General features: G+C 44.6%; 57 protein-coding genes, 2 tRNA genes and 1 riboswitch (1 of these 60 running past the window's edge). Of the genes, 24 read left to right on the plus strand and 35 right to left on the minus strand.

From position 1 onward, the window contains the following. Positions 1-130: 130 nt before the first annotated feature. Entirely contained in the window at positions 131-997 is an 867-nt protein-coding gene (locus KNQ14_RS13125; protein WP_023467195.1) for a YitT family protein, read from the plus strand. A 191-nt stretch (positions 998-1,188) separates the two neighbouring features. Then, positions 1,189-1,827: a CHASE3 domain-containing protein gene (locus tag KNQ14_RS13130; protein WP_214861274.1), complete on the plus strand. Its 639-nt coding sequence runs from the start codon at positions 1,189-1,191 to the stop codon at positions 1,825-1,827. A gap of 370 nt (positions 1,828-2,197) precedes the next feature. On the opposite strand, the gene KNQ14_RS13135 is transcribed toward KNQ14_RS13130, so the two are convergent. The 7 genes from KNQ14_RS13135 to KNQ14_RS13165 all read right to left on the minus strand — a co-directional run bounded on the left by KNQ14_RS13135 (position 2,198) and on the right by KNQ14_RS13165 (position 8,467). Next, on the minus strand, positions 2,198-2,566 hold the full coding sequence (locus KNQ14_RS13135; protein WP_041254995.1) for an ArsR/SmtB family transcription factor: 369 nt from the start codon (positions 2,564-2,566) through the stop codon (positions 2,198-2,200). Positions 2,567-2,622: 56 nt separating this feature from the next. Next, positions 2,623-3,066 carry a hypothetical protein gene (locus tag KNQ14_RS13140; RefSeq protein WP_238987955.1) on the minus strand — a complete coding sequence of 148 codons (444 nt, stop codon included), beginning with the start codon at positions 3,064-3,066 and terminating at the stop codon, positions 2,623-2,625. A gap of 23 nt (positions 3,067-3,089) precedes the next feature. After that, positions 3,090-3,716, minus strand: a complete 627-nt coding sequence (gene thiE / locus KNQ14_RS13145) for a thiamine phosphate synthase (protein WP_214861276.1) — start codon at positions 3,714-3,716, stop codon at positions 3,090-3,092. Further along, positions 3,706-4,473, minus strand: a complete 768-nt coding sequence (gene thiM / locus KNQ14_RS13150) for a hydroxyethylthiazole kinase (RefSeq protein WP_075642963.1) — start codon at positions 4,471-4,473, stop codon at positions 3,706-3,708. The genes thiE and thiM overlap by 11 nt, the downstream gene beginning before the upstream one ends. Further along, positions 4,454-5,257 (minus strand): bifunctional hydroxymethylpyrimidine kinase/phosphomethylpyrimidine kinase, encoded by an 804-nt coding sequence (thiD, locus tag KNQ14_RS13155; RefSeq protein WP_023467188.1) that lies wholly within the window; start codon positions 5,255-5,257, stop codon positions 4,454-4,456. Before thiD ends, thiM begins: the two co-directional genes overlap by 20 nt. Before the next feature lie 115 nt (positions 5,258-5,372). Then, positions 5,373-5,483: riboswitch (TPP riboswitch) on the minus strand. A 65-nt stretch (positions 5,484-5,548) separates the two neighbouring features. Then, the gene (locus KNQ14_RS13160) at positions 5,549-6,826 is read right to left on the minus strand and encodes a murein hydrolase activator EnvC family protein (protein ID WP_035398852.1); all 1,278 of its coding nucleotides are present in this window, start codon (positions 6,824-6,826) and stop codon (positions 5,549-5,551) included. Positions 6,827-7,027: 201 nt separating this feature from the next. Continuing rightward, positions 7,028-8,467, minus strand: a complete 1,440-nt coding sequence (locus tag KNQ14_RS13165) for a murein hydrolase activator EnvC family protein (protein ID WP_214861278.1) — start codon at positions 8,465-8,467, stop codon at positions 7,028-7,030. A gap of 263 nt (positions 8,468-8,730) precedes the next feature. Here KNQ14_RS13165 and mce point away from each other — a divergent pair, with 263 nt between their 5' ends. Next, complete coding sequence (mce, locus tag KNQ14_RS13170) at positions 8,731-9,141, plus strand: methylmalonyl-CoA epimerase (RefSeq protein ID WP_214861280.1); 411 nt, start codon at positions 8,731-8,733, stop codon at positions 9,139-9,141. A gap of 47 nt (positions 9,142-9,188) precedes the next feature. Here the strand turns inward: mce and KNQ14_RS13175 are convergent, their stop codons facing one another. From KNQ14_RS13175 to KNQ14_RS13200, 6 genes are all read right to left on the minus strand, one after another. Continuing rightward, positions 9,189-9,701: a type 1 glutamine amidotransferase domain-containing protein gene (locus tag KNQ14_RS13175; protein ID WP_029340809.1), complete on the minus strand. Its 513-nt coding sequence runs from the start codon at positions 9,699-9,701 to the stop codon at positions 9,189-9,191. Between the two features lie 26 nt (positions 9,702-9,727). Further along, a complete protein-coding gene (locus KNQ14_RS13180) occupies positions 9,728-9,901 on the minus strand; it encodes a hypothetical protein (protein ID WP_023467179.1) in 174 nt (57 codons plus the stop codon). 32 nt (positions 9,902-9,933) lie between these two features. Continuing rightward, complete coding sequence (locus KNQ14_RS13185) at positions 9,934-10,368, minus strand: organic hydroperoxide resistance protein (protein ID WP_023467178.1); 435 nt, start codon at positions 10,366-10,368, stop codon at positions 9,934-9,936. A 176-nt stretch (positions 10,369-10,544) separates the two neighbouring features. Continuing rightward, on the minus strand, positions 10,545-11,882 hold the full coding sequence (locus tag KNQ14_RS13190; protein ID WP_023467176.1) for a hemolysin family protein: 1,338 nt from the start codon (positions 11,880-11,882) through the stop codon (positions 10,545-10,547). Positions 11,883-12,074: 192 nt separating this feature from the next. Then, the gene (locus KNQ14_RS13195) at positions 12,075-12,557 is read right to left on the minus strand and encodes a DUF456 domain-containing protein (RefSeq protein WP_023467174.1); all 483 of its coding nucleotides are present in this window, start codon (positions 12,555-12,557) and stop codon (positions 12,075-12,077) included. 37 nt (positions 12,558-12,594) lie between these two features. Beyond that, complete coding sequence (locus tag KNQ14_RS13200; protein WP_214861283.1) at positions 12,595-13,824, minus strand: DUF2254 domain-containing protein; 1,230 nt, start codon at positions 13,822-13,824, stop codon at positions 12,595-12,597. Positions 13,825-14,005: 181 nt separating this feature from the next. Here KNQ14_RS13200 and KNQ14_RS13205 point away from each other — a divergent pair, with 181 nt between their 5' ends. Further along, a complete protein-coding gene (locus KNQ14_RS13205) occupies positions 14,006-15,490 on the plus strand; it encodes an aldehyde dehydrogenase family protein (RefSeq protein WP_081637438.1) in 1,485 nt (494 codons plus the stop codon). A 56-nt stretch (positions 15,491-15,546) separates the two neighbouring features. Then, the gene (locus KNQ14_RS13210; RefSeq protein WP_035398885.1) at positions 15,547-15,936 is read left to right on the plus strand and encodes a tautomerase family protein; all 390 of its coding nucleotides are present in this window, start codon (positions 15,547-15,549) and stop codon (positions 15,934-15,936) included. Between the two features lie 108 nt (positions 15,937-16,044). On the opposite strand, the gene yidD is transcribed toward KNQ14_RS13210, so the two are convergent. Then, positions 16,045-16,329 carry a membrane protein insertion efficiency factor YidD gene (gene yidD / locus KNQ14_RS13215; protein WP_023467166.1) on the minus strand — a complete coding sequence of 95 codons (285 nt, stop codon included), beginning with the start codon at positions 16,327-16,329 and terminating at the stop codon, positions 16,045-16,047. A gap of 104 nt (positions 16,330-16,433) precedes the next feature. Here yidD and KNQ14_RS13220 point away from each other — a divergent pair, with 104 nt between their 5' ends. The 3 genes from KNQ14_RS13220 to KNQ14_RS13230 all read left to right on the plus strand — a co-directional run bounded on the left by KNQ14_RS13220 (position 16,434) and on the right by KNQ14_RS13230 (position 20,411). Beyond that, positions 16,434-17,399 carry a quinone oxidoreductase family protein gene (locus tag KNQ14_RS13220; RefSeq protein ID WP_055966633.1) on the plus strand — a complete coding sequence of 322 codons (966 nt, stop codon included), beginning with the start codon at positions 16,434-16,436 and terminating at the stop codon, positions 17,397-17,399. A gap of 152 nt (positions 17,400-17,551) precedes the next feature. After that, on the plus strand, positions 17,552-19,870 hold the full coding sequence (locus tag KNQ14_RS13225) for a YhgE/Pip domain-containing protein (protein ID WP_214861285.1): 2,319 nt from the start codon (positions 17,552-17,554) through the stop codon (positions 19,868-19,870). Continuing rightward, positions 19,857-20,411: a TetR/AcrR family transcriptional regulator gene (locus KNQ14_RS13230; protein ID WP_214861287.1), complete on the plus strand. Its 555-nt coding sequence runs from the start codon at positions 19,857-19,859 to the stop codon at positions 20,409-20,411. The genes KNQ14_RS13225 and KNQ14_RS13230 overlap by 14 nt, the downstream gene beginning before the upstream one ends. 16 nt (positions 20,412-20,427) lie before the next feature. Here the strand turns inward: KNQ14_RS13230 and KNQ14_RS13235 are convergent, their stop codons facing one another. Beyond that, on the minus strand, positions 20,428-21,063 hold the full coding sequence (locus KNQ14_RS13235) for a sterol desaturase family protein (protein WP_058713857.1): 636 nt from the start codon (positions 21,061-21,063) through the stop codon (positions 20,428-20,430). A gap of 125 nt (positions 21,064-21,188) precedes the next feature. Here KNQ14_RS13235 and KNQ14_RS13240 point away from each other — a divergent pair, with 125 nt between their 5' ends. Continuing rightward, positions 21,189-21,467, plus strand: coding sequence for a hypothetical protein (locus KNQ14_RS13240; protein WP_023467158.1), 279 nt, complete (start codon positions 21,189-21,191; stop codon positions 21,465-21,467). A 35-nt stretch (positions 21,468-21,502) separates the two neighbouring features. Here KNQ14_RS13240 and KNQ14_RS13245 read toward each other — a convergent pair whose 3' ends face one another. Further along, positions 21,503-22,237, minus strand: coding sequence for a metallophosphoesterase family protein (locus KNQ14_RS13245; protein WP_214861289.1), 735 nt, complete (start codon positions 22,235-22,237; stop codon positions 21,503-21,505). 362 nt (positions 22,238-22,599) lie between these two features. Between KNQ14_RS13245 and KNQ14_RS13250 the strand changes: the two genes are divergently transcribed. Next, entirely contained in the window at positions 22,600-23,622 is a 1,023-nt protein-coding gene (locus KNQ14_RS13250; RefSeq protein WP_029340800.1) for a PTS sugar transporter subunit IIC, read from the plus strand. A gap of 95 nt (positions 23,623-23,717) precedes the next feature. Here KNQ14_RS13250 and KNQ14_RS13255 read toward each other — a convergent pair. Then, positions 23,718-23,790, minus strand: a tRNA-Val gene (locus KNQ14_RS13255). Positions 23,791-23,975: 185 nt separating this feature from the next. Between KNQ14_RS13255 and KNQ14_RS13260 the strand changes: the two genes are divergently transcribed. Next, on the plus strand, positions 23,976-27,116 hold the full coding sequence (locus KNQ14_RS13260) for an efflux RND transporter permease subunit (protein WP_214749711.1): 3,141 nt from the start codon (positions 23,976-23,978) through the stop codon (positions 27,114-27,116). Between the two features lie 62 nt (positions 27,117-27,178). On the opposite strand, the gene KNQ14_RS13265 is transcribed toward KNQ14_RS13260, so the two are convergent. Beyond that, positions 27,179-27,655: a hypothetical protein gene (locus KNQ14_RS13265; protein ID WP_050678087.1), complete on the minus strand. Its 477-nt coding sequence runs from the start codon at positions 27,653-27,655 to the stop codon at positions 27,179-27,181. Between the two features lie 65 nt (positions 27,656-27,720). Further along, entirely contained in the window at positions 27,721-28,530 is an 810-nt protein-coding gene (locus KNQ14_RS13270; RefSeq protein ID WP_214749714.1) for a M15 family metallopeptidase, read from the minus strand. A 237-nt stretch (positions 28,531-28,767) separates the two neighbouring features. Between KNQ14_RS13270 and KNQ14_RS13275 the strand changes: the two genes are divergently transcribed. Then, the gene (locus KNQ14_RS13275) at positions 28,768-29,313 is read left to right on the plus strand and encodes a methyltransferase family protein (RefSeq protein WP_023467151.1); all 546 of its coding nucleotides are present in this window, start codon (positions 28,768-28,770) and stop codon (positions 29,311-29,313) included. A 16-nt stretch (positions 29,314-29,329) separates the two neighbouring features. Beyond that, positions 29,330-30,817, plus strand: coding sequence for a phytoene desaturase family protein (locus KNQ14_RS13280; protein WP_023467150.1), 1,488 nt, complete (start codon positions 29,330-29,332; stop codon positions 30,815-30,817). 59 nt (positions 30,818-30,876) lie between these two features. Here KNQ14_RS13280 and KNQ14_RS13285 read toward each other — a convergent pair whose 3' ends face one another. The 3 genes from KNQ14_RS13285 to KNQ14_RS13295 are packed head-to-tail and all read right to left on the minus strand — an operon-like array spanning position 30,877 to position 33,461. Next, positions 30,877-31,443, minus strand: coding sequence for a histidine phosphatase family protein (locus KNQ14_RS13285; protein ID WP_023467149.1), 567 nt, complete (start codon positions 31,441-31,443; stop codon positions 30,877-30,879). A gap of 16 nt (positions 31,444-31,459) precedes the next feature. Continuing rightward, complete coding sequence (locus KNQ14_RS13290; RefSeq protein ID WP_023467148.1) at positions 31,460-32,110, minus strand: response regulator transcription factor; 651 nt, start codon at positions 32,108-32,110, stop codon at positions 31,460-31,462. Between the two features lies 1 nt (position 32,111). Further along, positions 32,112-33,461: a HAMP domain-containing sensor histidine kinase gene (locus KNQ14_RS13295; RefSeq protein ID WP_214861291.1), complete on the minus strand. Its 1,350-nt coding sequence runs from the start codon at positions 33,459-33,461 to the stop codon at positions 32,112-32,114. A gap of 152 nt (positions 33,462-33,613) precedes the next feature. On the opposite strand from KNQ14_RS13295, the gene KNQ14_RS13300 reads away from it, so the two are divergent. Further along, on the plus strand, positions 33,614-34,168 hold the full coding sequence (locus tag KNQ14_RS13300) for a YdhK family protein (RefSeq protein ID WP_214861293.1): 555 nt from the start codon (positions 33,614-33,616) through the stop codon (positions 34,166-34,168). Positions 34,169-34,214: 46 nt separating this feature from the next. On the opposite strand, the gene KNQ14_RS13305 is transcribed toward KNQ14_RS13300, so the two are convergent. Then, positions 34,215-34,287 (minus strand) — tRNA-Val (locus KNQ14_RS13305). A gap of 139 nt (positions 34,288-34,426) precedes the next feature. Continuing rightward, entirely contained in the window at positions 34,427-35,053 is a 627-nt protein-coding gene (locus tag KNQ14_RS13310) for a nitroreductase family protein (protein ID WP_214861294.1), read from the minus strand. A gap of 185 nt (positions 35,054-35,238) precedes the next feature. Between KNQ14_RS13310 and yhfH the strand changes: the two genes are divergently transcribed. The 4 genes from yhfH to KNQ14_RS13330 all read left to right on the plus strand — a co-directional run bounded on the left by yhfH (position 35,239) and on the right by KNQ14_RS13330 (position 38,082). Further along, entirely contained in the window at positions 35,239-35,385 is a 147-nt protein-coding gene (gene yhfH / locus KNQ14_RS13315; protein ID WP_064505459.1) for a protein YhfH, read from the plus strand. A gap of 191 nt (positions 35,386-35,576) precedes the next feature. Then, entirely contained in the window at positions 35,577-36,422 is an 846-nt protein-coding gene (locus KNQ14_RS13320; RefSeq protein WP_214861296.1) for a polysaccharide deacetylase family protein, read from the plus strand. 15 nt (positions 36,423-36,437) lie between these two features. After that, on the plus strand, positions 36,438-37,079 hold the full coding sequence (locus tag KNQ14_RS13325) for a YkyA family protein (protein WP_214861298.1): 642 nt from the start codon (positions 36,438-36,440) through the stop codon (positions 37,077-37,079). 100 nt (positions 37,080-37,179) lie between these two features. Then, a complete protein-coding gene (locus tag KNQ14_RS13330; protein WP_050678077.1) occupies positions 37,180-38,082 on the plus strand; it encodes an EamA family transporter in 903 nt (300 codons plus the stop codon). Positions 38,083-38,103: 21 nt separating this feature from the next. On the opposite strand, the gene nagE is transcribed toward KNQ14_RS13330, so the two are convergent. The 3 genes from nagE to KNQ14_RS13345 all read right to left on the minus strand — a co-directional run bounded on the left by nagE (position 38,104) and on the right by KNQ14_RS13345 (position 41,379). Then, positions 38,104-39,612 (minus strand): N-acetylglucosamine-specific PTS transporter subunit IIBC, encoded by a 1,509-nt coding sequence (gene nagE, locus KNQ14_RS13335; RefSeq protein WP_214861300.1) that lies wholly within the window; start codon positions 39,610-39,612, stop codon positions 38,104-38,106. Positions 39,613-39,824: 212 nt separating this feature from the next. Further along, the gene (locus KNQ14_RS13340; protein ID WP_023467139.1) at positions 39,825-40,022 is read right to left on the minus strand and encodes a CsbD family protein; all 198 of its coding nucleotides are present in this window, start codon (positions 40,020-40,022) and stop codon (positions 39,825-39,827) included. 154 nt (positions 40,023-40,176) lie between these two features. Then, entirely contained in the window at positions 40,177-41,379 is a 1,203-nt protein-coding gene (locus tag KNQ14_RS13345; RefSeq protein WP_023467138.1) for an ornithine--oxo-acid transaminase, read from the minus strand. A gap of 185 nt (positions 41,380-41,564) precedes the next feature. Between KNQ14_RS13345 and KNQ14_RS13350 the strand changes: the two genes are divergently transcribed. After that, positions 41,565-43,592: an EAL domain-containing protein gene (locus KNQ14_RS13350; RefSeq protein ID WP_214861302.1), complete on the plus strand. Its 2,028-nt coding sequence runs from the start codon at positions 41,565-41,567 to the stop codon at positions 43,590-43,592. Between the two features lie 57 nt (positions 43,593-43,649). Here KNQ14_RS13350 and KNQ14_RS13355 read toward each other — a convergent pair whose 3' ends face one another. Further along, entirely contained in the window at positions 43,650-45,047 is a 1,398-nt protein-coding gene (locus tag KNQ14_RS13355; RefSeq protein ID WP_200864055.1) for a basic amino acid/polyamine antiporter, read from the minus strand. 111 nt (positions 45,048-45,158) lie between these two features. Between KNQ14_RS13355 and KNQ14_RS13360 the strand changes: the two genes are divergently transcribed. After that, positions 45,159-45,842 carry an MgtC/SapB family protein gene (locus KNQ14_RS13360; protein ID WP_214861303.1) on the plus strand — a complete coding sequence of 228 codons (684 nt, stop codon included), beginning with the start codon at positions 45,159-45,161 and terminating at the stop codon, positions 45,840-45,842. A gap of 109 nt (positions 45,843-45,951) precedes the next feature. Further along, positions 45,952-47,586: a peptide ABC transporter substrate-binding protein gene (locus KNQ14_RS13365; RefSeq protein WP_023467134.1), complete on the plus strand. Its 1,635-nt coding sequence runs from the start codon at positions 45,952-45,954 to the stop codon at positions 47,584-47,586. Between the two features lie 116 nt (positions 47,587-47,702). On the opposite strand, the gene KNQ14_RS13370 is transcribed toward KNQ14_RS13365, so the two are convergent. Both KNQ14_RS13370 and ade read right to left on the minus strand, forming a co-directional pair. Then, positions 47,703-47,960: a hypothetical protein gene (locus KNQ14_RS13370; protein WP_023467133.1), complete on the minus strand. Its 258-nt coding sequence runs from the start codon at positions 47,958-47,960 to the stop codon at positions 47,703-47,705. 262 nt (positions 47,961-48,222) lie between these two features. Next, positions 48,223-49,956, minus strand: coding sequence for an adenine deaminase (gene ade, locus KNQ14_RS13375; protein ID WP_214861305.1), 1,734 nt, complete (start codon positions 49,954-49,956; stop codon positions 48,223-48,225). A gap of 124 nt (positions 49,957-50,080) precedes the next feature. Here ade and KNQ14_RS13380 point away from each other — a divergent pair, with 124 nt between their 5' ends. Both KNQ14_RS13380 and KNQ14_RS13385 read left to right on the plus strand, forming a co-directional pair. After that, a complete protein-coding gene (locus tag KNQ14_RS13380; RefSeq protein ID WP_087682101.1) occupies positions 50,081-50,620 on the plus strand; it encodes a gamma carbonic anhydrase family protein in 540 nt (179 codons plus the stop codon). 111 nt (positions 50,621-50,731) lie between these two features. Further along, positions 50,732-50,917, plus strand: coding sequence for a hypothetical protein (locus KNQ14_RS13385; RefSeq protein WP_023467130.1), 186 nt, complete (start codon positions 50,732-50,734; stop codon positions 50,915-50,917). Positions 50,918-51,062: 145 nt separating this feature from the next. Here KNQ14_RS13385 and KNQ14_RS13390 read toward each other — a convergent pair whose 3' ends face one another. Beyond that, a complete protein-coding gene (locus tag KNQ14_RS13390) occupies positions 51,063-52,646 on the minus strand; it encodes an ABC transporter permease/substrate-binding protein (protein WP_023467129.1) in 1,584 nt (527 codons plus the stop codon). Next, positions 52,643-53,770, minus strand: coding sequence for an ABC transporter ATP-binding protein (locus tag KNQ14_RS13395; RefSeq protein WP_029340778.1), 1,128 nt, complete (start codon positions 53,768-53,770; stop codon positions 52,643-52,645). The genes KNQ14_RS13390 and KNQ14_RS13395 overlap by 4 nt, the downstream gene beginning before the upstream one ends. A gap of 192 nt (positions 53,771-53,962) precedes the next feature. Between KNQ14_RS13395 and KNQ14_RS13400 the strand changes: the two genes are divergently transcribed. Continuing rightward, positions 53,963-54,958, plus strand: a complete 996-nt coding sequence (locus KNQ14_RS13400; protein ID WP_214749741.1) for a LysM peptidoglycan-binding domain-containing protein — start codon at positions 53,963-53,965, stop codon at positions 54,956-54,958. A gap of 125 nt (positions 54,959-55,083) precedes the next feature. On the opposite strand, the gene lysA is transcribed toward KNQ14_RS13400, so the two are convergent. The 3 genes in view from lysA to KNQ14_RS13415 are tightly spaced (at most 13 nt apart) and all read right to left on the minus strand, a layout consistent with a single transcriptional unit that may run on beyond the window. After that, positions 55,084-56,400 (minus strand): diaminopimelate decarboxylase, encoded by a 1,317-nt coding sequence (lysA, locus tag KNQ14_RS13405; RefSeq protein WP_214861307.1) that lies wholly within the window; start codon positions 56,398-56,400, stop codon positions 55,084-55,086. A 13-nt stretch (positions 56,401-56,413) separates the two neighbouring features. Continuing rightward, positions 56,414-57,472, minus strand: a complete 1,059-nt coding sequence (gene alr, locus KNQ14_RS13410) for an alanine racemase (protein WP_214749746.1) — start codon at positions 57,470-57,472, stop codon at positions 56,414-56,416. Next, positions 57,469-57,671: the final stretch of a branched-chain amino acid transaminase gene (locus KNQ14_RS13415; protein WP_035398934.1), read on the minus strand. 730 nt of this gene lie beyond the right edge of the window; 203 of the gene's 933 nt are visible here — the last part of the coding sequence; its start codon lies off the right edge, out of view; it ends in the stop codon at positions 57,469-57,471. The genes alr and KNQ14_RS13415 overlap by 4 nt, the downstream gene beginning before the upstream one ends.

Here is a 57,671-nt window from a genome sequence, read left to right on the forward strand (position 1 = left end):
CACCTTCCTAAAAAAACGTACCCTTTTTCATCTTTTTTCATAAGAAGGGTTGAAATTTTATGCATATGGGCGTACTCTTGCAGGCAGATACTCACAGAAGGAGGAGCATGAGGTCACTCATCATATTGCCATGACTACAACACACCCACAGAAAAAGAGAGTTGAAAAAATTAGTTTTTTAATCATCGGTACATTGCTTTATTCCCTTTACATCAGTTTACTACTATCTCCAAATGATATCGGATCAGGTGGTATCATGGGGATCACACTCATCATCCAAGAGCTCTTCCACACGCCAATCGGTTTAACGCAATTGCTTTTAAACATCCCACTCTTCCTTTTAGGTTTTCGTTTTCTGCGTAAACGGTTCATGTTCTTATCCGGCATCATCGTCGTTGCTTCCTCTTTTTTAATCGACTGGATTCCGACTCAAATTGTTCCGGAATCTTTAAATGATCCGCTCGTCGCCTCCATCTTTGCCGGTCTAGTCTCTGGACTTGCGATGGCATTGATATTCTTCGGTGGTGCTTCAACTGGAGGGCTTGATATTCTTGGAAAGTTTTTCTTCGCTCGTTTTCATAACTGGCCACTTCCTCGCATATTTCTGATGCAAGATCTTGTCATCTACATCCTTGTTTGGTGGGTGTTTGACTTAAAACACGTTATGTACGCGCTCATCATGAGCTTCGTTCGCGCCAAAGCCCTTCAGACGGTTTACAGTTTCTATTCTGCTTCTAAGCAATGTATCATCATTTGTGAGAAAGCAGATGAAATCAATGAAGTCATTACAAAAGAACTCGGTCGTGGTGTCACGATTCTCGATGCACGTGGAGGATATTCCAACCGAACGAAAAAAATGGTCTATGTCGTCGTTCAAAATAATGAAATCGTCCGTTTGCAAGAGATCGTCTCTTCCGTTGAGCCAAATGCATTCGTTACATTCTCAGAAATTCATACGGTTTTCGGAAACTATAAGGAACATTCCTATTCGTTTTAACCAAGCGCAGCCAAGCTGCGCTTTTTCTTCTACATAAAACAGCTTCTCGGATTGCACTAGCTTTCCTGCTTTTTTATTCAGAATACTGACTTCTTACTTTCCTATCCCTATTCAAAAAATAGACAGGCTTCACTTTTCTTGTAATAGTAGTTAAGCTAATGACATGTCTTTTTATTTAAAGGAATGATTGCATGCACTCACTATGGCGTCAGCGTGTTCTGCTGATTCTTTTGATCAGCTTATTTGCCTCTATACCAATCATTTATGCCTTATCTGGTTATCGGACAATTGCGGCGATGACAGCGCAGATGAAGGATCATGATATACCGTTAATTAATCAAGTCGATCAGTTGGTTGAACATAATCGAGATCGAGCAAACGCAGTCCGCGGCCTCTTATTGTACGAAGATAATCGTTATATTGAACAATATTATTTTTCGACTTCGAAAATTCATGACTTACGTAATAGTCTGAATCAATCTTCGACTACTCCAGGAACAATTAAAGATCTTCTTCGTCGCAACAATGTCTGGGAGTCAGAAATCGAACGGGTTTTCGTCGTATATGAACGCCAAAGTCCAGCAGCAGCAAAACGTCTCGCCAGACAATCGACTCAAACGACTCAGACGATCCTTGAAGACTTATCACGTGTAAAAGATGATTTATATCGAACGCTTCAGGCAAAATTACAACAATCGGATGCGTTAATTGCTACATATAAATGGATGTGCCTCGGCCTGTTAATTCTGTCCTTTTTGATGATTAGTGCAACGATTTTTTTCTTCCATCGCTTCGTTCCTTCCATATCAGAGAAATCAGCACAAGAATAAACAAAAAGGAGCTGACTCAAAAGTCAGTCTTTACAAAGATAAGGGTGGCAGATCATCATTCTGCCACCCTTATCTCGTAACAAAAAGAATGACGCGTCACACGCCACTTCTACAGGAACAAGCGCGATTTTGCGCTATCAGAGACGAACGAGACCCGCTTTTCTGCTGGAATGAAGCAAGAAAGCCAGCTTGTGTCTCGCCTGAGGAAAGGGTCTGAAAAGATGAGTTATTCTTTTTTCGAGTCAGCCTCTTCAGATTATAGAGGCGTCATCTTGATTGACAGGACGAGGTCGATGCTTGTCCTAGGAAAACGATCCGAGATGAACAAAAAAAGCGCAGCAATAGCTACGCTTTTCGTTATTCTAAAGAATCATTCACGTACTGCTTTTCCCTCATGCACATGTTCCATAGCCATATGCACAAGCGATGAGACATGATGATCATCCAGGGAATAATAGACGACTTTGCCTTCTTTTCGGAACTTGACGAGTCCTTGTTTCAACAAAGACCGAAGATGGTGAGACGCCGTCGCAATCGAACAGTCGACAGAGGCTGAGACATCACAAACGCATAGTTCTTCTTCAATCGTCAACGCATAAACGATTCGCAGTCGTGTCGCATCCGAAAGAATCTTAAATAGCTTTCCGATTTCAAGTGTTGGGATCGTATCCACGACTTGTCCGATTTCAGACGCACGTTGTTCGTCAATCGCAATCGTTTCACAACGGGGAATATCCATGTCCGTCACCTCGTTTTTACCTATATTGCACCATGGGAAAACAGAACATTGCAAGTTTAGCGCATGCGCCTACGAATGAGCCAAAATACGAACCATCCTCCAACATAATCTCCGATATCCCAGACGATTCGATTTTGATCGACAGCGCGTACGCCGATATCAATGATTTTCGTACTCTCTAATCGGTTCGAATAGCGCTGTCGTAGCCGAGTCGGAATCGGTAGACGAAGAAGTACCCGGTAATAGATGTCTAAATGAGTATGTCCCCAAATTTCCGTCGCAATCGAGCTCGTTTTAATATACAACGGACGTTTGTAGCGTCTTTCATACTTTTCTTTCAATAAAAGGGCCATCTCATAAGATATACGATTAGGACGCGGAAATAAGACTTTTCCTAGATGGTAGATCCCCTGATTATCGACTCGAATGATTTGTGGTTCTAACCGATATCGAATCCAATAGCCGCGAAAACGGATCGTCTGCCATTTCAATACAATCACCTCTGAACGGATTATACCCTGTTCTAAAGTGATTGATGCCATTCTCGCACAGCATCTGTCATTTGCTGCGCAGCGAGTTGCCGATCTTCTTTAGCGAAAATTTCTGAAATGACGGCGTACCCTTCTAGCGGGATGGGAAGGGTGGAGACATTTGTTGCTGTGATTCCACCAATACCGATTAGAGGTAATCGTACGGCTTCCCGAATCGCCTGAAGCATCGTATGCGACATGGAATCAGCGTCCGCTTTGGATGACGTCGCAAATAGAGATCCCACGCCTAAATAAGAGGCTCCGTCTCGTTCTGCTTCAATCGCTTGTGCAACAGTGGCTACCGACACACCAATTACAGCATCTGGTAAAAGGCGACGTGCTGCGGTTAAAGGAATGTCTTCTTGTCCGATATGCAAACCAGCTCCGACGAGTAACGCGATATCGATCCGGTCATTGATGATCAAAGGAATGTCATGTCGATCCGTCAGTCTCTTCAACCGAACTGCCTGATCGTAGAATTCCTTTCCTTGTGCGGTTTTTTCTCGTAGTTGCACGATCGTCGCACCACCTAAAACAGCTTCCTCAACGACCGTCTCGATCGCGACGCCAGGATGGTACCGACGATCCGTCACTGCATAGATGGAGTAATCAATTGACACGTTCTGTCACCTCCACCAGTTCTTGCTCCGTCATGAGGCTGATCGCATTGAACAATTCTCGTTTAAAATCACCAAGACCTTGCGCAGAGACTGCTTGTTCTCCTGCTTTTCCCATGACGAATGTTCCGTGAACAGCCGCCTCAAACGCCGTATATCCTGCGCCGAGGAAGCTCGCAATCAAGGAAGCCGTCATACAGCCCGTACCCGTGATGTCTCCTAGACGAGGTGTTCCTACATGTAATTCCATTTCGCGCGTTCCATCCGTGATATAGTCGTTCGGACCTGTCACGACGAGGACAGATTTGTGTTTGCGAGCGAATGCACGAATACTTTCTCGATCCATCATTGCATCTCCCGCAGCATCGACTCCCTTAGTTCGTCCGTCTTCCCCAAGTAACGTCTTGATTTCAGAAGTATTTCCTTTGATGACCGTACACCCGAGATCAATGAGTTCTTTAGAAAAGGCAGTACGTAATGTCGTTGCCCCTGCTCCAACTGGATCAAGAACGATCGGGACATTCAAACGTCCCGCTTCACGGGCTGCAAGTCGTTGAGCTGCTTGCATGTCTGCATCGATCGTACCAATGTTTAAGACAAGAGCTTGCGCGAGTCTAACCATTTCTTCTACTTCGCGAATGTCTTCCGCCATGACGGGTGATGCTCCAACAGCGAGTGTGACGTTTGCGCAGTCATTGATCGTCACCGTGTTCGTCAGATGGTGAATGAGTGGTTTGTGTTCAAGAATGGTCGTAAACATGTGTATCCCTCCAAAGTGAATGAAAATGATGTGTCGGTCCAATACCTTGTCCGAGAGCAAATCCATGACGAATCGCCTCCGTGACATAGCTCTTTGCTTGTCTTACACTATCTGTCAAATCTTCTCCAAGCGCCATCCGCGCCGCAATCGCCGCAGATAAGGTACAACCAGTTCCATGAGTATGTTGATTGTCTAACCGTTCCGATGTGAAGCGGTGTTCTACTTCCCCATCAAACAACAAATCCGTCGCAGCTCCTGAGAGATGTCCACCTTTTAGTAATACTGCCCCTGTCTGTGTAGCTAATTGATGCATCGCCAGTCGCATTTCATCTAGATTGGTGACCGATCGTCCTGTTAAACGCTCCGCTTCCGGTAAATTTGGTGTGACGAGTGTCGCAAGCGGTAAAAGCTCCGAAATCAATGCTTGTTCAGCCTCCGTCCGCAATAGGGCATGACCGCCTTTAGCGACCATGACGGGATCTAATATGATCGGAACTGTCTGTTTGCGGAGATGTGTAGCAATGACACGAATCGTCTGCGCATTCGAGACCATTCCGATTTTGATCGCATCGACACGAATGTCTGAAAAAATCGACGTTAACTGGGCATCTACGATTTCTGGAGATAACTCTTCCACCGCTTGAACACCCAACGTATTTTGCGCCGTGACAGCTGTCAGGACGCTCATTCCATAAACGCCTAAAGCCGAAAAGGTTTTTAAATCTGCTTGAATCCCAGCTCCACCACCGGAGTCGGATCCTGCAATCGTCAGTACATGTTTCATGTTCTTTTCACCTTCCCATCGAGCAATGTAAGGGAGTCGTGACCGACAAAAAAAGCGTCGACCGCTGTAAAAAAGCAGTCGACGCTATACGAAAGCGTTATACACGCATTCCGGTATCCGTTCGGCTCAACTTTCCTACGCTGGTATTATCCAGTTCAGGTAATAGGGTCGAAAACAGATTGGTTTTCCTCTCAGCCGGATTCCTCCAGCTCCCCTAGTTGCTCAAGTATTCGTTTCGCCTTAACTGTAGCACAGCAGCAAAAAAAAAACGAGCCGAAGCCCGTTTTTTGATTACAGATATGCCAATGGATTCACTGCATTCAGAGGAGAAGAAGCACTATATTGATAACCTCCGACATGTAGTTCGAAATGTAAGTGTGGTCCTGTTGAATTTCCTGTACTACCAAGTGTTCCGACTTGCTGACCTTGAGAGACCGTTTGTCCTGCATGAACAGATAATGAGCTCATATGAGCGTAAACCGTCGTATAGACTTTTCCATCCAAGAAATGCGAAATCATGACGTGGTTTCCGTAAGGTCCACCACCTGATGCTGTAATGACGGTTCCGGCTGCTGCTGCGACGATCGGAGATCCGACGGGACCTTTGAAATCGACGCCATTATGGAATGTATAACCGTTTGCTCCACTAGCTGGTCCGAACCCTTGTGATACCCCACCAGAAGATGGTCGGACAAATTTCCCACCACCTGAAGCGATTGGTGTTGTATCTGAACTTGTTGATTCTGTATTCTTATTGGCTTGTTTTGCTGCTTGAGCACTTGCTTTAGCAGCTTTTTCAGCTGCCGCTTTCTCTGCTGCTGCTTTTTCAGCCGCTGCTTTAGCCGCTGCCTTCGCTGCCGCAATCGCACGTTCTTGCGCTTCGAGAGTCGCTTGCAGTTCTTTTGCGTCTAACAGTTCTGTCGTAAACTTCGTCTTCCCTTTTCGTAATTTTTTGAGTGTAGCACTACGCTCTTTCATTTGAACTTTTAACGCTTTTTTTTGTTCAAGCAATACTTTCTTTTCTTGCATTTGCTCCGCTTTTTTCTCAACAAGTGCTTGTTTTGCTTCTGCTAATTTTTGTTGTGTCGCGATGTAATCTGAAATCATTTTATCATCTTGTTCAGCAATCTTTTTACCCGCCATGACACGGCTGAATAAATCACCTAAATCCTTTGATCCAAAAATGACTTCTTCCCACTTAATCGAGTTTCCATCGTTTTCTTGGAAAACACGTAAACGATCACCGAGTAGTTCTTCCTGCTTCTGTAGCATCTCCTCGTAACGAACGATGTCTGCCTTTAACTCATCGATTCGATTGCTTAACTGTTTAATTTGTTTATTTTTTTCGGAAACTTGGAAAATCTTTTCGTTAATCGCTGCGTCGATTCGATTGATTTGACGTTGTTCTTTTGAAATTTTAGCTTCTTGCTTTTTAATCTCTTTTTCTAATTTACGTTGTTCAGCGGCATTTTCAGCCTTTTTTTCTTTAATCGTTGCTGCCGCGATCGGTTGTGTACCTGTTGTAAGTAATGCCCCTAAAACAATGGTAGAAATTAGTTTTTTTAGCATATATCGTTTTCCTCACTTATGTATTTTCATTTTTTATTATAGTATTCAAGTTTCTCTCATATCTGAAATAGATTATAGCACCCTAATCGTTTCAAAAAAATTTCATTTACATTTCAAGTGAAAACGTTTTTTTGTAATATATATATTTCTTATCAAATATAAAAAAAAAGAATCGTTGCATATGCAACGATTCTTAACTGTTTAAAACATAGTCATTGGATTTACTGAGTTAGCTGGACCTGTTGCACTGTAGCTGTATCCACCAACGTGAATTTCGAAGTGCAAGTGTGGACCTGTTGAGTTTCCTGTGCTACCACGTGTACCGATTTGTTGACCTTGGCTGACGCGTTGACCTGCACTAGCGTTCAATGAACTCATATGTGCATAGACTGTCGTATATGTCTTCCCGTTCAATTGGTGAGCAATCATGATGTGATTTCCGTAAGGTCCGCCACCTGATGCTGTAATGACTGTACCTGTTGCAGCTGCCACGATCGGCGTACCGACTGGACCACCGAAGTCAATCCCGTTATGGAACGTATAACCGTTTTCTCCGCCTGCAGAACCATACCCTTGTGTCACAGCACCAGCAGTTGGATGAATGAAGAGTCCGCCTGATGATGGTGACGGTTTAGGTGTCGCAGGAGCTGACGGTGCTGGCGCAGTTGGTGCTGGTGTAGATGGTTTTGGTGCCGATTGTTTCGTCGAACCAGAAGGTTTTGCTGACTGCGCTGCCTTCTCTTGTGCTGCTTGCTGAGCTGCCGCTTCTTTAGCTGCTTGTTGTTCCGCTTCTTTCTGAGCTGCTGCTTGAGCTGCTTCAGCCTCTGCCCGTGCTTTTGCTTCACGTGCCGCTTGAGCTTGACGCTCTTTTTCGATTCGAGCTTCTCGTTCACGCGCTGCTTTTTCAGCTGCAATCGCTTTTTCTTGAGCGATCAAAATTTGCTGGACTTCTTTTGCATCCATCAATTGTGTTTCGAACTTTTCTTTTTTCTTACGTAGTTCTTTTAAGCGTTTGTTCCGCTCTTTTAATTGTGATTCAAGATCCGCTTGTTGACGTTTTAATTCTTTTTTCTCAACGACCAACTGCGCTTTCTTTTCTTTTACTTTTTGTTGCGTATCCGCTAATTGCTTTTGCGTATTTTGGTAATCCGTGATCATTTTATCATCTTGTTTTGAAATGGATTTCCCTGCCATGACACGGCTTACGAGGTCACCAACGTTTTTAGCGCCAAAGATGACTTCTTCCCATTTAATTGAGTTTCCATCATTCTCTTGCATGACACGAAGACGATCACCGAGTAGTTTTTCTTGGCGTTTTAGTTTCGCTTTATATTTCTCGATTTCTTTTCCAAGCTCAACGATTTCACGTTCTGTTGCTTTGATTTGACGATCTTTTGTTTCGACAGCAAAGATTTTTTCGTTCAACGCTTCGTCTAGTCGATTGACTTCTTGCTGTGTTTTAGAGATTTTTTTACCTTCTTGATTAACAGAAGACTCTAAGTTTTTTTGTTTTTTAGCATTGTCTTGTTGCTGTTGTTCGTTTTTGGCTTTCTGTTCACTTAAATCGTCTGCTGCTGCAAAATGAGGTGCTGATGAAAGAACTAGTGCGGAAACGATGAGCGACGCGAACGTTTTTTTCATGTAGTATTCCCTCTTTTTCTGTAGTGTATGTTTTATGATTTATCGTAGAATATTTAAGTTAAATTTAAATTCTGTAATCTTTTTTCTTTTTTATAAGAACGTTTTTGATTATAGCATTCATTCCTCTTCCATAATATTTCAGTGATATTTCAATTTAAATAAATCTTTCCTCTTCTATGTAATAGAAACATTTGGAAGGTAACTCATCGTTGCAACTTTGGAGTGTTTTTGGGAAACTGAAGCGAACAGAAGGAGGATATCATATGAAATTAGACCACACTGGAATTGCCGTTCGCGACATGCAGGAAGCCATTTCATTTTATACAAACGTACTTGGAGGAACCTTAACAAAAGAGTACTCGAATCCTGCGCCAGGTGTCGCTTCCAATATTGCGGTCATCGAGTTCGATGATGCGCACATCGAGTTGTTAACGCCAACAAGTCCGGATAGTCCCATCGCACGTTTTTTGAAACAACGCGGGAAAGGTGTCCATCACATTGCTTATCGTGTAGAGGATTTAGATCAAGCGATTGAAGAAGCAAAACAACGAGGATTAACATTTTTAGAAGATACGTATCGAACGACGCCGTTCGGGCGACGACTGATTTATATGAATCCCCGGCATTCACACGGCGTCATTACAGAACTCTGTGATTATCCAGAAAATCTATAAAAAATCAGCACTGCGATAGCGCAGTGCTGATTTTTCGTTTCATGGTATTAGCCAAGTTTTGCAACGATTTCCCGGTTGAATGCAGGAATATCATCTGGTTGACGACTTGAGACGAAATTATCGTCGACGACGACTTCTTCATCTGCAAAGTCCACACCAGCATTTTCTAAATCAATTCGAATTGATTTATAACCTGTCATTTTTCTTCCTTTGACGATTTTTGCATTAATCATCAATTGTGGTCCATGGCAGATCGAGAAAATTGGTTTTTTCGACATATCGAATTCTTCGACGAATGAGACAAAACGCTCGTCTTCTCGAAGTAAATCTGGTGAAAAACCGCCTGGAATCAGGAGAGCATCGTAGTCTGCTGCTGAAGTCTCATCAATCGAGAGATCAACATTTACTTTTGCCTCTTCCTGTTTGCCGACGAGTTCTGCACCTTTTTTAGCACCAATGACAGTGATCTCGTGCCCTGCTTCTTTTAATGCATCAACCGGTCCTGTGAATTCTACATCTTCAAAATGATCGGCGAGTACGACTGCTACTTTTTTAGACATGTGATTCATCCCCCAAGTTGTTTGATTTAAATCGGATCTTCTCCGCGATCTCGTGGAGAAACCGTATCATCTGGCATTTCGTCTTTTCCTTTTAGGATTTCCTTTTGTTGCTCCTCTGTCAGTTTCCGTTCTTTATCCGACAGACGATCCCGTTCATCTTCAAACTCTTCATTTGGACGATCGGTTTCTTTCGGTGCCATGGAAAACCCTCCTTTTGATTCGTCGATTATGCTTATAGTGAATCGACGACTTTAACAGAAAGATCAACATCAATGTTGCCACGTGTCGCTTTTGAGTACGGGCAGAAATTGTGTGTCTTCTCTAGTAAGTCTTCGGCTTCTTCCTGCGATACGCCAACGACCTCGACGACGAGTTTCGCTGCAATTTTTACACCGTTATCCGCTTCATCCTGTAAGAGGCTGACTTCTGAATTCGTCCGCGTCTCGACTCGTTTTTTTGCTTGGCGCGCCATTAAGTTATAGGCACCATCAAAACAAGCGGCATATCCTGCTGCGAATAACTGTTCCGGGTTTGATGTCGGAATGTCTTCTTTGCCTTTTGTTCCTGGCATGACTAAATCGAGATTAATGACGTTATCGTCTGAAGCGACTTTCCCGTCGCGACCACCGACTGCAGATGCACGTGAAGTAAGAATGACGTTTGACATGATAAAAAACCCCTTTTCCTGTTGAATTAAAAAATGCTTTTTTTGCCACATAGACAGTAATACCCGTCACTGAGGGAGATAAACACAAGATGTGTCTATCACCTTAGCTAATCATTTTTTAAGTAGACAAAAAAAGACGATGAACTCGAAGTTCATCGTCTTGCACATTCTATTTCTTATCCAATCTCTTCTGTTGCAGTTTCTTCTTGATCAGGCAATTGAAGATAAATCGATTTCACTTGATGATTATCGACTTCCATGACTTTGATCGTGTATTCCTGATAGCGGAATTCTTGACCACTCGACACTTCCGTATCCTGTGCCATGACCCAGCCACCAATCGTATCGATGTCTTCTTCTTCGATTCCTAAGTTAAAGCGTTCATTTAGGTCATCAATCAAGACACGGCCTGAGATGCGGTATAATCGCTCATGAATTTGTTCGATATCTGCTTTCTCATCTTTATCGAATTCATCTCGGATTTCTCCGACGATTTCTTCCAAGATGTCTTCCATCGTGATGACACCAGCCGTACCACCGTATTCATCGATGACGAGTGCCATCGGTGTCCGTTCCACCTGCATTTTCAGCATGGCATCTTGAAGCGGCGAATATTCGGATACAATCGGCAAGTTGTGGATGTAATAGCTTAATGCTTTTCCTTTATTCGCCATATGATCCGTAAATAATTGTTTCGCATTGATGAAGCCAAGGATTTTATCCTTATCTCCTTCTTCCGCTACTGGGTAACGTGTGAACTGATACTCTTCAACGAGGCGAATGATGTCCTCCATCGATGCATCGTTCGAAATCGTGATTAAGTCCGTCCGCGGTAACATGATGTCTTTCGCGATCCGCTCATCGAACGAGAAGATGTTCTGCATGTAGGAAAGCTCAGTCTGGTTGATTTCTCCACTCTTATAACTCTGTGTCATGATGATTTTAATCTCTTCTTCAGAATGGACTTCTTCGTGTCCCGCTGGCTCGACGCCAAACAACCGAAGAATGATTCGTGCTGAACCGTTCAATGTCCAGATGAAAGGTTTCATGATTTTACCGAACCAATATAGTGGTGGCGCGAGTAACATCGTGATGGCTTCCGTTTTTTGAATCGCTAAAGATTTTGGAGCAAGTTCTCCAAGCACGACATGAAGAAACGTTACAATCGAGAAAGCAAGAACGAACGAAATGATCGTCGAGACGGAGTTCGGAATGTCAATCTCTTCGAACAACATACCGAGAATCGCACCTACCGTTGATTCTCCTAACCACCCGAGACCAAGCGCTGTCACGGTAATTCCAAGTTGACAGGCCGATAAATAATAATCCAAATTCTCAAGTAGTCTCTTCGCCACTTTCGCAGTCTTGCTTCCTTCTGTAATCAACTGATCGATTCGAGACATTCGCATTTTGACGACCGAAAATTCGGCAGCTACAAAAAAAGCGGTTAAGACGATGAGTAGTGCAATGACGAGTAGCCGAATGATGATCGTCGTCGTGTCGAATGTCTCCATTGAGTGTGTACTGTCCAATCGTTTCCCCGAAGAAAGGGGATTCACCTCCATTAATATAAAGCCAGATGCCGAGGCACCTGGTGGTTTACAGCAAAAAGAAGCTTCAAACTTTCAAAGCTTCCCTACTTTTTCATATTCATACTATAACGGAACTTTCATAAAATGTGTACTTGAAGACATCATTTCAGACCGTCAGACGACATAGAGAATAAAGATTACAATCATCAGTAACATCGCGATTCCCTTTAACAAGGCACTTGATAGGATACCAAGGACTGTTCCGATCCCAACTGAAACCGAGGTTTGCCATGTCTTTTTACTAATGATTTTTTCCGTCAAGATGGCAAAGACGAACGGGAAAATTAATAATCCGATACCTGGCAAAATAAACGGTCCCGCAATCAATCCGACTGTCGTTGCAATCTTAGCCGCTTGTGAGCCTCCTCGTCGATCGACGGTGTAGGCGCTGACGAGATAATCGAGTGTGAATAAGAGAATGATGAAAATCGCTTGAATCACCCAAAAACTAATCGATAGTTCAGAGAACCCGAATCCGAATCCATAAATCAAAAAACCAACTACTAAAATCGGCGCACTTGGGATGATCGGATACACGAGACCTGCAAAAGCGACTAGAAAACAGACGACGATCAGACTCCATAACAAGATTGTCACTTTCTATTCCTCCCTTCTTTTGATTCTCTTGCTCTTTTTACGTCGAAGGGGAGACAAAAGTTTCATTCAACGCCCGATGGATTTGATTTTGTAAAAAATCACGATCCCAGTCGTTCATTGTTTTAAAATGTACTTCCGAACAGATGTATGGAATGAATCGTTGAATCGTTTCATAGTGAGCAGGTAAGGCTTGCCGCTTCATCGTTACAAGCGACTCGAGCATCGTTGCGAGAACTGAAATATCCTCTGCTCCGTAATGTCGGAGTTGATAAAACGTCGTGTACAACAATTGTTGGTAGGTTTCCCTGACGATGATATGTTGCTGGTCCTTTCCAACAACTAGTACACCATCTGGTATTACGGCATACTGTCGCATTAAGTCACCAATGATCCGAACCGCATGTCTCGCTGTATTCGGATCATTGATTCCTGGAGAAATCGCACGTAAAGCAACTTCACTTAATTTTTCAAGAACAAATGCAAAATCCTGTTCTGAAGATTTCGTCGGCCCAATTAAGATACTTTCATTGATATCCCGGCAAGTCGCCCGTCCGATGGCTTCTCCCTCTGTTACGAATGAGCCGACCGTTCGATCAATATACACGCGGTCTTTCTGATCAAAAGCATCATAATCGACTGCTTGAATATATCCGGTTCGAGTTGCCTGAATAAGATGTGGATAATTTGTCGTCATCTTTCTTTCAGTAATCTTTTGTTCTCCCGATTCTAGATGTTCGACTTGCCGTTTCAATAATTCGTTCCCTTCTTCGTGTAATCGATCCAGTAATGTCGTCACGCGAATCGACTGGCTGACGATATGAATGAATGCGACGAATGCCACGATCGATATCAACACGACGAGAACCGCTACTGTTGAAGCGACGACACTCGTCTTCAAAGCCGGACGAAGGAAAAAGAGCATCGTCATCGAGTAACTGACCGCTCCAATGAATATGCCAAAGATGTGTTGCACCTGTCGATTCTCGATGAAATTAGGCAATGTCCGAGGTGAGAACTGTGATGAATAGGTCGTCAATACAACCAGGATGGTCGAGAACGTGAATGTCATCATGGCGAGCAGTCCGGTAAAGACCGAACTATGGATCGTCTGCGCTAAGCCAAGTGTCGTTTGCCACTCTTTTGGAAACCAGTCTGATATATACACATCTAACCACGTCACGATTCCCGTCAAACCAATCCCAATGAGACCATATAACAATGGCCACCACCAATTGATTTCTCGAGACAGGACTTTCAGCTTCTTCAAAATAAAATTCCTCCTTTTTATAGCACTATACTGATTGATTTCCTGATTTAAAGCGCTTTAAAACCCATCTGACTGACTGACTTCGAGCAATATGTTTGGTCGAAGTGCACGGATGTGTTTTACTTCTTTTCATAACGTGAATAACTTAATTGTTATGAAAACGAATGGGAGATGAAATGATATGGCTCAACAAAACGAAGCTACATTGCATACAGATTTCACGAAAATTTATATTGACGGTCAGTGGCGCACAGGCGCAAGTGACAGCAACATGACGAACACGAATCCTTTCACGGGTGAAGAGCTCTTTACAATCTCTGCAGCGAATCAACAAGATTTAGATGACGCATATGAAGCGGCTCAAGTCGCTCAAAAAGACTGGGCGAAAGTTCCTGCCTTAAAACGCCAAGGCTTGATCGAAAACTTCTTGAAAGTCTTGTACGAGGAGAAAGAAACGATCATCGAATGGTTAATCAAAGAGTCAGGAAGTACACGTATTAAAGCGGAAGGCGAATTCCTTGCTTCTGTCTTGATCGTCAAGGAAGCTGCGACATTCCCACTTCGGATGCACGGTGAAATTCGTCCATCGGTCGTACCAGGTAAAGAAAACCGGATCTACCGTAAAGCACTTGGCGTCATCGGTGTCATCAGTCCATGGAACTTCCCGTTCCACTTAGCTGTACGGTCGATCGCTACTGCTATTGCCATCGGGAACGCAGTCGTTGTCAAACCAGCTACGGACACACCTGTTTCAGGCGGATTGATTTTTGCTAGTCTGTTTGAAAAAGCTGGATTGCCAAAAGGTGTCTTGAATGTCATCGTCGGTCGCGGTTCAGAAATCGGTGATGCTATCGTCGAACATCCTGTACCACGTTTGATTTCATTCACAGGATCAACTGAAGTAGGTCGTCATATCGGTGAACTTGCTGGTAAACATCTAAAGAAAACAGCGCTTGAACTTGGCGGAAACAACGTCTTCGTCGTACTTGATGATGCTGATCTCGATCGCGCGGTCGAATCTGCTGTCTACAGCAAGTTCTATCACCAAGGTCAAATTTGTATGTCGACGAACCGAATTCTCGTCGCTTCTTCGATTCATGATGAATTCGTCGAGAAATACGTTGCTCGTGTAAAAGAGCTACAATACGGTGATCCATCACATGAGCGGACACAAGTCGGACCGCTCATCAACCAATCACAAGTTGAACGGATTCTTGAAGATCTCGAGAAAACAAAAGCTGCGGGTGCAACCGTTCGTGTCGGCGGCGAAGCAAAAGATAACGTCATCGCACCTACTGTCGTCACTGGTGTTACGAATGATATGCCACTCGCTAAAAATGAAATCTTCGGACCGGTTGCTGTCATCATCCCGTTCGATACGGATGAAGAGGCACTCGAAATCGCGAACTCACTTCCATACGGATTGAGTGGCGCTGTCCATGGTTCTTCTATTGAACGCGCGACTGCCTTTGCGCTTGAAGTCGAGACAGGTATGATTCACATCAACGATCAATCGGTCAACGATGAGCCACATATGCCATTTGGTGGTGAAAAAGATTCAGGACTCGGTCGCTTCAACGGTGAGTGGGTACTTGAAGAATTCTCGACTGTCCAATGGTTGTCTGTCATGCACGATCGTCGTCAATACAAACCATTCTTCGAGTAATATATGAGTAGGGTTTTCCCCCTACTCTACATACTTTTGTTAAGGAGTGATTTCACATGCCGTTATTACGATTCGACGTCATTGAAGGACGTTCAGAAGAAGAGTTAAAAACGTTACTCGACACCGCACACGATGCGATGGTCGAAGCATTTGATGTGCCGGAGCGCGATCGTTATCAAATCGTGCATACGCATAAAGCACATGAGATGGTCATTCAAGATACAGGACTTGGATTTGAACGGAGTAAAGATATCGTTCTTATTAGTGTAACGAGTAAAACGCGGACGGAAGAGAAAAAACAACGTCTCTACCACTTACTCGCCGAACGCTTACAAGCAAACTGCGGACTCGCACCGACTGATTTGATGGTGTCGATCGTCGAAAATGATGCAGCCGACTGGAGCTTCGGTCTTGGCGAAGCACAGTTTTTAACGGGTAAACTATGATCGTCTGTAAATAGAACAAAAAGGGACGTATGTTATCGGTAATTTCCGGTAACATACGTCCCTTTATTTGTTCTTACTTCATTAAACAAAAGAGAACCTTCACATGACTTACTCCTTCGTTTCTTCCGCCTTCTCCCGCGGATTTTCCCGTTGCAGCGGTGCTTTCCAACTAAATTGATCAGGTTCTGGAACGAAATCGAGACCACCTGGATGAAACGGTTGGCACCGTAACAATCGACGCGTCGTCAAATAACTCCCTTTTACTGCACCATGACGTTCAATCGCCTCCATCCCGTAATGGGAGCATGTTGGATAAAATCGACATGTGGCTGGCTTCATGGGAGAGATGACTTTCTGATAAAAACGAATTCCTCCCATTAAGACACGTTTCATAACGTCCCTTCTTTCCTCTTTTTTTCTAGTGTAACGCATCTGTCCATCATTTTCAGATGTTCTGCCTTATACTAAAAGCAGATTTAAAAGAAGGATGTGTTGAGATGAAGGCATTAACTTTCCACGAATTTGGAGGTTCTGATGTATTACGCTTCGAAGACGTACCAACGCCAACAATCACTGAACAGGAAGTTCTGATTGAAATGAAAGCGATCGGTCTGAATTTTGCAGACATCTATCGCCGAAAAGGAAACTATCATTTAGAAGGTCAGCCTCCCTATATTTTAGGGTATGAAGGAGCTGGAATCATCACAGCGGTCGGTGCAGGCGTTTCAACATTCCATGTAGGTCAACGAGTTGCTTTTGCGGACGTTCCGCTTGCGAACGCTGAGTACGTCGCAGCACCCGTTGATAAATTGATTCCGCTTCCTGATGGTATCTCATACGAAACAGCAGCTTCTGTCTTATTACAAGGGTTAACAGCGCATTATTTAACTCGAGATAGCTATCATGTCCAACCGGGGGATACCGTCTTAGTTCATGCCGCTGCCGGTGGCGTTGGGCAGTTGTTGACACAGCTCATTCGGTTGCTTGGGGCAACTCCGATTGGATTAACGTCTTCTCCTGAGAAAGCACGGATTGCTAAAACTGCTGGCTGTGAATCTGTCTATTTATATTCAGAGAACTGGGTCGAGCACGTACTCGCGCAAACTTCTGGTAAAGGGGTCGATGTCGTTTATGAGTCTATCGGTTCTACCTTAATGGATAGTTTCCATGTCACAAAAGTCCATGGAACAGTTGTCTTCTACGGTATGGCAGGCGGTGATCCTGCACCTGTTGATCCCCGCTTTTTGATGGATACGTCCAAAACATTGACGGGTGGTGATCTTTGGAACGTATTAACATCTTCTGAAGAACGCATCCGTAGATCCGGTGAATTATTTGATTGGATTCTATCTAATCATCTCACCCTGTCTTCGCCTACAACATTCAGATTATCTGATGGCAAAGCGGCACATGACTTTTTGGAAAGCCGACGCAGCACAGGAAAACTACTTTTGCTCCCTTAACTCGCTTTTTTCGAGACGACTCCCTGCGAGTCGTCTTTTTTATGTGAAATCAAGATTATCGATTGCTTTTTTTTAATGAAGAGAGTAAAGTAAACCTCATCAAAACCTAAAACTCAAATTAGTTTTGAGTTTTAGAAAGGGGATTTGTATTTATGTTTCGCTCAGAATGGAAGAAATTGAAGAGTCCGATGATGATCGTCGTCATTCTCGCCCTCATCCTCGTACCGTTTCTCTACAACTCCATCTTCTTATCTGCATTCTGGGACCCATACGGTCGTACAGAAGATATTAAGGTTGCTATCGTCAACGAAGACAAAGCAACGAAGTTTAAAGGAGAAAAAGTCGACATCGGGGATCAGTTCGTCGACAAACTCAAAAAAAATGATGATTTTGATTGGCAGTTCTTGTCTCAGGACAAAGCCGAAAAAGAACTACGCGACGGAAAAGTCTACATGACGGTTGTCATCCCGAAGAATTTCTCTAAAAATGCAACGACACTACTCGATGATCATCCAAAAAAGATTGAGTTGGAATATTACTTGAACCCAGCCAAAAACTACTCGGGCACACAAATTTCGAGTACGGCTGCCAAACAATTAAACGAAAAGATCCGTAAATCCGTGACAAAACAATACAGTAGTGCGATCTTCGGTGCGTTAAAGAAAATTGCAAACGGTATGGAAAAGGCATCGGACGGTTCTTCTAAACTAGAAGATGGCAACCACAAAACAGCGGATGGTGCTAAAACACTGGCTACGAACCTCGGAAAACTTGCGGATGGCAGTCTGACACTATCTGAAAAGCTCGGGGAAGCAAATCAAGGTTCAAAAAAACTCAGTGACGGTGTCACGACACTCGACGAAAAAACTGCTCTCTTCGCTCAAAAAACGGGTGAGTTGTCTTCTGGGTTGAACACGCTAGACGAAAATGGTGGTAAGTTGCAAGCCGGTGCCGCGCAACTAGAAGACGGAGCAACAAAACTCAGCGGTGGCTCGACACAAGTCCGTCAAGGGGCAGAGCAACTGGCTGCGGGTACGGCTCAGCTCAACGAAAAAATTCCTCAGTTGACGGACGGATTAAATCAACTGGACGAGAAAGCTCAGGCAGCTAATGCATTATTAAATCAATTGAATCAAGATGCTGCACAATCTAAACAAGATCTACGTGCGCGTCGAGAAGCGCTTGAAGCAAATGCCGCTCAACTAAAACAAGTTATTTCCGCTTCTGATCAATTATCAGATGAGGAGAAACAAACGTTACTTGGAACAATTGGAACGTTAGAAGAAAATATTAAAAGCCTCGCTGCGCAAGAAGGGGCAATCGATCAAAGTCTTGCTCAAGCAACCGAAGCGACGAAAAAAATCGGTCAACTTGCTGCTGGCGGTAAGCAAGTCGAGTCCGCCGTATCGCAACTGAACGCAGGTCAAGTAAAACTCGTCGACGGTGCGAAGCAAGTCGAATCTGGCGCACAACAATTAGCAAGCGGACAAAAGACATTCAATGAAAAACTCGGTCAATATACTGCAGGCGTGCATAAAGCGGCAACAGGCGGTACACAACTGGCTGACGGAGCTAATCAACTTTCAGATGGCACACACCAACTCCAAACAGGAGCTAGCGCGTTAACTAACGGGTTAGGTCAATTGGCATCTGGTTCAACTACGATTACAGACGGTATCGGTAAAACGACCGATGGGGCTTCAAAAATCGCGGATGCCAATACGAAACTTGAAGATGGGGCTAAAACGTTGAAGGACGAGCTTAGCAAAGGAGCTAAAGACGCCACTGTCAAGCCCACGAAAGAGCGGGACAATATGCTCGCAGAACCTGTCGTCTTAAAAGAACATGACTATTCGACGGTCAACAACTACGGTTCTGGTTTATCAGCTTACATCCTTAGTATCGCCTTATTCGCAGGTGCCTTGATGTTCTCGTCTGTCTACCAGATTCGTCCAGAACATGGCGAGAGTCTGACATGGCGATTCCTCGTCGGTAAATTATCACTCATCTTACCGATCGGCGCATTACAAGGTGTCGCAGCAGCTACGGCCATCGTCTATGTTCTCGATTCTGATGTCGCGAGCGTTCCTGCACTCTACGGATTCGCTGCCTTAACAGGTATGACGTTCATCACGATTCTGTTCACGCTCGCGATGCTACTTGGTCGCGTCGGACAATTCCTTGCCTTCCTACTACTTCTGCTTCAAATCGGTGGTAGTGGCGGTACGTTCCCAGTCGAGATGACGCCAAGCTTCTTCCAAGCGATTCACGCCTTCTTACCAATGACGTATTCAGTCGGTGGATTCCGTGAAGCCCTTGGACTCGGTGTGACGGACACTCTCATCTCAAATAGTCAAGTCCTCGCGACCATCCTAGTCGTCGCATTGATCATCAGCTTCGTTGGAGGGCTCGGAGCCAAGCGGATTCTACTCTCAACGAAAGTGAGACGAAAACAACATGACACAGTCTGATAAAGAAACACTGATACTAGACTCAGCGATGGCTTGCTTTTCTGAACTTGGTTATAAGGGTACGACGATCGAGCGTGTCGCCCGACGCGCTCACGTCGGAAAACCGACCGTCTACCAACTGTTTGAAAGTAAACTCAACTTGTTCGAATCGCTCGTAACCCGTGTGCTGCAAGAGATGAAAGAAGAAGCAGAACGCGCTTACGTCGAAAATGCGACGGTAGAAGAAAATAAACAAGCAATGATCGATGCTATCGTCTATCATCAGCAACAACATTTGTTCATTCTTCAAATCATTGAAGAAACACGTAATCTCAAATTACAAGAAATGCAGGAACTACGGACACGTATCGAACGGCATGTCGTCGAATATCTTAAAACGCTCCTTGAGACTCGCCTTGGACAAAATGATCGTGACGTACCAGTAGATGTCACAGCATTTCTGATTTTCCGGACGTATATCGCATTGATTGCCGAATGGCCATCGATTGCGCATCCACTTGAGCTCGATACGATTCGTCGTGCCATGCTACGTATTTTATGAATCAAAAAACCGCCGGTCAGTGGATCGGCGGTTTTTCATATTCTCGATTCTTTTCTAAATTCCGTGCCGTTTGACTAGAAGTAACTGTTTTTTCATCCTTCAAAGTACCAAATAACCAATCTCCCACCGGATTCGATACACCAAACCAATAGTGTTCATTTTTGAAATGATGTAACAGATGCGTCTTTTTCATCCATTTCCCAAAGCGTGTTCTCGGTTTCAGCGGAACGTGTGCCACGTAATGTTTCCATTCATACACAAGCAACATGACGATCAATCCACTCGCGGCTGCAGCTGTCGAAACGACAGATTGCGTCAGAAAATAGGTCAGCGCCGCAAAGAAACCAAGATTCGGCAAGGAATACCAGACCGGTAAAAACAACAGATGCAGTTCATTCGGATGCGCATGATGATCGTAATGAAGTCGTTTCAATAATTTTCGTCCAAGCACATTTTTAGGCGGTGGTAAATGGAACAAAAAACGATGCGTCAAATATTCACTGAAACTAAAGACGATCAATCCAAGACAAAAGAACAGTAAAATTGACCAATGAAACGGCTGAGCAAGGACATAACTACTGACCGCAATCAGTAATACGAGCATGATCAAAATATCCGGAAACAGAAAAAAACGACGATAGATATTTAACATAGGTGCCTTCCCCTTTCTCTTTCGTTACAGCATATAATCGTACGTTCATCGATTCGTCACGTTTTTTACTTCAAGTCGTGTAATCATTCTCGCTTCCTCCCTTATACTAAATAGAGAATGGAGTGATGATCACTTTGAGTTTATCGACCGGAATCATCTTCGTGTTACTCGCCTATACACTCATGTCGCTTTACGACATGTGGCAGGTATACCGGATAACGAGCAAACTTTGGATGTTTGTATTGTTTCTTGCAACATTAATCAGTCTCATCGTTGCCTTTTTTGTGGCCCCTGTCCTTGCTCTATTCTTTTACTGGTCACGCCATCCATTGAAACGAAACATCGGTATCGTATTACTGATTGTCGTATGTCTCATCTCAATCATGACAAAACTGTCGTCTTGATTGAATTCCTTCATGAACTACTCATGAAGGTTTTTTCATGTTCTACTACCGAAGAAGAGTCGGCGCATCAACTCACGTTCCGGCATCTCCGTCGTATTGAGGACGTCTAAAAATGGTCGATCATCATATGAAAGCTTCAGGATTTCTGAACGGACTTGATCCTTCTCCCAATCAATAATTGCTACTGGAGCAATAGCTGTTTGCTGACATCCAAGTGCACCTGGATTAATAAAGAGCGTTTGCTCTGTCTCGACTTGTTGCGCTGGATGATGGTGACCGAAACCAATGATCCGCGCCTCACTTCCAGCAAACAAGACGGATAAGTTGTCTTTCGTTCCATCCACTGTTTGCTTTAAGGGTTCTTCACCAATCTTCTTCGTCTGATCGGCATAAGCATAGTGCGTCAGGTGCATCGATTGTTCCTGATGCATGACATTTAAAACACGCGGTAAACGTTCCAAATACTTTTTATTTTCTTGTGTCAACGTATCCGCGATCCATTGGTGGTGCTCTTTCGCATGGCGGTAACTATCGGGATAGGTCTCCCCATGGATTAAAGCAAGGACACATTCATCATGGTTCCCAGAAATCGTTTGAATATCAGGTCGTTGCTTCAATAGATCAATGACTTCATTATGTTCTGGTCCAATGCCGACAAGATCACCGAGACAATAGACGGCATCGATATCTGATTGTTGATCAAGATAGGACAAAACCGCACGCAAAGCTGATGCATTGCCGTGAATATCTGTAAAAAGCATCACTTTCATGTAAACGCCTCCATTGTTGGTACATTAGGATTTCCAGATGATACCGTGAATTCCTGTCAGATTTCAGGAAAAAATAAATTGTCAGAAAATATTGATTATTACCCAAGAGCATGTTAGGCTTAGAAAAATTCACAGAGAGGGGCACGATCAAATGATTCCGACGCAACAGCCATTTAACCAAGTCGGTCGACTGATTATTCTATGCATGAGGGACTGAAAACTTTTCCGATGATGAAACGGAAATGATTTTTGGGCCCTTCTTTCGATGCATCGAATGAGGCGCCCGCACAGAATGAGTGGCGCCTATCCCAAAAACGGATAGGCTTTTTTCATGGCAAAAAATAGAGATAGATAGAGAGAGGATGACAACGTTGAAAGAATATGCGATGGATCGAATGGTAAAAGTATCAGCTGGAATGGCAAATGCCGTTCTTGTAACACTCGGTGTCGGACTCCTGATTGAGACACTCGGAAATCTTCTACATATCCAAATGCTACTGACGATTGGTGGTGTCGCAAAAGTACTACTCGCCCCTGCACTTGGTGCCGGTATTGCCTTTCAGCTCGGAGGAAATACACTTGTCCTGTTCAGCGCGATGATCGCAGCGACGATCGGTGGTGCCGCTCTTCAATCAACTGCTTCTGGACTCGTTCTTGTACCCGGTCAGCCGATCAGTGCGTTACTCGCAGCTGCCGTCGCTGTATACGTCGGAAAACGTATGACTGGAAAAACGAAATTTGACATGATGGTCATCCCGATGAGTGCTGTCCTTGCTGGCGGCGTGACTGGAATCGGTGCTGCTGCCGTCACGACACCACTCCTTACAAAATTCAGTGCCATGATCACAGCATCCGTTGAATCATCTCCAATCGCAACTTCTCTTGTCATCGCACTCATCTTTAGTGTCTTATTGATGTCTCCTGCTTCGTCCGCTGCACTCGCTATCGCTTTGCAACTTGATCCTGTAGCAAGTGCCGCTGCGCTGATTGGCTGTTCCGCTCAATTCGTCGGCTTCACGTTGATGGCATACCGTCAGACGGATCCAGGTGGTTTGATTGCTTCATTCTTTGTAACACCTAAAGTACAATTCCCGAATATCGTTAAAAATCCTCGTCTGGTCGTTGCACCGTTTCTCGCAGCGATGATTTCAGCTCCTGTCGCGACGCTTCTTCTCTCTTTGAAAGTACCGTACGAACTCGCAGGACTTGGATTAAATTCGATGATTGCCCCACTCAATATCTTCGTCAACCAAGGTCCTCAGGCGTTCCTCGTCTTCTTCTTGACTGGTGTCGTTCTACCTGGCGTCTTGACGCTCGTCTTCTATCGATTGACGACCGTCGCAGGGTGGACGAAGCGTGGCGATCTTCACCTCGAAATTCAATAAAACAATTTACCTCCCTTCCAACTATTCCTGATTGATTTCGGGAATAGTTTTTTAACGCAAAAAAATCGCTCCTTCGAAAAGGAACGATTTCGGTATGATTCTGACTGGGCTCGAACCAGCGACCTCTACCCTGTCAAGGTAGCGCTCTCCCAGCTGAGCTACAGAATCATGCTGTGTTGTTACTGGGTATGTTTTTATTATAGCAGCATATCGAAAAGTGTAAAGCCTTTTTAACAAAAAAATTCATCTTTTTTCAAAAAGATCTTTTTAAATAAAAACAGTTTTAAAGTTGCGGGTTCTATGAGTGTCCTCTACTATGTAAATAAGCACATATAAAAGAAAGGAGCGTTCATATGAACTTTTTAACTCGATTTAGTTTGAAGAACTCGGTTGCTGTCTTCATCATTGCAATCCTATTGATTTTAGGAGGCGTGTATTCCTTCTCACAATTAAAAGTCGATCAGTTCCCAGAAATCGAGTTTCCTCAGATTTCAATCGAAGCGGTTTACCCTGGTGCATCACCTGACGATGTCGATAAACAAGTCGTCTCAAAGCTTGAAACTTCCCTTAAAGGAATTGAAGGGGCTACCAAGCTAACAAGCTCTTCTTATGAAAGTATCGGTATCTTAAACATCGAATTCCCATTCGATACTGATATGGATAAGGTCGAACAACAAATCGATGCTGCCATCCAAGATGCGAATCTACCGGAGGAAGCAACGACGAAATTAAATCGTCTGTCCTTTGGATCGTTCCCGATCTATAATATCTCTTTCTTTAGCAAAGATGGCAAAGACATCGAAAAAATTCTAAAGGAAGATATCGAACCTGAACTTAATAAGATTCCAGGCATCAACAGCGTGTCGGTTGGTGGCTATAAGGATGATCTCGTTCAAATCACCGTCGATAAGGAGAAAGCGACGGAAGCGGGTCTCTCGCTCTCAAGCATCAAGGAACAAATCAATGGAAAGTATGTCTCGTTCCCATCTGGTCAGCTATCAGAAAACGATTCGAAAATTCCGATTCGTGTTGAGGAAAAATTAGAAAATCTAGATAAACTAAAAAATCTACAATTGACACCTGCTGCAGGTGCGGCTAGTTCATCAAGTAACGGTCAAACAGGTGGTTCATCTGCTGGCGGTCCACCACAAGGGGCAACGCAAGGACCACCAAGTACAACAGGTGGTGCAGCTGCAGATCAGGCTTCTGAACCTGTAGAACCGATTCGCCTAGAGGATATCGCAAAAATCGAAGCCGTCTCACAACAAAGTGAAAAAACACGTTACGATTTAAAAGATTCCTTATCGATGGCGATCACGAAAAAACAAGATGCCAATACGGTCGAAATCGCAGATGAAGTCACGAAGATCCTCAATAAATATGACGACCAAGTCGACTATACGATTGGGATTGATTCAGCGAAGGATATCGAGGAGTCCGTTGCGACACTCGTCAAAGAAGGATTACTTGGTGCCCTCTTCGCATCACTCGCTGTACTCTTATTCTTGCGGAACATCCGCGCGACGATCATCGCCATCGTCTCGATTCCATTGTCATTACTCATCGCCGCTATCTTCTTGAACTGGCAAGATATCTCCCTGAACATCATGACACTTGGTGGGATGGCTGTTGCAGTCGGTCGTGTCGTCGATGATAGTATCGTTGTCATCGAGAACATCTTCCGGCGCGTCCGAAAATCCGAATCTGGTATGACGGATGAGATCATCGAACAATCGACAAAAGAGATTCTAAAAGCAATCACGTCATCGACGCTGACGACCGTCGTCGTCTTCCTACCGATTGGATTTGTCGGTGGGATTACTGGTAAGTTCTTCTTACCGTTCGCTTTGACGATTATTTTCTCATTACTTGCTTCACTACTCGTTGCGATCACGATCGTACCGATTCTCGCGAAGTTTGCCTTCAAAAAGGTACCAGCAGAAGAAAAAGAAGGCGCTCTCCAACGTTGGTATGGCAAGCTGATTGAAAAATCACTCTCGCACAAGGCGATTATCTTGGTCGTATCGTTCATCCTTCTCGGTGGTTCCCTAGCGATCGTACCGCGTCTCGGCTTTACGTTCATTCCGAACGAGGCATCGAAGACCTTGACGGCATCGCTTGAACTTCCGGCTGCGACATCACTTGAAAAAACAAGTGACGTCTCGTTTGAGATGGAAAAAATGTTTGATAAAGAAAAAGCCATTGCTGACGTGACGACTTCTGTCGGAGCGCGTGACTTCACGACAGGCTTACGTCTCGATAATAAAGCAAGTTACTTCTTGAATCTAAAAGACGGCGTAAACGTCGAGAAAACGATCAAATCACTTGAGACACAGATGGAAGACATTGCTCAAGATGAAAACGTCGATGTCAAAATCAGTGTGGCTGAACTATCGACAGGTGGTCCTCCATCGAATAACAACGTCGATGTCGACTTGTTCTCGAACGATCTCGAAGCCCTTCAAGAGGCGGCAAAACTCGTCGAGGATAACATGTCGAAAAATAATGATTTGAAATATATCACGAACAACTTCAGCGAAAAACAAAAGCAGTATCTCGTAGAAATCGATCCTGAGAAAGCAAGTGATCGTGGACTATCTGGTTTCCAGATTCTCGGTACCGTCAACGATCAAACGAAGCCAGTCACGGTCGGAACGCTCAATCTCGATAATAAGGATCAAGACGTACAATTATCTTATGAAGAAGGACTCGTCTCGAAAGAAGATCTCGAAGACGTCCAACTCTTCTCAGCAAACGGTCCTGTTGCTTTGAAAGATGTCGCGAACGTCAATGAAGTCGAGACCTTCACATCGATTCAGAAACTCGACGGAAAAGTATATGCTCGCGTATCTGGACAAGTCAAAGGAGACGACGTTCAAAACGTATCGAATGCCGTAAAAGCTGACGTCGAAAAAATCGATTTACCAGACGGTGTCTCACTGACAAGTGGTGGTGGAAATGATGATACGGTCGAAATCTTCCAATCACTCGGAATTGCGATTGTCGTTGCCATCGGACTCGTGTACCTGACAATGTTGATCACATTCGGAAAAGCTCGGATTCCGTTCATCATCTTGTCCTCTCTGATCTTTGTTCCGATTGGTTCACTCGTCACGCTCTTCCTTGCAAATGAACCATTGTCTGTCAGTGTCATGATCGGCTTCCTGATGTTGATCGGAATCGTCACCACGAACGCAATCGTTCTCGTCGACCGCATCGGTCAAAACGTCGGACGTGGTATGCCGATTCGAGAATCATTGATTGAAGCTGGTAAAACGCGATTACGCCCAATCCTGATGACCGCATTTGCAACAATCATGGCATTGGTGCCACTCGCATTAACGACTTCTTCAGGAACATTGATCTCAAAAGGTCTTGCCTTGACGGTCATCGGTGGATTAACTACCTCTACGTTGTTGACGCTCATCATCGTTCCTGTCGTCTATGAATTGTTCTTCTTCAAAAAAGCAAAAAAAGAACGTATAACTAAGTAAATGCACATCAAAAGGAGCCTATCGCGACCAAAGCGATAGGCTCCTTTTGATTCTATAAGACCTTACGACTCTAACTGTTCATCTGTTCGTTCCAATGTACCATCATGTTGCGCCACTAATCCGTCGAGAACGGATGGTTCAAATTCTTCACCGATCGCGATGATTCCTGTTTTTCCAGGTGGAATGACACCGAGTGTTCGTTTGAATGTTTCTTGGATTTCTTGATTTTCCTTCATGTCCTTCGAGCCACCAATCAGCATGCCCGTCATTGAACCAAGCAAGATGCCAAACGGTCCACCTAAGATACCGACGGCCATTCCGATCAATGAACCTTTGACGGCGCGATTCGATCCACTTAGGTCCACAGCATCTTCAAACGAAAAAGCACCATTCTCATTTCGCTTGATAACAGCAATCTGTTCGAAATCGACTTGACCTCGCGCATGATATTTCTTCAATTCACTGAACACTTGATAAGATGTCGCTTCTTCTTTGAACGTAAACGTCATGATGTGATGTTTCGCATCTTTTTTTGCCATTCGTTCCACCTCTTTCACCTGAGACGAATAACCGACTAAGTCAACATCCTCTATTTACCATGTTTTTAAGAAGTCGAAACCTTTACTGGTTTCCATGGTGCGAGATGGAAATACTCCTCCATTGTTAATCCACTGACTTTTAGACGAGCGGCAAGCGTTGCTCCGACATACCGATAGTGCCAGCTCTCATACGTATAACCCGTCCAAGATTCTTTACCAGATGGATAGCGGAGATGGAAACCGTAGCGGTGAGCATTCGCAAACAACCATTTTGCCTCTTTTGTTTTTGAAAAGCTAAACGTGGCGTATTTTGTTGAATCAGCGCCTCCGATATCAAACGCAAGACCTGTTTGGTGTTCACTTTTCCCAGGTTCCGCACTATACGTACTCGCCTTCTCATATCCATCACGCGCAACATATTTATCAAACAACGTTTTTTGATAGGCATAGGAGCGATATGTACTAAACGCAACGAGCGTAATCCCCGCTTTTTTAGCCGCTACACGCATTTTCTCAAACGCAGCTCTTGCTTGTTGATTCTCACCAGGAGCGTACGTCGAGCGGAGCGCTAAGTTCTTATTCGCGATGAGGGTCTTACCGATCCGTTTTCCACCGATTTGTTCATCCGTCAGTAGATACTTCGTACTCGCATAACCAATCTTCGTACCATATTGTACTTTTGACCACGTACCGACTTTTGAAAGTTCCGTCACATAGATCCCCGTCGGAATAACCGCAAGACTCGGTTGCTCGAGTGATGCCCCTTGACGTAAATGAAGGGATGTCTTGGCTTGACGATAAGAAGATGTTGATGCATCGACTGCTGGTATGTAAGTCGTCGTGGACGTAACCGTAGCTATCACTGCCAATGTCATGATGAATATCTGTTTTCTCTTCATTTTCGATTTTCACTCCATCTAATAATATTTACATTCCATATTTTAGATTAGAATACCATTCTTTTTTTCAAACATGGTTCTTTCGGAATGCTTGTCATGAAAATGAAGTATTTCTGAAGTTTTCTAGATGTAGCTTAAGGACGAATTACAATGGGTAAATAACGATGTATGCGTTTTCGAAACATGATTCTGATGTAGAAAGGAGTAGCGTACGTGTCACTTTGGGAATGGATTTTCAGTATCGGTAGCATCTGCTGGATTGGCGAGATGATTCGTTTCCGGAATCGCTCCGAGTCTAAGTCAGGCGCAGCAGAACAAGTTAGTTTTTATTTGATTTTCCTTGTCCTAAGCGGAACGATCGTCTGCGCTTTCCTCTTTGCGAATGAAACTGTTTCTTCTGTCATGCGCATCTCTTCATGCATTTTATTATGGTGTGGTGTTTCCTTACGCCTATGGGGAATTCTCCACTTAAAACAACAGTTCACTCGTCATGTCGTCGTGGCGTCTGGTGATCAGCTCGTCAGTAGCGGTCCCTATCGCTTTTTACGTCACCCGTTATACAGTGGGTTGTTGTTGATTACGATGAGCTTCCCCCTGTTCACCGGTCAGTTCGGACTTTTCATTCTCTCCGGACTTCTGATGTTCATTTTCTTGCTCTACCGGATTCGAATCGAAGAAGCGATGTTAACGAAAGGTTTTGGACCCGCCTATACGGTATGGGCTGCAAAACGAAAACGATTGATTCCATTCATCTACTAAAGGAGAAGTGATCCATTTGAAGAAACGTGCAATCGTCATTGGAGCTGGTCTTGCTGGTATGTCTGCTGCCATTCGTTTGGCTGGAGATGGTTATGCAGTCACGATGCTTGAAAAGAATGCGAACGTTGGAGGGAAACTGAATCAACGTAGTGGAAAGGGATTTACTTTCGATACAGGTCCTTCTATCTTAACGATGCCTTGGGTACTCGAACAACTCTTCTCAAGCGTTCATCGTAACTTGGATGATTACTTAGAAATCGAGCGCATTGAACCGCAATGGCGTACATTCTTTGAGGATGGAACAAAGATCGATGTCAAAGGTGACTTACCTGGAATGCTCGAAGAAGTCGAGCACGTCTCGTCACGGGCTGATTTTGTCGAATTGTTCCGGTACTCTAAACAAATGTACGACTTGTGTCTCGACAGTTTTTATAAATACAGTCTTGAAGATTTAAAGGACTTAAAAAAATACCATACGATGTCTGATTTATTAAAGATGGACCCGATGAATACCGTTGCGACCGGAACCAAAAAACATCTCAATGATCCGTATCTCGAACAGCTATTCAACTATATGGTCATGTATGTCGGTTCCAACCCATATCAGGCACCTGCTGTCTTCAATCAGATGATTTATGTTCAAATGGGTCTCGGTATCTATTATGTCAAAGGTGGGATGTATCAAATCGCGCGTGCCATGAAACGGTTACTTGATGAGCTCCGTGTCACAGTTCACCTCAACTCCCCCGTTGAACAAATCGTCCTTGAAAATAAAAAAGCGGTGGGCGTTCTATCAAACGGAACATTCCATGCAGCCGACATCGTCGTCTCAAACCTTGAGGTCATCCCGACTTACGAACGGATCGTTCCGGAGAAAAAAGCCCGGAAACAGGCAAAAAAATTACAAGCGTCGTTTGCCCCTTCCGTTTCAGGTCTTGTCCTATTGCTCGGTGTAAATCGTGAGTATCGCGGGCTGGCGCATCATAATTTCTTTTTCTCAGAAAATCCAGAGCGTGAATTCGCCCAAATGTTCAAAGAAGGTACTCCTCCAGAGGATCCAACGATTTATGTCGGTGTCTCGTCAAAATCCGACGCTTCCCAAGCTCCTGAAGGGAAGGATAACTTATTCGTCTTGACACACGTTCCACCGCTAACACTTCAAAAAGGTGAGGTCGACTGGGATGCGTACCGCGAAGTCGTTCTCGATAAACTGGAGCGGATGGGACTTCATGGACTTCGGGAATCGATCGAGTTTGAATATCGCTTTACCCCAGAGGATTTGAAAGAATTATACGGTCCAAACGGTGGATCGATTTATGGTGTCGCAGCCGATCGGAAGAAAAATGGTGGATTCAAGATTCCATCGAAGAGTGACTTGTACGAAGGACTTTATTTCGTTGGTGGGTCGACACATCCAGGCGGCGGTGTACCAATGGTCACCTTGTCCGGTCAATTAACAGCTGATTTGATCCGAAAACATGAAGGTGCTGTTCCTACGCCTTAAGATTTCTCCAATTACAAAAGAGACGGAAACTGATTCACTCATCAGTTCCGTCTCTTTTTTTACTTTGTATTCGTCAAAAGTGGTACGACATGAATGTCCGCCTTTTCTCCTAATCTCACATCCATTCGACATACGGCTGGCATTGGTAAGGATTTCCAAAATGCGTAATCAAACGTCGAATCAAATGTTTCTAAGAGTAACACCATGATGTTTCCATGTGTTCCAAGAACGACTATTTCGTCAGGATGCTTCTCCACTAGTTCGTCGATGAATGGCCGAATGCGTTGCGACGCTTCGTTGTTCGTTTCGCCTCCATACGGATTTTCATTCGGATGTTGCCATACATATGTGACCGCTGCTTGAAAATCGTCAAGCTCTCCCGGTGCTAACAATCGCTCTCGTAGTTCCTCTACCTCAATGATTGGTTGTTGACGTGCCTCTGCAAGCGGTGCAATCGTCTCGATCGCCCGTTGATACGGGCTGCTGTAGAACCTGTCGATTGGAATTTCTTGAAACGTTTCAAGTAAACGTATCGCATCTGCTCGTCCTTTATCGGAAAGTGGCCGTTTCCGTTCATCTGGTGAATATGTCGAGTGTGCGTGCCGTACGAAATAGAGTGTCGTCATGTTTTGATTTTCCCCTTTATTGGTGTGTCCATCGGTATCCGATTCCGCGAACTGTTTCGAGATGCTGTTCAATCGGAAAACCGCAAACACGTAGTTTTTCTCTTAAATGTCTGATATGCGAGTCGATCGTCCGCTCGTCTACAGACGCTTCCGCTCCCCATAACATCGTCGTTAGTTGATCGCGTGTCCAAACACGTCGTGGAGAATCTAAAAATACACCTAACAACTCAAACTCCGTCTTCGTTAACGAAATCTTTTGTTGGAGGTAACTACAACGATAGCTTTCCCGGTCATAGGATAGACCATCATACTGTTGCTGTAATAAAACTTCCATTCGCCCGATCAGTTCCCCTTCTTGAATCGGTTTTGATATGTAATCATTCGCTCCTACTTCTCGTGTCCGAATGATGTCTTCCCGCTGATTCCGAGCCGTAACCATCAAGATTGGGATGTTAGAGTGTTCTCGAATGAGACGACAACATGTCCAGCCATCCATATCCGGCATCATGACATCTAGTAAAATCAGGTCGAATACGTGCTGACGGCAGAGATCAAGAGCTTGTTGCGCAGAATCCACAAGCTGACACGTGTACCCATACGGCTGAATATACAGTTTGAGCAGTTCAAGCATTCTTGGTTCATCATCTACGATCAATACATGCGGCATTTTATTTCTCCTTCCACTGCAGTGTCACTTGTGTTCCATATCCAAGCTGACTCTTGATGTTCAATTCTGCTCCATGTGTCTGAGCAATTGCTTCAACGATGGAGAGTCCGATTCCAGTTCCTCCATGTTTTCGAGAACGAGATGCTTCCGTTCGGTAGAGCCGTTTCGTTACATGAGGTAAAGATTCTGCAGCGATTCCTTCTCCTGTATCTTCGATTTGAATGAAAGCCCCTACTGCGTTGACACCATAACGAACGATAATTTTTCCCGACGTCGTATGTCGTCGTGCATTTTCAATGATATTCACGATCATCTGACGGAGCTGCTGAGCGTCACCCATCACTTCTAATCGCTCACCTTCTATCTCGAACGAAACATTTTCTTGTTCGATGTCCAGGCGCATCAATCGTATCACTTGATGAATCAAGTCTTCGACATCGACAGGTTTTCGTTCCATCATAAAAGCATTCGCATCAATGCGTGCTAGCCAAAATAATTGCTCAATCCATTCATTCATTTGCTGACTTTCTTCTCGAATGATCGTAATGTAGCGTTGTTGCTCATCCGGCGTCAACGTTTGGCGTTCGAGAATATCCGCGTATCCCTTTATATATGTCAATGGTGTGCGTAATTCATGAGATACGCTTGCTAAAAATTCGGATCGTTCTCGATTCAAAAAATCGAGATCCTGTTTTAATTGCTGAATCGAACGCGCCAATTGTCCCAGTTCGTCTTGTCGATCAATCGGCAACTCTCCACCTTCTCCATCTAATAGGCGTGCCGTCGCTTTTTCCATCTGAATCAACGGACGAGAGATGAGTCGGGTCGTCCAAATACTTGCCGCACCTGCTAACAATAGTGCGAGCAGACCCACTTGGAAAAACTGCTGTTTCAACGGATCAAGTACGTGATCTACGATTGCTTTAGAAGCGAACATGAAGACATGCCCCCGATGTTTCCCGTCGATGGTAATGGGACTGTCCGTCATTAAAAAGTCACGCATCGTCACGATTTTTCCTTGTTGACGGTAATCGAAATCCGTATGCTCTAGCACACTTTTCATCTCATTCGACAAAGGTCGTGACGCTTCGAGTTGTTTTCCATCTGCATCAGTGATCACCACAGTAAAAGATGAATCTGCTTCCATCATGCTGACATGGCGCATTGTCGTTTGGTCATAGGAATCGACAAGGACATCACGATGGGTATTTCCTCGGTTCAGTAAACCGTCCACTACTTCCTGCGTTCGTGTTTGAGATAACTGATAATACAACGTCCCAAACAACACACTGCCACAAATTAAAAATGCCGCAAGCACGATTCCTCCGACCGAGTATGAAATACGACGCATGACATTTCCTCCCTTTCTCTTCACTTTAGTATAGCGAAAAAAACACGATCGACGCTGACAAACAAAACTGTCACCTCATCTGCACACGATTTGCACATACGCTGGGTATAGTAAAAAAGACTAGTAAATTGTGAATTCAGGAGGATTTTAATATGAAAAAATCATTGACGTTAACCGCACTGGCTCTTAGTTCTACGCTTTGGCTCAGTGCATGCGGATCCGCTTCAAATGACGAAGGAAGCAATAGCGACTCACACGACATGTCTCATGGAGATATGATGCATTCGAGTGATGGAAAGATACCGTCTGGTCTAAAGGAAGCCAGTGATCCGACTTATCCGAAAGGAAGCAACGTCACGTTGACGACGGATCATATGGACGGTATGGACGGAGCTAAAGCAACGATTGCGGGAGCTTACGATACCGTCGTCTATGCGATTAGTTACAAACCGACTACTGGTGGAAAGATGGTGAAAAATCATAAATGGGTCATTCAGGAAGAACTCGATCCCGTTCCAACTAAGCCACTGCAAGTTGGTGATGAAACGACTGTCAAAGCGGATCATATGAAAGGTATGGATGGAGCAAAAACGACGATTGATGAAGTAAAGGAAACGACGGTCTACATGGTGAACTATGAACCGACGGACGGTGGAGAGATGGTGAAAAACCATAAATGGGTCACAGAGGATGAGATAAAGAAATAATAAAAAAAGCCCGCTTTTCCTATAAAGGAAAAGCGGGCTTTCGGTATGATTCTGACTGGGCTCGAACCAGCGACCTCTACCCTGTCAAGGTAGCGCTCTCCCAGCTGAGCTACAGAATCATGTTTGCAGTACGTTATGTACTTGCTAGGACATGTATTAATATATCAAGAAACTAAAAGGCTGACAAGTCTTTTTCTGAAAAAAAATAAAAAAATTAAAATGGAGGAATTGAACCCCGCTTCCTCCATTTTGAATGACTTACAGGAAGGTCGACACTCGATCAATCGGTAAACGTAGTGCCGGACGCTTTTTCGCATCTTCAACCGCTTTTCCGACAGCAATCAACATGACCGGTACATACCGTGATTCGGTGATGAACGTTTCCGCAAAACGTTGATGATCAAATCCCCCCATTGCGAGTGTTGATAATCCACGCGCTTCTGCCGCAAGCATTAATTGCATCGCAGCAAGACTCGCATTCGACATTGCCGCATCGCGTCCATACGCCTCACTTTGATAAGCGCCTTCTACCTGTGCCTTGATCGAATCAAACAAATCCTCTGTCATGCCACCTGCTTCTACTGCTGGACCGTACACTGGATTGTAGTTTCGATTAGCTTGAACATCACCTAAGATCGCAATGACTGCTGAAGCCGAAGTGATAGCCGGCTGATTGTATGCGATCGGTGCAAGCTGTTGCTTCGCTTCTTCCGAATGAAAGACCGTGAAATGCCAATGTTGCAAATTCCAAGCACTCGGCGCCGCTGTCGTCCATTCTAATAGTTCTTCTACTTCCTGTTTTGAAAGCTTGAACGTTTCGTCGTAATGACGAACGGAACGTCTTTCTGTTAAGACACGCATTGTATCAAGTGTTGTCTGTGTCATGTGTAAATCCCCCTTATCATTATCAGATTACTTAGATATCGTAGCATGTCTCTTTTTCATTGTCCTCTATCAGTACTTCAAATGAACTAGCTGTTATAAAACAACAGTTGACATTCAACTACTGTACTAATACAATAAAATCAAGAAAAAAGATCATTGCGTTTACTTTGAAGGAGGAAAAACACATGGAACAACCCCTTTACCAAGAAGCATCTGCTGCATTCTATCGTGAGCTTCCTGTCAAGACGTGTGCCCATTGCGGAAAAGAGATGGATGAACAATGTGAATCCTATCAAACGGAATGCGATGAGTGTGCTGTAACAGAACACTAATAACACATGAAACAATCACTTACTTAGTGGTTGTTTTTTTATTTCTTTTAAATTCTTTCTAAATAAATCAGTATTTTTTAGAAAAATCGATTTTCCGTCATCTTTTTGTCATCTGTTTGTTACAAAAGAAACAGTCAGAATGTTACATTATCTGTATATGATATTTTTGACAAAAGGAGCGACAGACAACGATGGATCCATTTACCTCAAGCCACGCTAGCGAACTCGGTCCACGACCGCGTACAAAAAAAAGAAAGTTTTTACCTCGGTTTTTCTTACTTCTCACACTTGTCTTTCTCGGAGTTGGGGGATATGTCGCTTACCGATACGTGTTTACTCCTGAACAACAATCCATTACGACAGGCAAATCCATTACTGAAGTACCTGTCGTCAATATGGAAAAAGCACGCGTGGAAAAATGGAATGGTGTGACGAAAAAAGTCGCTTATTTAACATTCGAGGATGGTCCATCCGCATTAACACCGGACTTACTTCGAACATTGGATCAACTTCAGACTCGTGCTACTTTCTTTTATCTCGGATCACAAGTAGAGGCTTTTCCGCAAGAAGTCAAAGCTACTGCTAAAGCTGGACACTATATCGGATTACACGGGGAAACACACGATTACGATACATTGTACGAAAAAGGAAAGTATGTCTCAGAGATGCAAAGTGTTCAGAAGAAAATCCATGAGTTGACGAAGCTAACACCACATTTGACACGACCGCCTTATAGCTCTGATCCCGGCATCACGAAAAAAATGGCATCTGCCATTCATTCAGCAGACTTCCGCGTGTGGGACTGGTCAATCGATTCAATGGACTGGTATTACAAAGATAGTGCAAAAGAAGTAGCGAATACGGTCATTCGGCGAGCAGAGCGTCCGTTTGAAATCATACTCTTACATGAACAACCACAAGCCATCAAGGCACTTCCAGCTATTGTTGCCGGACTTCAGAAAAAAGGCTATCAATTCGCGATTTATGATGAAGATTTCCATATTCCGTACAACTTCGCGCAACACTCAAATTTATAAGGAGTTACTATCCAGATGAAAAAATCATTCGTAGCAGTACTGTTCCTGTCGAGCTTCGGACTCGCTGCCTGTTCCAACGATTCACCAGCCTCTCTTCATGAACAGCTAGAGCAACAAGTCAAAGGTGAAGAGAAAGCATTCACGCTAGCTGATCAACGTGCTCGTAAGGATGAAATTTCAGTTAATACGTACCAAGCCGTTCTTGATGCAGGTGCTGAAGAAATCAAACGCTCTCAAAATGAACGAGAGGAACTAGAAGCCTTAAATGATGAACGGCTTGCTTTATTGAAACAAGAAGAAACACTACGTAAGGAAACGTATGCTGAACTTGATCTTGAAGAATTGCAGGATGCTGTCAACAAACTTGATGGTAAAGCAAAAACAGAAGGAACTGCCTTAGTGACAATCATCAAGGAACGCCAGCAAACGTTTCAAACGTTCTCAAAAACGTATCGACAAGCGATGGACGCTGAAAAGAAAGTGCTTTCACACTTGACGAAAAAACCGGATTTCGTTAAGATTGATGAGTCAACAGCGGATTTAAATCGTTTAACACGGAAAGCTACCGCGTCATTAAAAAAGTGGAATACACTGACCGTTCAGTATAATCAAACGAAAACCCGGCTGTATCGTTTGCTCGACACATCAACTCAATAAATCACACAGGTTGCAACCAAACCCTGTCCAAAAAACCTGGACAAGGCCCCGTTGCAACCTTTTTTGTGTGGTTTTTACTAAAAATGGAGGGAAATTATTCATGCATCGCTCAAAAGCCACTTTATTCGTTCTCATCGGCGCTATCAGTTATGGTGTCCTCTCAACGATCGTCAAACTCGCTTATGCTGCTGGATTCAACTCAGCAGCCGTTTCAGGTAGTCAATTTTTCTTCGGCTGGCTGATGATTTTCGGACTTGCCTTATTTACGAAAAATCTTCGTCTCGATCTCAAAACAGCTGGTCTTCTCATGCTGATTGGTATCTCAAGTGGTACAACTGGTTATCTGTACTATCAAAGTCTTCAAACCGTATCCGCGTCCGTTGCGATTATTCTCTTATTCCAATTTACTTGGATTGGCGTCATCATCGATGCGCTCGCATTCAGACGTTTACCTAGTCGTGCGCATTTTCTGTCCGCGATTCTACTAATTGGCGGAGCCATTCTTGCAAGTGCCGCTTACTCGAGTCCACTCGATTTACGTGGAACATTATTCGGTCTTGGAGCGGCTGTCAGCTTTTCCATTTTCTTACTCGCTAGTGGACGCATCGCCAATCATTTACCCGTCATCAAGAAAAGTTTTTACATGATGACAGGTGGTCTTGCTTTCGTCATGACCATGTATCCACCGACGACGTTCTTGTCCTCTGCGAACTTCGAAAATGGACTTCTGTTATACGCGATTCCGCTCGGTCTGTTCGCATTGATTTTACCACCACTCTTATTTGCTGCTGGCGCACCTCATCTCTCCCCAGCAAGCGTTTCTTTACTTGGAGCGGCTGAACTACCGACAGCAGTCATCTGTTCCGTCTTAATTTTAGGAGAACATCTGATGAGTTCCCAATGGATCGGGATCGTCATCATCTTGATCGGAATCTTTTATCCAATCTATCGCTCAAGCAAAACAGCACCTGTTGCGAACGTACAGCAAAACGACCTTTCCTGAGCTCAGGAAAGGTCGTTTTCTTTACTTCTGTCGTTTCATCGCATCCGCAACGAACTCGACGTCCGTGCCAATGATGATTTGAACGCTAGTTGCCCCCATCTTCATGACACCTTTTGCTCCAGCCGCTTTAATCGCTGCTTCGTCAATGATGTTTGGATTTTTGACTTGAAGACGTAAACGTGTCGCACAGTTGTCAATCGACGTGACATTATCTGTTCCTTTCAATCCGGCAAAAATTTGAGCTGCTTGTTGCTCATATTTGTCATCTGAATCTGTCAAAACGACTCCCGTGTCTGTGACGAGCGATTCATCTTCACGACCTGGTGTCTTCAGATCAAATTTCGTGATCATGAAGTAAAACAGGAAGTAGTAGACGACCGCGAACGCGAGACCAACCGGGATGAGAAGCAATGGTTTTGTGGCAATACCGAAGTTCAAGGCATAATCAATGAAACCAGCCGAGAAGGAGAAGCCATGTAAAATACCGAGTAAGTTGACGATGGCCATCGATAGACCTGTTAAAACTGCATGAATGACATATAAAACAGGTGATAAGAACATGAACGAGAACTCGATTGGTTCCGTGATCCCTGTCAAGAAGGACGTCAGTCCAAGACCAATCATCGCTCCAGCAACTGCTTTTCGATTTTCTTTACGCGCAGCCATGACGATCGCAAAAGCTGCAGCCGGTAAGGCGAACATCATGATTGGGAAGAAGCCCGCTTGATAAATCCCAGCTGTCGGATCTCCAGCGAAGAAGCGCGCGATGTCACCGTTCGCGACCGTACCATCTGCTTTTTCATATGAACCGAAGACGAACCAGAAAATATTATTTAAGACGTGGTGTAAGCCGACAGGAATCAAGAGACGGTTAAAGAATCCAAACAGAGCAGCGCCTCCTGCACCAAGACCAACCATCCATTCACCAGCACCGTTGATGCCTTGCTCGATGAACGGCCAGACATAACCAAAGATGAAAGCAAGTACAAGCATGACCGCTGATGTAATGATTGGAACGAAACGACGACCTCCGAAGAACGCTAACCAATCCGGTAACTTAATGTTATAGAACCGATTGTATAGAAGTCCTGCGACGATACCCGCGATGATTCCACCGAATACCGCCATATTAACGGTCGAACCGAGTGTCGCCTGATTCGCGATCGAACCAAGTGTCGCTCCGTCGACCTTGGTCGAGGAATCATTGACGATCGCCGCGATCGCATCATACTTCGCCTGAATCTGTGCGCTGGAATAATCCTTGTTCATCGAGTCGACGCCATTCTTTAAGACGAGATACCCGATGGCCCCGGCAAGACCCGCTGCCCCGCTCGCATCGATCGATAGACCAATCGCGACACCAATAGCAAAGATCAATGGCAGGTTATCAAAAATAGCCCCTCCTGCTGCTACCATCAACGGAATATCTAACATATCCGCTGAACCTAATCGGAGTACGATTCCGGCAGCCGGTAATACTGCGATTGGTAACATCAAGGCTTTACCAATGCGTTGTAGAAACTGCAACATACCTTTCACCCTTTCTTGAATAAACGATAATGACAGAACAATGTAAACGCTTTTACGATTTTTATTATTCCACATAAATATCTAAATGACTAGACCTTTATACAAATTATTTATTATCTTTTTTTATTGATATAAAAATTCATTATAGCAGACGCTAAAAACCGGACTAGAGTCATTCTCCAGTCCGGTTTTTCTATTTAATTTCAACGGTCTTAGCGGCGATTTGTATCTTCAAAATTTTGTTGGACGTTACCGACTGTTTTCTTCGCCTCGCCTTTTACTTGATCTTTTTTACCTTCGCGCTCTGTCGATTTATCGCCTGTTGCTTTCCCAAGCGCTTCTTTTGCTTTACCCGCTACTTTATCGACGAGACCATCTACTTTTTTATTGAGACCACTGTTGTTTGACATAACCATTACCCCCATTTAAAAGTTTTTTTTGCGATAGTTGTCTGTTCCCTTGTCACTGATTTTCAAACGTTTCCTGTATCAAAACCGACACTTACCTAAACAAAAACAACAGTGAACGTCCTGTCCACTGTTGTTTAATCTAAAGCTATTCTTTTTACTGGGCGACGGAAACACCTAATACTTGTTCAATCCGTTCGAACGCCCAATCCAACTCTTCTTTTGTGATGACGAGTGGTGGTGCAAAACGAATGACTGTCTCATGTGTTTCTTTACAGAGCAAGCCTTTTTCCTTCAACGCTTCGCAATATGGTCGCGCTGCTTCTGTTAATTCAACACCAATGAATAATCCACGTCCACGTACTTCTTTAATCATCGGGTTGTTGATTTGTTTTAATTTCTCCATGAAGTACGTACCGAGTTCGAGTGAACGTTCCGGTAACTTTTCGTCTTCTAATACTTCAAGTGAAGCAATCGAGACGGCACAAGCGAGTGGATTTCCACCGAACGTCGAGCCGTGTGATCCCGGATTGAAGACGGAAAGGACATCTTTATTCGCAGCCACACATGAGATCGGGAATACACCACCACCCAGTGCTTTACCGAGGATATACATATCTGGCGTCACTTCGTCCCAATCAGAGGCGAACCATTTGCCAGAACGGCCGAGTCCAGATTGAATCTCATCCGATACGAGCAGAACATTCTGCGCACGACAAACTTCTTGCGCATCTTTTAAGAAACCATCGTAAGGAATTAAGATGCCTGCTTCGCCTTGAATTGGTTCCAAGATGAATGCCGCTGTATTCTCAGTGATCGCCTGTTTTAATGCCTCAAGATCGCCGTATGGAATCGTCTTGATTCCAGGAAGAAGCGGTCCAAATCCCCGTTGGTATTCTGCTTCCGTTGACATTGAGACGGCTGTCATCGTCCGACCATGGAAGTTTCCTTCACAAACGATGATTTCAGCATCACCTGGGATTTGTTTGACTTCATATGCCCAGCGTCGTGCTGCTTTTACTGCTGTCTCAACAGCTTCCGCACCTGTATTCATCGGTAATACCATGTCTTTACCCGTCAGTTGTGCTACTTTTTCATAGAAAAAGCCCAGTTGATCATTGTGGAAGGCGCGTGACGTCAACGTGATCTTATCCGCCTGTCGTTTTAGAGCCTCGATGATTTTCGGATGACGATGCCCTTGGTTGACAGCTGAGTAAGCGCTCAACATATCCATATAACGACGTCCTTCCGGATCCGTTACGAAGACACCCTCTGCTTCTGAAATGACGATCGGGAGTGGATGGTAGTTATGTGCTCCGAACTGTTCTGTCTGTTGAATGATTTTCTCTGTTTGATTCATCGAGATTCCCCCTTATAGCTCTTTAGAAAACGCTTTCAAAATCATTATAGCAGATTTTCTTGTATAATCTTCATCTAAAAAATGTATAACCTAGAGGATTACGATGCGTAAGAATTGAATATATTGGGAAAAGACAAGACAAGGAACCGTCATCTCTTTTCATCATAAAGGAACGTGCGCACGTAATGGATCGTTCGACCATTGATTCCTATGAAGTCGTCATTCAAGAATTCCCTTTACCCGCTTTCATCCTGAATACTGATTTGACCATCCGTTCTTGGAATGAACTAGCCGAAAGCCAGTGGGGCTGGACACAACAAGAAGTCGTGGATCAGGCTGTTCCACTTCTTGAACAGGAAGACATGGCATTCAGTCATCAGATTTGGCGTGCCTTCTTGGAACGCCGTCAATCGGTCCAATTACCGAATGCCTCCTTATTGCATAAGACGGGCACTTCTGTAACATCAACTCTCCTTCTGTCTCCTTTACTTGATGATACAGGAACCGTTATTGCCGCTTTTGCTTGCTGTATCCCTTCAGCTGAGCAACAAACGAACATGAAACCACTCTTCCAAGGATTGATGGATTTGCGCTATGCATTCGATCAGATTGCTTCTGTCGCTGTCTTCGATGCACGAGGAACGATCACGTACGCGAATGATCAACTCATCGATGTGACAGGATATTGTTCTGAGATGCTTCTCAACCAACCATGGTCGCTCATCTTAGACCCATCCAGTCCCGTCGTTTCGGAGATTCGTGCACAACTTCGTGAACGAAAAGCCTGGTCTGGTCGCCTTAGCCTCACTTCGCAAACGGGCGAACGAAAACATCTCCAAGCGACATTGATTCCAATTTATGATGCGAACGGCGTTCGTTTTCAGCACCTGTTCATCGGCAACGACATCACGGAAACAACTGCGCTTGAAGAAGAACTTGATTTTTTAGTGCATCATCATGAGATGACGCATTTATTGAATAAACGTGGATTTTTACGCGAAGGAGAATCCTTATTCCGCTCTGCTGGATCACATGATCCCGTTGCACTCATTTTGTTCGATATCGATCGTTTCAAAGTCATCAACGATTCGTTTGGAACACATGTCGGCGATCAACTTCTTCAAGCAATGGCAACGCGTCTTTTGCAACATACGACAGATGTACTTGCTTTTCATCCGACGAGTGATCTGTTTGGTGTCTTGTTACCTGCACCGTCGAGCAATCTACTTTTTCAGTATGCTCGAAAGTTACAACAAGCACTGCAGCGTCCTTATTACATTAACGGTCATTCACTCATCGTTTCTTGTACATTCGGGATCACCGTCTATCCGTCGGAAGCAAAAACACTGGAAGATTTATACCGCCGCTCTGAAACTGCTCTATATGCAGGAAAATCAATTGGTACCGGAACGATTCAGTACTTAACACACGAGATGGACACACAGTTCACACGGAAAATCCAACTCGAACGTTCCCTCTTCACGGCACTCGAAGATCAATCCCTATATCTTGCTTATCAACCAATCATTGAAATTCAGACACAAGCCGTTAAAGGCTTCGAAGCGTTATTACGCTGGAATCACACGGCACTCGGGAGTATTCCACCAGATGAATTCATCCCACTCGCTGAAGAAGCTTCACTGATCACACCAATCAACAACTGGGTCATCATTGAAGCATGTGAACAGCTCGCGAAGTGGCAACAGACGATTAATCCTGAACTGACGATGGCAATCAATATTTCACCGCATCAGTTCCAAAGTGACTCTTTTATTCGAACGTTGCAACATATCGTAACGGAGCGATTCGTTTCACCATCTTCCGTTACGCTGGAGATGACAGAGAATATTGCGATTTTACAGACGCAACGAACGGTCGAACGTATGCACCTCATCAAGTCGTTCGGCTTCCGTTTATCGATCGATGATTTCGGTACCGGTTATTCTTCTTTACAGTATCTCAGTGCTTTTCCAATCGACGAATTAAAAATTGATAAAGTATTCATTGATGGTCTGGCGAAAAATGACCATGCCTTGCTGGATTCCATCATTCAACTTGGTCACAACTTAGAGTTGAATCTTGTCGCTGAAGGTGTTGAGACAGAACACGCGTTAGATTATCTAAAAACAACATCGTGTCAGCATATGCAAGGGTTTATTTTCTCTGAACCTCTATCTGTACAGGATATCGAAAAACGATTCTTAGCACCTTAATCAAAAAAGAAGTCACGGTGGATAACAATCACCGTGACTTCTTTTGCATATCATTTCTTACAACTGAATTTCTCCTACAACCATTCCATAAACGGCTACTCCTGCTAAGACAACGAGGATCATACTAGCAATCCACTCATAACGTGACATGCCCGTCCGTTGCTGTTCTCGCTCTGCTAACGCGTACGCGAGAATCCCTGGAGCATAGACTAATGCCGCGATGACGATGTACCAGATACCCGACGCATAGACGAGCCAAATCGAATACGCTGATGCGATGACAGAGAAAAGTAACATTTTCTGATTGCGTTCTTCGCGCGATGTCCGAATGCTATACAACGCTGATAATAGGTACGGTAATAACGCACAAATCCCGGCGATACTCGATAAGACAAGATAGGTTTGCGCTGAGAAAAGCGCGATTCCTGCGACGACTTGTGTCGCGATTTGTGTAATCAACAGCGCACCGACTGGAGCTCCTTTTCGATTCGTTTTTGCGAATGCTTTCGGAAACGCACCGTCTTTCGCCACAAGATACGATATTTCTGATGCGAGAATCGTCCATCCGAGAAGTGCGCCAGATAGTGAAATAATCAAACCGATCATGATGATTGTCGCACCGATTGGTCCAATCGCTGCTTCTAATACATACGCCATCGTCGGTTCTTTTAATCCAGCTAGTTGTTCTTGACTAAGCACTCCGAGTGATAGAACAGAAATCAAGATATAGATGACTAACACGCCAACGAGTCCTGTTACCGTCGCTTTTCCGACATCACTTCGGTTTTTGGCACGGCTTGATAAGACGACTGCCCCTTCAATACCAACGAACGCCCAAAGCGTGACGAGCATCGTTCCTTTTACCTGATCGAAGATCGAACCGAGTTCTGTTCCCTTTCCCCAAATATCTAAATTAAACGTTTTGATATTAAAGGCAATTCCTACTAAAAGGATGAAAATCAAAATCGGAACGAGCTTTGCAATCGTCGTAATCAAATTGACGAGTGTCGCTTCCTTGATTCCGCTTGAGACGAGCCAGAACAATCCCCAAATGACGACCACACTCATCAAAAGGAGGAATATTCGATTTTCTGCTGCGAAAATCGGGAAGAAATAACTAATCGCATTAAACACGAGCGTGATATTCGCAACCGTTCCAATCCACGCAGATACCCAGTATCCCCACGCACTGTTAAAGCCGACAAAACGTCCAAATCCTTCACGCGCATAGGCATAAATGCCGCCTTCGAGCTCTGGTTTACTATTGGCGAGATGCTGGAATACTAACGCGAGCATGATCATTCCGATCCCCGTTATACTCCATCCGATGAGGATAGGTCCTGCACTTGCACTTTGGGCCATTGCACCAGGGAGGTTAAAAGCTCCTCCACCGACCATGGACCCGATGACCATTGCCGCGAGCGCAAAGAAGCCGATTTTTTGCTGATTCATGATGAGACACTTCCTTTTTCCGTATATCTATTACATCTTACGTATATTCATTCGAAAGACACAAAAGTCATTATAACAAATCACCTTCTAAAGTAAAGAAAGGATTTGAGACGAATGAACTGGATTCATGTATTTCAGCTCGAAGACCTTCTAAAACTCCTATTGGCTGCTACACTTGGAATTTTCATCGGATTCGAGCGTGAAATTAAAAATAAACCGGTCGGTATACGCACTAGCCTCGTAATTACCCTCATCAGCTGTCTTTTAACCATTGTCTCTATAAAATCCGTCCTGCTCTATCACGATATGGCGACTCATGTCCAGATGGATCCGATGCGCCTTGTCGCGCAAATCATTACCGGAATCGGATTCATCGGAGCTGGTGTCATCTTACGACGACCACATGATATCGTCAGCGGACTAACAACTGCCGCCATTATATGGAGTGCAAGTGGGATTGGGATTGCTGTCGGTGCCGGATTCATTTGGGAATCGATTTTTCTCGTTCTCTTTCTCTTTTTCCTATTAGAAGGTCTGACTTGGGTGATGCGTCACATCAACAATAGTCGATTTGAAGCGAACGTCCTCGTCGCACATTTACTTCTTCCCGCCGATCTTGATCTATCCGACATCATCTTCGCCCTTGAACAAAAAGGTGTTCGGATTACGAATATACGCATGCGAGGAAATCCAATTCGATTAACATTACGGATGTATTCCCCTCATTCGCTGACCCTATTCCTACTTTATGACTATTTAAAATCACTTGGAATTAAGGATATAGACCTTGATCAGTAAGAATTATCTGAAAATTTATGTTGCATTTTTAATCACTTTCACTTAAATTAACAATATGTTCACATTTTTCTGAAATATTTAAAACTAACTCTCGGGGGGTCATCGTTCCATGAATAAACCATCGAAAATTGCTTTTGCTGGACTATCCAGCATTGCACTACTTGCTGTCGCTGCATGCGGGCAAGGAAATGATGAGAATGCAAGCGGCTCGGATTCGAAAAATAAGAAAAAGGAAGTCACGCTCGTTTCGACGACAGATGTACCTCAGCTCGATCCGACGAAAACGACGGACTCGACTTCCATCATTGTTACGAACAACGTCTTTGAAGGACTCTATCGTCTTGACGGCGATAACAAGCCAACACCTGGAATCGCAGAAAGTGTCGAAGTATCAGACGATAAAAAAACATACACGTTCAAATTGCGTAAAGATGCGAAATGGTCAGATGGATCAGCCGTCACAGCAGATGATTTCATTTATGCTTGGAAACGTGCACTTGATCCAAAGACAGCAGCAGAATACGCGTACATTTTACAAGATTTGAAAAACGCCAATAAAATCATGGCTGGAGACGCTGAACTCGATGAACTCGGTGTCAAGAAAGTCGATGACCAAACACTTGAAGTACAACTCGAAGCTCCTGCTCCTTACTTCCTTGGCTTAACGAGTTTCCCAACGTACTTACCATTAAAGCAATCATTCGTCGAAGATAAAGGCGATAAGTTTGCGACAAGTGTTGATACAATGGTCTTCAACGGACCTTTCGTACTCGATAAGTGGCAAGCGAACGCTGGGTGGACATATAAGAAAAATCCGGATTACTGGGATAAAGCAAGCGTCAAGATGGATCAAATTAACGTTAAAGTCGTCAAAGAGATTTCGACTGGCGTCAACCTCTTTGAATCAAAAGAAGTCGATTTTGCACCGATTACATCGGAGTTCGTCTCACAGTACGAAAAATCAGAGGATTACAAGACTCGTCCAGATGCTCGGATCAACTTCCTTCGCTTTAACCAAAAGAATAAAGCATTGAAAAACAAAAACATTCGTAAAGCACTTGCACTCGGTTTTGAGAAGCAAGGGATTACCGATGTCATCCTAAACGATGGATCAAAACCAGCGAACTTTATCGTTGCGAAGGATTTCACATTTACACCAGATGGCGAAGACTTCCGTACGAAGTATCCGGATCTTCAAAGCTACGATGCAGATGCAGCGAAAAAAGCTTGGGATGCTGGTTTGAAGGAACTTGGTGTCAAAACAGTTGAACTCAGCATGCTCTCACGGGATGAAGATGCTTTCAAAAAAGTCTCTGAGTACTTAAAAGGTGACCTAGAGAAACATCTTCCTGGTTTGACGATCAATATCAAACAACAACCATTCAAAAACTTCCTCGATCTCGAATCGAAGGGTGATTATGACATCTCTGCAGCTGGATGGGGACCTGACTATCAGGATCCAATGACGTTCCTCGACATGTGGTTGACAGGCGGAAGCTTCAACCGGATGGAATACTCGAACAAAAAGTTCGATGATCTCATCAAAGGAGCGAAACAACAAGCCGATGAAGCGAAGCGTTGGTCTGATATGCAAGAAGCTGAAAAAATCTTGCTAACAGATGACTACGCGATTGCGCCGATCTACCAAAAAGGTGAAGCTTACTTGCAACGGACAAACATTGATAAATTATACCGTCACCCATTCGGTGCCGATATGAGCTTTAAATGGATGGAATTAAAATAACCCTTTAGAATATTGATGAACAAGTAGCGGATCTCGTTCCCTACTTGTTTTTTTATTTTCCCACGCGGTTCTCAGAAAACAACAAAGACCCCTTCTGACGGAGCCATCGGGGGTCTTTACTGTGCGATTTGTTTATAAAAAGCAATCTCTTCATCCTGTCCTTCCTCAACTGCTCGGAAGAATTCAGCGAAGTAAGCATAAAGAACGGTGCGTTCCTCATACGTTGGTCGAGCTTGACGAATGACGGAGAATGCAAGATTTCGCAACTGACGTTTTGTTCGTCGATGTGTTGGTAACGCATGGAACTGACGCGTAAATGAACGATAGACATCCGCAATCAAAGCTTCGTGCCCTTCAAAATATGTCTTATCCATAATGATGATCTCCTTTCTAACCTTGTTGTCCTACTGTTTTCTACGAACCTTTTAGATAAAAGTTTCATAGAAAGTGAGATTTCTCACAAATGATATAGACCTTACTATAACAAGCTTTCCAAAATGATTCAACATCCAAACTATTAAGTTTCATCAAGGAATTTTAGCCGTTTTGTAAAGTTCCTTTCTTTGATTTTAGATCATCTATTCCTAACACAAAACGGTCTGAGTCCCGGAAAGAGACTCAGACTCGCGACGGACATCAGTCTGCTTGTACTGAAATATGCTGGAAGTGTTTCACATCGAATAATCCACTGTCGGTCAGCTTTAATTCCGGAATGACCGGTAAGCAAAGGAATGACATCGTCAAATAGGGATTAAAGGAACGATCCGCCTCTAACACATCGAGGGCATCATTCAATGCTTCGAGTGTATCTCCAACTTCTTGGAAGGGACGATTCGTCATCAGTCCAGCGATTTCAAGCGGTAACTCAGCAAGTACCTCTTGCCCATTGACGGCAATGACTCCCCCACCCGCTTGGACGAGACGTTCCGCAGCGAGTTGCATCTCTTCGTCTGATGCGCCAACGATGACGAGGTTGTGCGAATCATGGGCAACAGTCGCCGCAATCGCTCCGCGTTTCATCTTGAAACCTTTGACGATCCCGACTGCCGAGAAGGATGTGCCGTGATGCCGTTCAATGACAGCAATCTTTAAGAGATCCTGCTCCGGTACAGGCACGAAATGTCCGTCTTGAAGCGGAACGTCGAGAACCAGATGTTCCGTGACGATGCTTTTCGGAATGACTCCGATCACATGCGCCCGTGATGATCCAAGTGGAAGGGCAAATACTTCTGGTGTAATCGGTTTTGTATTCAATGCACCTCGTAACGATTCTGGAACATGCGCGCGTCGTACTGTTCGGGTCGTTTTTCCTGCTCGTGCGACACACTCACCTTTAATATAAACCTCGTCAATCACGACTTTATCGGCATCGGATAACAGGACGAAGTCCGCCCGGCGTCCCGGCACGATAGCTCCACGATCGTCCAGACGATAGGCATTCGTCGCATGCAACGATGCCATCGCATACGCTGTTTCGCGTTTAATTCCATGACGAATCGCATAGCGGATATTATAGTCGATCGTCCCCTCTCGTAACGTATCATCCAAATGTTTATCGTCCGTACAGAAGAGGAAACGGCTCGCGTTGCTTTCCGTCACAGCATCGAGTACTTCCTTCAAGTTTCGGGCAGCTGATCCTTCCCGCACTTCGACATACAGACCAAGACGCGCTCGGGCGATCGCATCTTCCTTACTGACAGATTCATGATCCGTTCGAATTCCGGCGACACCATAAATGTTAATTTCGCGTGGTCCAAGTCCCGCAGCATGACCATCGACCAGTTTTCCTGCGTCTTCGATCTGTTTAATTTTTTGGAGCATATCGCGATTGGCTCGTTCGACCGCTGGATAATCCATGACTTCTCCTAAACCATGGACACCAGGATGATTGACGAATGGTGCAAGTGCCGCCGCATCAAGTGATGCTCCCGCGTGTTCAAACGAAGTCGCCGGTACGCAGCTCGGTAACATCATACGGACATCAAGCGCGAGACCTTCAGCATCGTCTAGCATAAAGGATAATCCTTCTGCTCCTTTGACATTCGCGATCTCATGCGGATCGGCGATAATCGTCGTGACACCTAACGGTAGAATCGCTTGCTCATACTCACTTGGCGGCACCATCGATGATTCAATATGGACATGGGCATCGACGAAACTTGGTGCGATGAAAAGTCTTTCTCCCGAACGATTCTCGATTCCGTCATACCCCTCTCCGACAGCAGCAATATAACCTGAATCAATCGCTACATCTGCTGTATATGTCTCACGTGTCATGACATCAATGACTGAAATATTCTGATAGACGACGGCTGCTTTCTCTTTTTTGGCAGCAATCGCGATCAATCGTTCACGCACTGTTTGTTCCATCCTGTCTCCTCCTGTTGTAAGCGTATTTTTACCATCTTACAATTAGTTTGGAAGCTGTTGCAATTTATTTTTTGTAACGTCAAGATGAAAGAGTATCGATTTAATGTCTGAGGGGGAAAAACGCATGAAATATCGTGTCGGTTCACTTGTTCCAAACATCGATCCATCCGTTTATTTAGCAGACGGATCTAAAGTCATCGGAGAGGTCACGATCGGAAAAGACTCATCTGTCTGGTTCAATACGGTCATCCGGGGAGATGAAGGTCCGATTCACATCGGGGAACGCGTCAACATCCAAGATGGTTCGATGATTCATCAGTATGAAGGATATCCGACCATCATTGAAGATGAAGTGACGATTGGTCATATGGCGATGATTCACGGCGGAATCATTCGAAAAGGAGCGTTAATCGGAATGTCGGCGACGATCCTCGATGAAGCCGAAATCGGAGAAGGAGCATTCGTTGCTGCCGGAAGCCTTGTGCCGCCAAAAATGAAGGTACCTGCCGGCGCGATGGTCATGGGTGTTCCTGCAAAAATCGTCCGGGATATCAGTGACCATGATCGATTCATCATGGAACGAACAGTACGGAAATATGTCAAACGGGGTCAACAATACGCAGCAGGTTGCGAAGCCATTGAAGATGATTTGACAAGATTGTGAAAACGTTTACAAAGTTCACGGGTTCTTAACACCTCCCCTCTTTCGTCTTTACAATTCTTTCGTACACTAAAAGTGTAAGAGATGAATCAAGACACAGAGAGGGGATTTTATATGATTCCAGTATACGAAGAACGCATCATGTCTGATTTGTTTTCATCTACGAATAACCCAAGTTACGGTTTGCCGACGTTACCCGAATCGGAAACGGATTGGTTGACAGTCGAGATTCAAACACGTATCGTCAAAGATGCCGAGCACCGCCTTGGAACATTAAACCGAGAGGAAGAACGTGTATGATTCAGCAACGCACTGTTCGCGCTTGGCTCGCTAGTCGCATCAAAAAATAATTTAATCACTTGATTACGTATTTTCCAAAACGATATAGCGCGTCAGCGCGCATACAAAAAGAGCCGAAGCGGATTCCCGCCTCGGCTCTACCTGTTTATTTTGAAATTAATCCTTCTTCGATCAAGAAATCACGCGCGACTTTTTCAGGGCGCTGTTTCTCGACATCTGCTTTGTAATTCAATTCTTGCATCTTCTCATCCGTAATTTTATCTTTTAACGTGTTGAGGACTTTTTTCAGCTCCGGATGTTCTTCAAGTGTTTCTTGACGAACAAGCGGTACCGCATAGTATGGTGGGAAGAACTTTTTATCGTCTTCTAGCACTGTCAAATCGAATTTTTGTAACAAACCATCTGTTGAGAAGCTATCGATGACGTTCGTTCGACCATTCGTCAATGCTGTATAACGGAGTCCTCCATCGACTGGTTGTACATCTTGGAATTTCATGTCCGGGTACTTTTTCTTCAGACCAAGGTAACCATCTTCCCGGTTCGCGAATTCGATTGTTGATCCGAGAATCAAACGATCACTGACTTTTGACATATCTGATACCGTCTTCAAGTCATATTTTTCGATATCTTCTTTCGTCATGGCGAGGGCATACGTATTGTTGAAACCGATTGGGTCAAGGACGTCGACCTGACTTTTCTCAGGAATCATCTTCCCGACTTTTGCATAGACCGTTTCCGGATCCGTCTCGACGTCTTGCTTGAGCACGTCGATCAACAAAGTACCTGTGTACTCGACATACGCGTCGATTTCCCCTTTTTCAAGCGCCCCGTAAGCGACTTTCGTCCCGCCGAGGTTTAATTGACGTTCGACTTCTAAATCCGTTTTATCTTCGATTAAATCCGCTAACATATTTCCGAGAATCAATTGTTCTGTAAAGTTCTTCGATCCGATGACGATCTTATCGTCCTTAAGGAAAGAGTAAGCGACCGATCCACCAATTAATATGAAAACGATACTTGCGATCGCGATCTTGCGTCCAGCTGGCATCGCCTTGCGACGCTTCCGTGCCTTATTCTTGATTCGACCATCTGCAAGAGGAATCCCATTTGGCGCCACGGAGTATTCAATCCGACTGACGACGAAGTCGATGACAAGAGCTAAAATACCGGCTGGAATTGCTCCGGCGAGAATCTGATTATTATCAACTGTTTGAATACCCGAGAAGACGAGGTAACCAAGACCACCGGCACCGATGAATGCTGAGATCGTCATCAAACCAACAGCTGTAACGGCTGAAATTCGAATCCCTGCCATCATGATCGGCAAGGCAAGTGGAATCTGAACCTTACTGAGGATTTGTCGATCCGTTAAACCAATTCCTTTAGCTGCTTCGAGCGTGTCCCCTGGAATGCTCGACAGACCCGTGTACGTATTTTTAACGATTGGCAAGAGTGAATAAAGCACGACCATGATGATCGCTGGTGTCGACCCGATACCAATGAACGGAATCAAGAAACCGAGTAAAGCAAGACTCGGAACAGCTTGCACGACGCTCGTCAGCGCAAGGACAGGCTTCGCGAACTTTTGGTAACGGGTGATCAAAATCCCGATCGGAATCCCGAGAACGACCGCGATGACGACGGCAAAGACCGTCAGCTGTAAGTGCTCTAGCAATAAATCACCGATCTGATCGGTATTATTTTTTACATAATCAAAGAATCCGCTCATTGGACTTCCTCCTCATGAATGAATTGCTCACTCAAGACGGAAAGTAAGCTACTACGTGTGATCAACCCTCTGAGTTTTCCTGTTGCATCCGTTACTGGTAGATAACCAGTCTCTTCCTGATTCATGACTTCAAGAACATCGAGTAATGAATCGTGTTCATTGACAGCGATGATTTCGCCCTCCATCACTTCTTCGATCCGTTGGCTCTTATCCGGAATCGTCTGGATGTTCTTCAACTTAATCAGCCCTTGTAAGACACGGTCACGATCGGTGATCAACAGGCTGTCGACTTTGCGTCCACGCATGATTTCAATTCCCTGCAACAACGTCCGTTTGCCACTGATTGAAACTGGGTCCTCGATCATGATATCTTCTGCCTTGATGAATTCTGGACTACTCCAGATTTTATTTTTTCCGATGAACGATTCGACATATTCATCTTTTGGATGACGCAAGATTTCTTCTGGAGTATCGAACTGGACGATTTCCCCATCACGCATGATACATATCCGATCCGCTAACTTGATCGCTTCATCCATATCATGGGTGACGAAAACGATCGTCTTTTTCACTTCTTCCTGCAAGTTAAAAAGTTCTTCCTGTAGATCGTTACGAGTAACGGGATCGAGTGCACTGAACGGCTCATCCATCAAAATGACATCAGGATCATTCATTAAAGCTCGTGCGAAACCAACACGCTGTTGCTGCCCACCACTGAGTTCGCTTGGATAACGATCGATGAATTGCTTTGGATCAAGCCCGACCATCGTCAACAGTTGTTCTGTCCGTTGATCCATCTCATCGTGGTTCTTCCCCTCAAGCCCAGCAATCAATTGAATGTTTTCCCGGACCGTCATGTGAGGGAACAAGCCGGTTTGCTGAATGACATATCCCATATGACGTCTTAATTCGATCGTGTCCGTCTTCATGATGTCCTTCCCGTTGACCAAAATCGTGCCTGAAGAAGGTTCGATCAGTCGATTGATCATCTTAAGTGACGTCGTTTTCCCACAGCCACTTGGTCCGATGAAAACAACGAGTTCACCCTTTTGAATCTCGAGCGATAAGCCTTTCAAGACGACATTGTCCTTAAACTGCTTACCGACGTTTTTGAATTCGATCATTCCTTCTCACTCCTTTTTACTATTTCCATATATTATGGTTTCCCAAAAAGATTACGGTTTAAACAAATTTTCTGTAATTTAGTTTTATTTCTTTGCAAAACGGGAATTTCTTAGTTCTTTTTTAAAAATAAAGGGAATACCTTAATAAAGAGTACTTGTAAAACATGTTTTTGATGAAGGAGGTACTAGACGATGAACATCAAGAAACCTACCATCATGATGATCGGATTACTTCTCCTTAGTCCACTTTCGATTCCTTCACAGGTTAATGCGGCGAGCTCTACGTTTGTGACGAAAGGAACGACGACACAAAAAGTCGTCGCATTGACGTTTGATGACGGTTCAGATGGGACGAACATTGCAAAAATCTTAAGTATCTTGAAAAGTAACCAAGTGAAAGCGACTTTCTTTTTGACAGGCAGTGGTGCAAACAATCATCCTCAATCGATCAAGAACATCACAACCGCCTCTCCTACACACCAAATCGGCAATCACTCGTATTCGCATCCGGATTTTACGACCTTAACAGCAAGCCAGATGACGAGTGAATTATCCCGAACAGAATCCCTCATCCGGTCCTTGACCGGAAAAACGACGAAACCAATTTTCCGGGCGCCGTTTGGTGCAAGTAACAGTAACGTGTTGAGTGCAGTTGGGGCTGCAGGTTACACGAAAACGATTCAATGGAATATTGATACGACGGATTGGAAAGGCATCTCTTCAACAGCCATCTTGGATCGTGTAATACCAAAAATCGTTCCCGGATCAATCATCCTGATGCACACTGGGGCTGGTGCGAAAGGAACACCAACCGCTTTGCCAACGATGATTTCAAAACTAAAAGCAAAAGGCTATTCGTTCGTCACGATTTCAGAACTGTTACGGTCACCGACTTCAACCGGTACGACGTATACCGTCAAAGCTGGCGATACACTCTATTCCATCGCCCGCAAATACAACGTCTCGGTCTCTGCCCTCGCGAGTGCGAATAACATCACGAACTGGAATCTGTTGAACGTCGGTCAAGTCTTGAAAATTCCAACAACGACTTATACGGTTAAAGCCGGTGATACACTTTACTCGATTGCGACACGATATGGTGTCACCGTCACAGCATTGATGCAGGCAAACAACATTACGAATCCGAACCTCTTGCTCGTTGGACAAGTCTTAAAAATTCCAAAATGAATCTGCTAATCGCAACACAAAAAAACGATCCCTCTCTATTCAAGAGAAGAATCGCTTTAGATCGTATGCATGAAACCGGCGCGATAGCGTCGGTTTTTTTGTCCTCTAGTTTGACCCCGCACCTCTTACGACTCTGATCGGACCCCATTGATCCCAAGATCACACTGAATCAAATCCGCATACGTTTGTCGACGGACGACTTCACGGGATTCCCCGTCCCTAACGAAAATGAGTGCCGGACGTAAGAACTGGTTGTAGTTGCTTGCCATCGAAAAGTTATACGCTCCTGTCCCAAAGACAGCAAGTGTATCGCCACCGTTCGGTGTAACCAACTGTGCTTTTTCAGCGACGAGATCCCCTGATTCACAAGCTGCTCCAACGACCGTCACTTCGGTCGTTTCGCCACTCATCCGGTTAGCGATGACCGTTTCATACACGGCACCGTAAAGTGCTGGGCGAATGTTATCTGTCATTCCGCCATCGACCGAAAGATATGTTCGGACGCCTTCGATCTCTTTGATTGCCCCGACCGTATACAGTGTCGTTCCTGCATTTGCAACGACCCAGCGCCCTGGCTCGATCCCGATGCGCGGACGTTCGATGCCGAGTCGCTCCGTTTCCGTTTCGATGACATCCATGACGCGTGCAATCGTCGCTTCAAAATCAAGCGGATGATCGTCCTGTGTATAGGCAATACCGAAGCCACCGCCAACATTAACTTCGCTGACTGTGAAGCCTTGATGCGCACGAATCGTTTCGACGAAGCCCATCATCGTCCGAGCCGTCTGTTCGAACAGTGACGGATCTTGGATTTGCGAACCGACATGACAATGGATGCCGAGTAACGACAGATGTTCCGATGCTAAAATCGCTTCGATTGCGTCCAAGTAATCTGACGCATGCGTCGAGAAACCGAATTTCGTATCGACACCACCTGTCTGAATTTTCGCATGCGCTCCCCCGATGACTTGTGGCACGATCCGAATCAAGACATGAACCGTTTGACCGGCTTGTGCCGCAATCGATTCCAGTTGTGCAATCTCTGCAAAGTGATCGATGACAATCCGTCCGACTCCTTCCTCAACGGCATACTGAAGATCAGCCGTTGATTTATTCGAACCATGGAAATAGATTCGTTCTGCTGGAACCCCGGATTGACGGGCGATGAAGAGTTCCCCGCCTGTGACGACATCGATTCCAAGACCATGACGAACGACTTGTTCATATACGGCACTGACAGTCAGTGCTTTTGAGGCGAAGGAAGCATACGTGTTCGGATACTTATCAAGGAAGTGTTCCCGGACGGTCGCTAATCGATCCGTCAGCTCCCGCTCTGCCATCACATACAACGGTGTTCCGTACTGTGCTGCAAGATCGGTCGCTGCGACACCATCGATGTGCAACGTATTGTTTTCTTCTGTCAGGTATTGACTTCCATACATAATAAGTTCCTCCTTATAGATACTGATGCGTCAAACGCCAAGACCGGGCACACATCTGCTCTGAATTGTTCGCTGCTCCTGTCCGAGTAATATCGTCAATTTCAACGCCATCCCCGTATAGCACGACCTCGTCTCCGACCTCAACCGTCCCATCGACAGCGACGAACGTATGACTCATGAATAATTTATTGATGACCGGATAAGGTTTTTCTTTAATATGAACAGGCAGAGCGGCACGCCCACGGACGACACCGTCTCCATAGCCGACTGGTAAGATGGCAATCCGCATCGGTTCTGTACTCGTAAAGTTCGTCCCGTACCCAACGTGTTCACCCGGTCCGATTTCGCGAATTTCAACGATCTCCGTCGTCATCCGTAGCGAAGGAACGAGCCAGTCCATCTTTTCAATCGGTGAATAGCCGAATAAGAAGATTCCAGGGCGGACATAATTACAAAATGCGAGACGCGGATCGTGTTTGACGATCGTCGCACTGTTTTCCGAGTGCATATACGTAAACGTATGGCGCTTTCGTAACACATCGGCAATGGCGACGAAACGTTCGACTTGTCCATCGTGATCCGCATCCGGCTCATCGGCAAGCGGAAAGTGTGTATATAAACCTGTTAAAGCGAGCGAATCTGCTTGCGCAAGCGCAAGAACAGCTTCCGCCTCTTGAAGCGAACTGACACCAAAACGATTCATCCCGACGTTGATCTTCAAATGTAACTCGATTCCCTGCAGCTGTTTACTGTTTAGGGCGAGCCATTCTAGCGATGAGACACCGAGTGCAATTCCGAAACGTCGTGCTGTTTCAAAATCCTCCGTCGGATTCATCACCAGTACATAACTGTCTGGAAAATTCGTTTTGATTTCAATGGCTTCATACAACTCGGCGACAGCAAAGTGATGCACATCAGACGCCATCAGCGTCTCGACCATCTCGAGCATACCTAAGTTATACGCATTGTTCTTGACCACGGCAAAAATACGTTTACGTGACCGAGCGAAGACCGATGCGACGTTCTGTCGCACCGCCTTCCGATCGATCGTGACGAGTGTACGCGTCGTCATTCTGCGACAGCTGGTGTCACATACGTCAACCAATCCGCATATTGCGGCAATTGACCTGTGACGGCTTGACGGTAAAGATCGAGCAACTCATCTGCGACGTTCCGTGTTCCGCCGTTGATGGAGATATGATCGATTTCACCGACACTCGTGATTTCAGCAGCTGTTCCTGTTAAGAAAATCTCATCTGCGACATATAACT

Source organism: Exiguobacterium sp. s161, assembly GCF_018619045.1.
Lineage (GTDB): Bacteria > Bacillota > Bacilli > Exiguobacteriales > Exiguobacteriaceae > Exiguobacterium_A > Exiguobacterium_A indicum.

Coding starts and splice junctions, on each gene's coding strand:
- KNQ14_RS13125 (WP_023467195.1), top strand. CDS start 131: ATGACTACAACACACCCACAGAAAAAGAGAGTTGAAAAAATTAGTTTT.
- KNQ14_RS13130 (WP_214861274.1), top strand. CDS start 1,189: ATGCACTCACTATGGCGTCAGCGTGTTCTGCTGATTCTTTTGATCAGC.
- KNQ14_RS13135 (WP_041254995.1), bottom strand. CDS start 2,566: ATGGATATTCCCCGTTGTGAAACGATTGCGATTGACGAACAACGTGCG.
- thiM (WP_075642963.1), bottom strand. CDS start 4,473: ATGTTTACGACCATTCTTGAACACAAACCACTCATTCACCATCTGACG.
- thiD (WP_023467188.1), bottom strand. CDS start 5,257: ATGAAACATGTACTGACGATTGCAGGATCCGACTCCGGTGGTGGAGCT.
- KNQ14_RS13160 (WP_035398852.1), bottom strand. CDS start 6,826: ATGCTAAAAAAACTAATTTCTACCATTGTTTTAGGGGCATTACTTACA.
- KNQ14_RS13165 (WP_214861278.1), bottom strand. CDS start 8,467: ATGAAAAAAACGTTCGCGTCGCTCATCGTTTCCGCACTAGTTCTTTCA.
- mce (WP_214861280.1), top strand. CDS start 8,731: ATGAAATTAGACCACACTGGAATTGCCGTTCGCGACATGCAGGAAGCC.
- KNQ14_RS13175 (WP_029340809.1), bottom strand. CDS start 9,701: ATGTCTAAAAAAGTAGCAGTCGTACTCGCCGATCATTTTGAAGATGTA.
- KNQ14_RS13180 (WP_023467179.1), bottom strand. CDS start 9,901: ATGGCACCGAAAGAAACCGATCGTCCAAATGAAGAGTTTGAAGATGAA.
- KNQ14_RS13185 (WP_023467178.1), bottom strand. CDS start 10,368: ATGTCAAACGTCATTCTTACTTCACGTGCATCTGCAGTCGGTGGTCGC.
- KNQ14_RS13190 (WP_023467176.1), bottom strand. CDS start 11,882: ATGGAGACATTCGACACGACGACGATCATCATTCGGCTACTCGTCATT.
- KNQ14_RS13205 (WP_081637438.1), top strand. CDS start 14,006: ATGGCTCAACAAAACGAAGCTACATTGCATACAGATTTCACGAAAATT.
- KNQ14_RS13210 (WP_035398885.1), top strand. CDS start 15,547: ATGCCGTTATTACGATTCGACGTCATTGAAGGACGTTCAGAAGAAGAG.
- yidD (WP_023467166.1), bottom strand. CDS start 16,329: ATGAAACGTGTCTTAATGGGAGGAATTCGTTTTTATCAGAAAGTCATC.
- KNQ14_RS13220 (WP_055966633.1), top strand. CDS start 16,434: ATGAAGGCATTAACTTTCCACGAATTTGGAGGTTCTGATGTATTACGC.
- KNQ14_RS13225 (WP_214861285.1), top strand. CDS start 17,552: ATGTTTCGCTCAGAATGGAAGAAATTGAAGAGTCCGATGATGATCGTC.
- KNQ14_RS13230 (WP_214861287.1), top strand. CDS start 19,857: ATGACACAGTCTGATAAAGAAACACTGATACTAGACTCAGCGATGGCT.
- KNQ14_RS13235 (WP_058713857.1), bottom strand. CDS start 21,063: ATGTTAAATATCTATCGTCGTTTTTTTCTGTTTCCGGATATTTTGATC.
- KNQ14_RS13240 (WP_023467158.1), top strand. CDS start 21,189: ATGATCACTTTGAGTTTATCGACCGGAATCATCTTCGTGTTACTCGCC.
- KNQ14_RS13245 (WP_214861289.1), bottom strand. CDS start 22,237: ATGAAAGTGATGCTTTTTACAGATATTCACGGCAATGCATCAGCTTTG.
- KNQ14_RS13250 (WP_029340800.1), top strand. CDS start 22,600: ATGACAACGTTGAAAGAATATGCGATGGATCGAATGGTAAAAGTATCA.
- KNQ14_RS13260 (WP_214749711.1), top strand. CDS start 23,976: ATGAACTTTTTAACTCGATTTAGTTTGAAGAACTCGGTTGCTGTCTTC.
- KNQ14_RS13265 (WP_050678087.1), bottom strand. CDS start 27,655: ATGGCAAAAAAAGATGCGAAACATCACATCATGACGTTTACGTTCAAA.
- KNQ14_RS13270 (WP_214749714.1), bottom strand. CDS start 28,530: ATGACATTGGCAGTGATAGCTACGGTTACGTCCACGACGACTTACATA.
- KNQ14_RS13285 (WP_023467149.1), bottom strand. CDS start 31,443: ATGACGACACTCTATTTCGTACGGCACGCACACTCGACATATTCACCA.
- KNQ14_RS13290 (WP_023467148.1), bottom strand. CDS start 32,110: ATGCCGCATGTATTGATCGTAGATGATGAACCAAGAATGCTTGAACTG.
- KNQ14_RS13295 (WP_214861291.1), bottom strand. CDS start 33,461: ATGCGTCGTATTTCATACTCGGTCGGAGGAATCGTGCTTGCGGCATTT.
- KNQ14_RS13300 (WP_214861293.1), top strand. CDS start 33,614: ATGAAAAAATCATTGACGTTAACCGCACTGGCTCTTAGTTCTACGCTT.
- KNQ14_RS13310 (WP_214861294.1), bottom strand. CDS start 35,053: ATGACACAGACAACACTTGATACAATGCGTGTCTTAACAGAAAGACGT.
- yhfH (WP_064505459.1), top strand. CDS start 35,239: ATGGAACAACCCCTTTACCAAGAAGCATCTGCTGCATTCTATCGTGAG.
- KNQ14_RS13320 (WP_214861296.1), top strand. CDS start 35,577: ATGGATCCATTTACCTCAAGCCACGCTAGCGAACTCGGTCCACGACCG.
- KNQ14_RS13325 (WP_214861298.1), top strand. CDS start 36,438: ATGAAAAAATCATTCGTAGCAGTACTGTTCCTGTCGAGCTTCGGACTC.
- KNQ14_RS13330 (WP_050678077.1), top strand. CDS start 37,180: ATGCATCGCTCAAAAGCCACTTTATTCGTTCTCATCGGCGCTATCAGT.
- nagE (WP_214861300.1), bottom strand. CDS start 39,612: ATGTTGCAGTTTCTACAACGCATTGGTAAAGCCTTGATGTTACCAATC.
- KNQ14_RS13340 (WP_023467139.1), bottom strand. CDS start 40,022: ATGTCAAACAACAGTGGTCTCAATAAAAAAGTAGATGGTCTCGTCGAT.
- KNQ14_RS13345 (WP_023467138.1), bottom strand. CDS start 41,379: ATGAATCAAACAGAGAAAATCATTCAACAGACAGAACAGTTCGGAGCA.
- KNQ14_RS13350 (WP_214861302.1), top strand. CDS start 41,565: ATGGATCGTTCGACCATTGATTCCTATGAAGTCGTCATTCAAGAATTC.
- KNQ14_RS13360 (WP_214861303.1), top strand. CDS start 45,159: ATGAACTGGATTCATGTATTTCAGCTCGAAGACCTTCTAAAACTCCTA.
- KNQ14_RS13365 (WP_023467134.1), top strand. CDS start 45,952: ATGAATAAACCATCGAAAATTGCTTTTGCTGGACTATCCAGCATTGCA.
- KNQ14_RS13370 (WP_023467133.1), bottom strand. CDS start 47,960: ATGGATAAGACATATTTTGAAGGGCACGAAGCTTTGATTGCGGATGTC.
- ade (WP_214861305.1), bottom strand. CDS start 49,956: ATGGAACAAACAGTGCGTGAACGATTGATCGCGATTGCTGCCAAAAAA.
- KNQ14_RS13380 (WP_087682101.1), top strand. CDS start 50,081: ATGAAATATCGTGTCGGTTCACTTGTTCCAAACATCGATCCATCCGTT.
- KNQ14_RS13385 (WP_023467130.1), top strand. CDS start 50,732: ATGATTCCAGTATACGAAGAACGCATCATGTCTGATTTGTTTTCATCT.
- KNQ14_RS13390 (WP_023467129.1), bottom strand. CDS start 52,646: ATGAGCGGATTCTTTGATTATGTAAAAAATAATACCGATCAGATCGGT.
- KNQ14_RS13395 (WP_029340778.1), bottom strand. CDS start 53,770: ATGATCGAATTCAAAAACGTCGGTAAGCAGTTTAAGGACAATGTCGTC.
- KNQ14_RS13400 (WP_214749741.1), top strand. CDS start 53,963: ATGAACATCAAGAAACCTACCATCATGATGATCGGATTACTTCTCCTT.
- lysA (WP_214861307.1), bottom strand. CDS start 56,400: ATGTATGGAAGTCAATACCTGACAGAAGAAAACAATACGTTGCACATC.
- alr (WP_214749746.1), bottom strand. CDS start 57,472: ATGACGACGCGTACACTCGTCACGATCGATCGGAAGGCGGTGCGACAG.